Source organism: Piscibacillus salipiscarius JCM 13188, assembly GCF_001311865.1.
GTDB lineage: Bacteria > Bacillota > Bacilli > Bacillales > Alkalibacillaceae > Piscibacillus > Piscibacillus salipiscarius.
In genome coordinates this window covers 1-50717 of the sequence record NZ_BBCD01000021.1, presented here as the reverse complement: position 1 = coordinate 50717, position 50717 = coordinate 1, and the positions used below count along the sequence as shown (strand labels likewise).

At 40.0% G+C, this 50717-nt stretch carries 38 protein-coding genes and 18 pseudogenes; 43 read left to right on the top strand and 13 right to left on the bottom strand.

Annotation, left to right across the window (positions count from 1 at the left end; all coding sequences use genetic code 11):
- Window positions 1-36: 36 nt before the first annotated feature.
- The 8 genes and pseudogenes from JCM13188_RS13485 to JCM13188_RS19355 all read left to right on the top strand — a co-directional run bounded on the left by JCM13188_RS13485 (window position 37) and on the right by JCM13188_RS19355 (window position 5411).
- Window positions 37-465: a helix-turn-helix domain-containing protein gene (locus JCM13188_RS13485; RefSeq protein WP_279401861.1), complete on the top strand. Its 429-nt coding sequence runs from the start codon at window positions 37-39 to the stop codon at window positions 463-465.
- Window positions 452-1288, top strand: a complete 837-nt coding sequence (locus JCM13188_RS13480; protein ID WP_279401860.1) for a tetratricopeptide repeat protein — start codon at window positions 452-454, stop codon at window positions 1286-1288. The genes JCM13188_RS13485 and JCM13188_RS13480 overlap by 14 nt, the downstream gene beginning before the upstream one ends.
- Before the next feature lie 180 nt (window positions 1289-1468).
- Window positions 1469-1597, top strand: a complete 129-nt coding sequence (locus JCM13188_RS19365; RefSeq protein WP_279401859.1) for a hypothetical protein — start codon at window positions 1469-1471, stop codon at window positions 1595-1597.
- A 183-nt stretch (window positions 1598-1780) separates the two neighbouring features.
- A complete protein-coding gene (locus JCM13188_RS13475; protein WP_369405041.1) occupies window positions 1781-2977 on the top strand; it encodes a sodium-dependent transporter in 1197 nt (398 codons plus the stop codon).
- 253 nt (window positions 2978-3230) lie between these two features.
- A pseudogene (locus JCM13188_RS13470) lies at window positions 3231-3488 on the top strand (DUF5327 family protein); the annotation flags it as partial.
- 16 nt (window positions 3489-3504) lie between these two features.
- A pseudogene (locus JCM13188_RS13465) lies at window positions 3505-3875 on the top strand (DUF423 domain-containing protein).
- 254 nt (window positions 3876-4129) lie between these two features.
- Entirely contained in the window at window positions 4130-4882 is a 753-nt protein-coding gene (locus JCM13188_RS19360) for a hypothetical protein (RefSeq protein ID WP_279401858.1), read from the top strand.
- Window positions 4872-5411, top strand: a complete 540-nt coding sequence (locus JCM13188_RS19355) for an acetyl-CoA hydrolase/transferase C-terminal domain-containing protein (protein ID WP_279401857.1) — start codon at window positions 4872-4874, stop codon at window positions 5409-5411. Before JCM13188_RS19360 ends, JCM13188_RS19355 begins: the two co-directional genes overlap by 11 nt.
- Window positions 5412-5459: 48 nt before the next feature.
- Here JCM13188_RS19355 and JCM13188_RS13455 read toward each other — a convergent pair whose 3' ends face one another.
- Together JCM13188_RS13455 and JCM13188_RS13450 are read right to left on the bottom strand one after the other, a co-directional pair.
- On the bottom strand, window positions 5460-7115 hold the full coding sequence (locus tag JCM13188_RS13455; protein WP_054754588.1) for a methyl-accepting chemotaxis protein: 1656 nt from the start codon (window positions 7113-7115) through the stop codon (window positions 5460-5462).
- Window positions 7112-8053, bottom strand: a complete 942-nt coding sequence (locus tag JCM13188_RS13450) for a BMP family lipoprotein (RefSeq protein WP_054754587.1) — start codon at window positions 8051-8053, stop codon at window positions 7112-7114. Before JCM13188_RS13450 ends, JCM13188_RS13455 begins: the two co-directional genes overlap by 4 nt.
- Before the next feature lie 187 nt (window positions 8054-8240).
- Here JCM13188_RS13450 and JCM13188_RS13445 point away from each other — a divergent pair, with 187 nt between their 5' ends.
- On the top strand, window positions 8241-8762 hold the full coding sequence (locus JCM13188_RS13445; protein WP_054754586.1) for a YwhD family protein: 522 nt from the start codon (window positions 8241-8243) through the stop codon (window positions 8760-8762).
- Between the two features lie 145 nt (window positions 8763-8907).
- Here JCM13188_RS13445 and JCM13188_RS13440 read toward each other — a convergent pair whose 3' ends face one another.
- From JCM13188_RS13440 to JCM13188_RS13430, 3 genes and pseudogenes are all read right to left on the bottom strand, one after another.
- A complete protein-coding gene (locus tag JCM13188_RS13440) occupies window positions 8908-10185 on the bottom strand; it encodes a transglycosylase domain-containing protein (protein WP_054754585.1) in 1278 nt (425 codons plus the stop codon).
- A gap of 54 nt (window positions 10186-10239) precedes the next feature.
- Window positions 10240-10637, bottom strand: a pseudogene (locus JCM13188_RS13435) (transglycosylase domain-containing protein); the annotation flags it as partial.
- Entirely contained in the window at window positions 10634-10849 is a 216-nt protein-coding gene (locus tag JCM13188_RS13430) for a hypothetical protein (RefSeq protein ID WP_054754583.1), read from the bottom strand. The pseudogene JCM13188_RS13435 and the gene JCM13188_RS13430, both read right to left, overlap by 4 nt.
- A gap of 197 nt (window positions 10850-11046) precedes the next feature.
- On the opposite strand from JCM13188_RS13430, the gene JCM13188_RS13425 reads away from it, so the two are divergent.
- The 4 genes and pseudogenes from JCM13188_RS13425 to JCM13188_RS13415 all read left to right on the top strand — a co-directional run bounded on the left by JCM13188_RS13425 (window position 11047) and on the right by JCM13188_RS13415 (window position 14310).
- Complete coding sequence (locus tag JCM13188_RS13425) at window positions 11047-11487, top strand: YwiB family protein (protein ID WP_054754582.1); 441 nt, start codon at window positions 11047-11049, stop codon at window positions 11485-11487.
- Window positions 11488-13157 (top strand): annotated as a pseudogene (gene argS / locus JCM13188_RS13420) (arginine--tRNA ligase).
- Between the two features lie 116 nt (window positions 13158-13273).
- The gene (locus JCM13188_RS19350; RefSeq protein ID WP_279401855.1) at window positions 13274-13678 is read left to right on the top strand and encodes a nuclease-related domain-containing protein; all 405 of its coding nucleotides are present in this window, start codon (window positions 13274-13276) and stop codon (window positions 13676-13678) included.
- The gene (locus JCM13188_RS13415) at window positions 13648-14310 is read left to right on the top strand and encodes a hypothetical protein (RefSeq protein ID WP_054754581.1); all 663 of its coding nucleotides are present in this window, start codon (window positions 13648-13650) and stop codon (window positions 14308-14310) included. Before JCM13188_RS19350 ends, JCM13188_RS13415 begins: the two co-directional genes overlap by 31 nt.
- 312 nt (window positions 14311-14622) lie before the next feature.
- Here JCM13188_RS13415 and gerQ read toward each other — a convergent pair whose 3' ends face one another.
- The 4 genes and pseudogenes from gerQ to JCM13188_RS13390 all read right to left on the bottom strand — a co-directional run bounded on the left by gerQ (window position 14623) and on the right by JCM13188_RS13390 (window position 17701).
- Window positions 14623-15300 (bottom strand): spore coat protein GerQ, encoded by a 678-nt coding sequence (gerQ, locus tag JCM13188_RS13405; protein ID WP_054754579.1) that lies wholly within the window; start codon window positions 15298-15300, stop codon window positions 14623-14625.
- Between the two features lie 26 nt (window positions 15301-15326).
- A pseudogene (locus JCM13188_RS13400) lies at window positions 15327-15748 on the bottom strand (cell wall hydrolase).
- A 288-nt stretch (window positions 15749-16036) separates the two neighbouring features.
- Window positions 16037-16780 (bottom strand): hydrogen peroxide-dependent heme synthase, encoded by a 744-nt coding sequence (gene hemQ / locus JCM13188_RS13395; RefSeq protein WP_054754578.1) that lies wholly within the window; start codon window positions 16778-16780, stop codon window positions 16037-16039.
- 93 nt (window positions 16781-16873) lie between these two features.
- Window positions 16874-17701: a lipoate--protein ligase family protein gene (locus tag JCM13188_RS13390; protein ID WP_054754577.1), complete on the bottom strand. Its 828-nt coding sequence runs from the start codon at window positions 17699-17701 to the stop codon at window positions 16874-16876.
- 67 nt (window positions 17702-17768) lie between these two features.
- Here JCM13188_RS13390 and JCM13188_RS13385 point away from each other — a divergent pair, with 67 nt between their 5' ends.
- From JCM13188_RS13385 to JCM13188_RS13370, 3 genes and pseudogenes are all read left to right on the top strand, one after another.
- Window positions 17769-18074, top strand: coding sequence for a hypothetical protein (locus JCM13188_RS13385; protein WP_054754576.1), 306 nt, complete (start codon window positions 17769-17771; stop codon window positions 18072-18074).
- A 367-nt stretch (window positions 18075-18441) separates the two neighbouring features.
- A pseudogene (locus JCM13188_RS13375) lies at window positions 18442-19739 on the top strand (HD domain-containing protein).
- Window positions 19740-19753: 14 nt separating this feature from the next.
- Window positions 19754-20252: pseudogene (locus JCM13188_RS13370) on the top strand (YwgA family protein).
- Window positions 20253-20293: 41 nt separating this feature from the next.
- On the opposite strand, the gene JCM13188_RS13365 reads toward JCM13188_RS13370, so the two are convergent.
- The 3 genes from JCM13188_RS13365 to JCM13188_RS21275 are packed head-to-tail and all read right to left on the bottom strand — an operon-like array spanning window position 20294 to window position 21158.
- Entirely contained in the window at window positions 20294-20659 is a 366-nt protein-coding gene (locus tag JCM13188_RS13365) for a phospholipase D-like domain-containing protein (RefSeq protein ID WP_279401862.1), read from the bottom strand.
- Window positions 20660-20694: 35 nt separating this feature from the next.
- Window positions 20695-20925 (bottom strand): hypothetical protein, encoded by a 231-nt coding sequence (locus JCM13188_RS19345; protein ID WP_279401852.1) that lies wholly within the window; start codon window positions 20923-20925, stop codon window positions 20695-20697.
- Entirely contained in the window at window positions 20919-21158 is a 240-nt protein-coding gene (locus tag JCM13188_RS21275; protein WP_369405042.1) for a phospholipase D-like domain-containing protein, read from the bottom strand. Before JCM13188_RS21275 ends, JCM13188_RS19345 begins: the two co-directional genes overlap by 7 nt.
- A 496-nt stretch (window positions 21159-21654) precedes the next feature.
- On the opposite strand from JCM13188_RS21275, the gene JCM13188_RS13355 reads away from it, so the two are divergent.
- From JCM13188_RS13355 to JCM13188_RS13305, 11 genes and pseudogenes are all read left to right on the top strand, one after another.
- Window positions 21655-23805: a (Fe-S)-binding protein gene (locus JCM13188_RS13355; RefSeq protein ID WP_054754571.1), complete on the top strand. Its 2151-nt coding sequence runs from the start codon at window positions 21655-21657 to the stop codon at window positions 23803-23805.
- Between the two features lie 324 nt (window positions 23806-24129).
- A pseudogene (locus JCM13188_RS13350) lies at window positions 24130-25151 on the top strand (ABC transporter ATP-binding protein).
- Window positions 25132-26060, top strand: a pseudogene (locus tag JCM13188_RS13345) (ABC transporter ATP-binding protein). The pseudogenes JCM13188_RS13350 and JCM13188_RS13345 overlap by 20 nt, the downstream one beginning before the upstream one ends.
- A gap of 7 nt (window positions 26061-26067) precedes the next feature.
- A pseudogene (gene opp4B, locus JCM13188_RS13340) lies at window positions 26068-27028 on the top strand (oligopeptide ABC transporter permease).
- A gap of 65 nt (window positions 27029-27093) precedes the next feature.
- Window positions 27094-27999, top strand: a pseudogene (locus JCM13188_RS13335) (ABC transporter permease).
- Window positions 28000-28099: 100 nt separating this feature from the next.
- Entirely contained in the window at window positions 28100-29980 is a 1881-nt protein-coding gene (opp4A, locus tag JCM13188_RS13330; protein WP_054754570.1) for an oligopeptide ABC transporter substrate-binding protein, read from the top strand.
- Between the two features lie 119 nt (window positions 29981-30099).
- Window positions 30100-30870: a VOC family protein gene (locus tag JCM13188_RS13325; RefSeq protein ID WP_279401851.1), complete on the top strand. Its 771-nt coding sequence runs from the start codon at window positions 30100-30102 to the stop codon at window positions 30868-30870.
- A 243-nt stretch (window positions 30871-31113) separates the two neighbouring features.
- Window positions 31114-31491, top strand: coding sequence for a GntR family transcriptional regulator (locus JCM13188_RS13320; RefSeq protein ID WP_054754569.1), 378 nt, complete (start codon window positions 31114-31116; stop codon window positions 31489-31491).
- Between the two features lie 347 nt (window positions 31492-31838).
- Window positions 31839-32366 carry an ATP-binding cassette domain-containing protein gene (locus JCM13188_RS21270; protein ID WP_369405040.1) on the top strand — a complete coding sequence of 176 codons (528 nt, stop codon included), beginning with the start codon at window positions 31839-31841 and terminating at the stop codon, window positions 32364-32366.
- A 52-nt stretch (window positions 32367-32418) separates the two neighbouring features.
- Window positions 32419-32796 carry a hypothetical protein gene (locus JCM13188_RS13310; RefSeq protein WP_054754568.1) on the top strand — a complete coding sequence of 126 codons (378 nt, stop codon included), beginning with the start codon at window positions 32419-32421 and terminating at the stop codon, window positions 32794-32796.
- Complete coding sequence (locus JCM13188_RS13305) at window positions 32793-33023, top strand: hypothetical protein (protein ID WP_054754567.1); 231 nt, start codon at window positions 32793-32795, stop codon at window positions 33021-33023. Before JCM13188_RS13310 ends, JCM13188_RS13305 begins: the two co-directional genes overlap by 4 nt.
- A 125-nt stretch (window positions 33024-33148) precedes the next feature.
- Here the strand turns inward: JCM13188_RS13305 and JCM13188_RS13300 are convergent, their stop codons facing one another.
- Window positions 33149-33445, bottom strand: coding sequence for a hypothetical protein (locus JCM13188_RS13300; RefSeq protein WP_054754566.1), 297 nt, complete (start codon window positions 33443-33445; stop codon window positions 33149-33151).
- A gap of 555 nt (window positions 33446-34000) precedes the next feature.
- On the opposite strand from JCM13188_RS13300, the pseudogene JCM13188_RS13295 reads away from it, so the two are divergent.
- The 16 genes and pseudogenes from JCM13188_RS13295 (at window position 34001) to glpX (ending at window position 50673) form a co-directional block, all read left to right on the top strand.
- Window positions 34001-35187, top strand: a pseudogene (locus JCM13188_RS13295) (acetyl-CoA C-acetyltransferase).
- Window positions 35188-35217: 30 nt separating this feature from the next.
- On the top strand, window positions 35218-36069 hold the full coding sequence (locus JCM13188_RS13290; protein WP_054754565.1) for a 3-hydroxybutyryl-CoA dehydrogenase: 852 nt from the start codon (window positions 35218-35220) through the stop codon (window positions 36067-36069).
- Window positions 36070-36081: 12 nt separating this feature from the next.
- Window positions 36082-36633: pseudogene (locus JCM13188_RS19340) on the top strand (acyl-CoA dehydrogenase family protein); the annotation flags it as partial.
- Window positions 36582-37220 carry an acyl-CoA dehydrogenase family protein gene (locus tag JCM13188_RS19335; RefSeq protein ID WP_279401850.1) on the top strand — a complete coding sequence of 213 codons (639 nt, stop codon included), beginning with the start codon at window positions 36582-36584 and terminating at the stop codon, window positions 37218-37220. The pseudogene JCM13188_RS19340 and the gene JCM13188_RS19335, both read left to right, overlap by 52 nt.
- A gap of 12 nt (window positions 37221-37232) precedes the next feature.
- A complete protein-coding gene (locus JCM13188_RS13280) occupies window positions 37233-38372 on the top strand; it encodes an acyl-CoA dehydrogenase (RefSeq protein ID WP_054754564.1) in 1140 nt (379 codons plus the stop codon).
- Window positions 38373-38615: 243 nt separating this feature from the next.
- Window positions 38616-39539: a methylmalonyl Co-A mutase-associated GTPase MeaB gene (gene meaB / locus JCM13188_RS13275; RefSeq protein WP_054754563.1), complete on the top strand. Its 924-nt coding sequence runs from the start codon at window positions 38616-38618 to the stop codon at window positions 39537-39539.
- Between the two features lie 14 nt (window positions 39540-39553).
- Window positions 39554-40172 (top strand): annotated as a pseudogene (locus JCM13188_RS13270) (TetR/AcrR family transcriptional regulator).
- A 5-nt stretch (window positions 40173-40177) separates the two neighbouring features.
- A pseudogene (gene icmF / locus JCM13188_RS13265) lies at window positions 40178-43401 on the top strand (fused isobutyryl-CoA mutase/GTPase IcmF).
- A gap of 327 nt (window positions 43402-43728) precedes the next feature.
- The gene (gene rpoE, locus JCM13188_RS13260; protein ID WP_054754562.1) at window positions 43729-44076 is read left to right on the top strand and encodes a DNA-directed RNA polymerase subunit delta; all 348 of its coding nucleotides are present in this window, start codon (window positions 43729-43731) and stop codon (window positions 44074-44076) included.
- A gap of 7 nt (window positions 44077-44083) precedes the next feature.
- Complete coding sequence (locus JCM13188_RS19330; RefSeq protein ID WP_279401849.1) at window positions 44084-44206, top strand: hypothetical protein; 123 nt, start codon at window positions 44084-44086, stop codon at window positions 44204-44206.
- 198 nt (window positions 44207-44404) lie between these two features.
- Window positions 44405-46020 (top strand): annotated as a pseudogene (gene pyrG, locus JCM13188_RS13255) (CTP synthase).
- An 82-nt stretch (window positions 46021-46102) separates the two neighbouring features.
- Window positions 46103-46450 carry a response regulator gene (locus tag JCM13188_RS13250; RefSeq protein ID WP_054754561.1) on the top strand — a complete coding sequence of 116 codons (348 nt, stop codon included), beginning with the start codon at window positions 46103-46105 and terminating at the stop codon, window positions 46448-46450.
- 69 nt (window positions 46451-46519) lie between these two features.
- Window positions 46520-47383 (top strand): class II fructose-1,6-bisphosphate aldolase, encoded by an 864-nt coding sequence (gene fba, locus JCM13188_RS13245; protein WP_054754560.1) that lies wholly within the window; start codon window positions 46520-46522, stop codon window positions 47381-47383.
- A 303-nt stretch (window positions 47384-47686) separates the two neighbouring features.
- Complete coding sequence (gene fsa / locus JCM13188_RS13240; protein WP_054754559.1) at window positions 47687-48322, top strand: fructose-6-phosphate aldolase; 636 nt, start codon at window positions 47687-47689, stop codon at window positions 48320-48322.
- 64 nt (window positions 48323-48386) lie between these two features.
- A pseudogene (murA, locus tag JCM13188_RS13235) lies at window positions 48387-49672 on the top strand (UDP-N-acetylglucosamine 1-carboxyvinyltransferase).
- 30 nt (window positions 49673-49702) lie between these two features.
- Window positions 49703-50673 (top strand): annotated as a pseudogene (gene glpX, locus JCM13188_RS13230) (class II fructose-bisphosphatase).
- Window positions 50674-50717 lie beyond the last annotated feature (44 nt).

Genomic DNA, 50717 nt, shown 5'->3' with positions numbered 1-50717 from the left:
CTCAATATTATATAGAATTAGAAAGCTGGTATGGTAATGAAGTTAGTCGGGAAATTAATTAAATGGCATCGTAACAAGCAAAAGATCACGCAAGAGCAACTGGCTGAAGGCATCTGCTCAATGACCCAGTTAAGCAAGATTGAAAATGGACAAGTTCAAGTAAATGAAGAACTACTAGTCGAAATCGCTAATAGACTCAACATACCAGAAGAAAAATTAGTCGCTCCAATTGATCAAGAGCACTACCAAATGGCTGAACAGCTTATAACAGCGATTCATGAGTATGACATTCCAACAGCGCAAGAGCTGGAGGCTAAACTTGTTAATAAGAGGCATGACCTTCTTCATTATGATTTGGACTTCTTATGTTTATTAGCAAGGTTTGGTTATATGTTATTAATGAAGCGACTATCTGAGGCGGATCAGTTATATGAAACAATTATGAATTATGATGAGATTTTTTGAAGAAACGGCTCCGTATAGTTTTCATAAGTTTATTGGTGACTACTTAATTAATAAGTGTTTGTTTTTTGATGCGAAAAGCCATCTTCATAAGGCTGAGCGTTTACTACCGGATCAAGAAGACCCCGAATTATACGTTTTAATTGCGGTTGCTAATAGTCATTTAGAAAATGTGCTAACTTCCAATCAGTATGCGAGACGAGCTCTTCGAATATTTCAGGAGAAGTTATACTATTCTAGAATAATAGAATGTGAGATTATATTAGCTTCCAATTATACGTTTGTAAATGAATATCAGCAAGCTAAAGAGCAACTAGAGCGAATTGAATCACTTATAGACCATAAGTTTGAGAAACATTCTAAAGTTAAAATTAACTTTCATTTAAGTTTAATCAACGCTATGCAGAACAACTACGGTGAGGCAATTCAGTTGCTAAAAGAAAATTTAGAAACGGATGTCAATGAAACGGAATTAATGCATTCGAGATACTTGCTAGCTCATACCTATTATATTACTGATCGATTTGATGAAGCATTAGAGTTAATAGAGACAGGACGAACGTTAGCACAAGCACATCAATTAAACTACTATTTGATTAAATTTAAATCGCTTAAACTCGTGATTGAAAAGAAATCAGAAGATCTGGTAGATTTTCTAAATAAAAGTGCTCTTCCTTTTTTTAAAGTAACTGGACAGGCATTTGACTTAAGGTATTACTATCAATTACTCGGTTATACGCTTTATAATATGAAAAAATATAAGCGTGCGGCTGAAGTATTAATGGTAGCTGATGAACAGCGCCGACGATTTTGGAATACAATATAGATAAAAAGTAACCTTTTCGCAATGAAAAATTTAAAATTTTCAAAAAATACCCTTCACAAATAAATTACTTTATGGTTATAATAAAATTGGTTGTATTCTTCAGCAGGGTATACATATGTCATCACGACATAGAATAGTTAGTGGGGATCTATTTTTGATAGATATGGGGAGGAGCAAGTAATGCTGAAGTATAATGGATTTGTTGACAAGTTTGAAACTAGACTTGGAAGAGGTCTTTGCCCAAAAGAGAAAGATTTCGTGAATTGGGTATGGAAAAAACACAAAGGTGAAGTACATGTAAAGAAATAAAATAGGTGCGCTGCATGTTGCGGTGTGACTTAGTTTCAAACTCGCTTTTTAGCGAGTTTTTTGTTTCTTATTATGCAAATATGTTTTTATTAGAGTTGTGCGTTAATACGTTAAAATTTTACTTTGTTGATAGCGTTAACATGTGCTATAGTTAAAAAATAAAAAGTAGGCAGGTGAGTCAGCTTGAATCAAAATCAGGATCAATGGAAAACCAGGCTAGGGTTTATGCTAGCCGCAATGGGTTCAGCTGTGGGGTTAGGTAATATTTGGCGTTTCCCATATATAACAGGTGAGCTAGGAGGAGCGACATTTTTAATAGTCTATCTAGCTTTCGTTTTCTTAATAGGTATACCTTTATTATTAAATGAATTTAGTATTGGTAAAGCGGGTCAGAAAGACGCTGTTGGTTCCTTTAAGAACCTAGCACCAAACACGAAATGGCACTGGACTGGATTTATGGGAGTCATTGGCGGTATTTTAATATTAAGCTTCTATAGTGTGGTTGCAGGATGGTCTTTATTCTATTTATATAAATATTTAACAGGTTCATATTGGACAGAACCAGACGGCGGATTTGGGCAAGTGTTTAATGATTGGATTACGAATCCGTTAATGCCGCTGTTTTGGCAGGCACTATTCTTAGGATTAACATTATTTATCGTTGTGCGCGGCGTCAAAGGTGGTATTGAAAAAGCTAATGCGTTACTCATGCCAATTCTAGCGATTTTAATGATTTTTATGGCAGGATACGTACTAACACTAGATGGAGCATTAGAAGGCTTGCAGTTCTTATTCACACCTGATTGGTCACAATTAAATAATCCTAAGCTATATTTAACAGCGCTTGGTCAAGCGTTCTTCTCACTTAGTATAGGTGTATCAGGCATGTTGACGTATGCGAGTTATCTAAAATCAAAAGATAAACTACCTGGAGCGGCGATTGGGGTTGGGGTCATGGATACCGTTTTTGCCGTGATTGCTGGTATTATGATCTTCCCAGCTGTATTTAGCTTTGGCTTAGAGGTAAGTTCTGGTCCGCCGTTAGTATTTATTACATTACCAAGCATTTTTGCAAGTATGCCATTAGGAAATATCGTTGCGATTGTATTTTTCGTTTTATTATCGTTAGCAGCATTATCGTCAGCGATTTCGTTATTAGAGTTACCAGTATCATTCTTCAAACGTACGGTAGGTATGTCACGTAAAGCAGCTACTTATCTGTGTACGACGATTATTTTCGTGATAGGGATCGCTTCTTCATTAGGTTTTGGAATTTGGAGTGGCGTAACAATTGGCGACCAAAACATCTTAGGTATGGTTGACTTCTTTACGGCAAACTTCGTATTACCATTTGGAGCCGTGTTAATGGCGATTTTGTAGGATGGTACTTAGACCGTGAACAAGCGAAACGAAATAGTGAAATTGAAAATCCAGTCATGTTTAATATTTGGTACGGTATTGTGAAATATCTCGTTCCAATTGTTATGATTGCGCTGGTCATTGCCAATGTATTCGGATACACTGCGTAATTAAGAGGACCGTGTTATACTAATGGTGAGTATAATCTAGGAGGAAACAGAGATGACCGTATCTTATCATGCGATTATCCGTCAATTAAAAAAAAGAACTCAATCAACTTGATGAAGAGACTCCTCATGAGCATGTCATTGCAAAAATGCATGCAGTGAAATCATTAGCTGATGTCGTGATTAATTCATATGAAGATATCGAGGAAAAACCTGAAGTATCTAAAGTGATTACGGCAAAACACGCGCCAGACATGACAGATGCTGAGGCGAAAATGATGGGGATTCAAAAGAATACAAAACAACCAGAACGTAGTTTGTTGGATGAAGATGATGCGAACGGTGAATCGATTTTCGATTTCTAGCAAAAGGGGATAGAACATGAAAGCACTATTACTCATCGGAGTCATAAACGGATTTCTCGCAGTAGCGCTTGGAGCATTCGGCGCTCATGGTTTAGAAAGTAAGCTAAGTGAAAAATGATGAGTACCTGGGAGAAAGCAGTACAATATCAAATGTTCCACACACTAGCCATTTTCATCGCAGGCATGATGATGTTACGCTTCGACATTCGATGTTAGCATCAGCAGGGTGGACATTTTTTACTTGGAATCATTTTATTCTCAGGTAGTCTTTACATTTACTCATTAAGCGGTATTAAAACATTTGCTATGATCACCCCAATTGGTGGCGTGGCATTTCTCGTTGGATGGGTATTACTCGGAATAAGCATTATGAAAGTAGTAGGTTAAGAGGCTGATGATTCAGCCTCTTTTTATATTGGTTTTTGGATCCAACTCGCCGTGAGGGTGTGAAAACTCTGAATGTCGTTAGGCGAGCTCCTAACGTCAATAGAAACATGTCCAACCTAAATTGGGAGTACCTGAATGTCAATAGGGACGTCAATTAAAATTAGGGGGCGAAATTAACAATAAACATAACTAGATTTGTCACCAAAAAAGTGTTTCAATAATACTAGTCCAGACAACATAGAGGAGGAAGCACAATGAATCATCAAGCGTTATATAATGAAAAACTTAAAACTGCAGAAGAAGCGGTTCAATATATTCAGCCTGAGACGGATTTAATGACACCTATTCTTTGCGGGGAACCAGATGCTTTAATCAAACAACTTGAAAACTATGATGGCCTAAATAATAACCGCTATTACATGATGTTCACCCCACGTGAAGTCATCGATGTTGATCCAGATCGATTAAAAGTCATTAGTATGTTTATGGGCGCATCAGAGCGTCAAGCGTTTAAAGAAGGAAGAATTGATTTACTTCCCAACCACTTTTCGGATGTTCCGAACCTGCTAAAGCAAGAGGCTAGAAAACCAGTCGTGCTGGCTACTGTATCCCCGATGGACGAAAATGGCTATTTTTCAATGGGAACAAACGCAGATCATATTATCTCTATGGTTAAAGAGGCAGATACCATCCTATTAGAAGTGAATAAGTATATGCCAAGGACTTTTGGTGATAATCAAATTCACATTTCAGAAGTGACGGCATTAATCGAACATCATCAACCATTACCTGAGGCGCCAGAATCCAAACTTTCTGAGAAAGATCAAATAATTGGAGATCACGTGGCGAGTCTTATTAAAAACGGTGATACGCTTCAGATTGGTTATGGTTCAATCCCGAATGCCATCATTGATAACTTAAAAGATTATCGTAATTTGAGTGTTCATACGGAAATGATCCCAGAGAAAATTATTGAGCTTTATAAAAAGTGGTGCAGTGACCAATGAAAATAATCCGTTTAAAAAGGGTAAAATGACAGCTACGTTTGCTTTTGGCTCACAAGCCTTATATGATTTCATGCACGAAAATGAAGACATTTATATGATGCCGGTCAGTCAGACGAACAATGCTTGTCTACTAAAAGATATTAATGATTTAGTAACAGTTAATGCTGGGGTCGAGGTTGACTTTATGGGACAAGTTAACTCTGAGAAAGTAGGAGACCTCTATTTTTCATCAACCGGAGGTCAGTCTGATTTCCAGACTGCAGCACGTCTAAATGAAAACGGAAGAGCAATTATATGTTTACATTCGACAGCTAAAAATGATGAAGTCTCAAAAATAATTCCGACGTTAAAACCAAATACACCAATTTCGACGCATAAGAATGATGTTGATTATATTGTAACGGAATATGGAATTGCAAGACTTAGAGGTAAAACGATCCGCGAACGAACAAAAGCTTTAATTGAGATTGCTCATCCAAAGTTTAGAGAAGAGTTAACCCATGAAGCAACAAAATTAGGTTATTTATAATAGGCATAAAAGGACCGAGCAGCTGCTCGGTCCTTCTTTATATAAATACTATTCAATTTTAAACTTAGTTAACTGCTGATTAAGCTCGTTAATCATGCTCTTCAGCTGATTAGCTTCATGCTTTAACTGCTCGAAGGCATGTTGCTGTTCTTCAGCAGAAGCTGAAATTTCCTCAGTACCAGCTGCAGTTTGTTCCGTAATGGCACTAATGTTTTGAATAGAAGAGGTTACTTGCAAACTTTGTTCTTTGGACTCTTTCATATCATGAGCTAGATCTGTTAATCGTTGATAGATAGAGTCAACATGTTCCCTGATATCTTTAAAGGACTCCTCTGAATCATTGAGAGACTCATGTTGTTTTTGTGTTAATTGTACTGTTTCGTTCATTTCTTGCTCAATAATCGATACGCCCGACTTAATTTGATCGACCATGGAGGATATTTCGCTTGTTGCACTAGTCGATTGTTCGGCTAGTTTTCTAACTTCATCTGCAACAACTGCGAACCCTTTCCCGTGCTCACCAGCCCGTGCGGCTTCAATGGCTGCATTTAAGGCTAGTAAATTGGTTTGTTCTGAGATGTCATTCACAATTTTAATTGTACTTTCAATTTCTTCTGTGTACTGAATAAAATTACTAACGGATTGTTCAACATTTTGAATAGAGTGATTGTGTTGATCCATAACAGTGCGCTGATCTTGAATGGCAGTTTGTCCATTTTTAACTGACGAAAGAGCTTGCGTTGACTGATCAGATGCGTGCTGGCTCTCAGTCGTATTTCGCTCAAACTGATGGTTCATTCTTTCAATTAATCCGGCAACATCTTGGATATCATTTGAAATAGACTGGCTTCCCTCGGCAAGTTCATCTGTTGAACTCGAAACTTGCCCAGTAGATTCAGACAATCCTTCCATCTCATGATTTAGCTTGTTACTAAAGTCATTTACATTATTACCGATTTTTTGAACGGATTGAAGTGTAGATGTTAAGTTATAAATCATCGCTTTAAAGGCTTGTTTTAACTGATCCACTTCATCTTTTGCCTCATCAGGTGCATCAATCTCTATAGTGAGATCACCTTCTGCAACTTGAGTTGCTTGATTTGATAAGTTTCTAATTGGTTTGGCAATGCGTGATGTTAACCTGTAAGTAGCTAAAACTGATAAACCAATTAAAATAACAGCTGCAATTACAGCAAAAATAATAAGATTTTGAATCGCGTTTTGTTGAGCACTAATTTTTGCATCGTACCAAGCTTGAGCTTCACGCTGAAGCATATAAATATCATTTAAAATGCCGGCCGTTCTAGACGACTGTCTTTGAACTTCATTTAAGTCCTCGGATTCAAGTGCATTAACGGTAACCTGTTCCCAGTCGTTAAATTTGTTTAATGCTTGATTAAACCATGATTTCTGTTCATCTGTTTGAATCATCGGCTTTATGTTTGAGATAGATTCTTTGGTTGTTTCAACTTGAGATAAAGCCTTTTGTCTTGACGCTTCAGAAGGGTTGTAACTATATGTATCAAGCGTTTGTTCAACCGAAATTAATTGACTGTTAAGTTCCTTTACTTCTAGCAAATACTCAACATCTTCATTTGAAGAACTTTCAAAACTTAGCATCTGGAATACAATATAAGAAATTAATACAAGACTTAGTAAAAGAGGGATCAAAGTCATCGTATATAATCGTTTGCTAATACTCATTGGTTCACCTCCTGATCAATTCGTTGTTGCTGTGACTGAGTCAGTTCAATCAAGCGAATTGGCGCTAGTCCAACGCCGTTTTCTTCAATACCTAATTCAATATGTTCTCCAGTTAATTGTTCGTCATTAACTAGTCTTTTCATAATATCGTATAACGCAATATTTACATTTTTCATCATCGATGTAACGACTGCATCTTCTGCTACAAAGTACTGATCACTATCAACCCCAAAGGCATAGATTCCTTGTTTTTCGGCTTCTTTTAAAGTTCCAACGCCAGTAAAACCTGCTGCGTGAAAGACATAATCAGCATCTTTATTGACCATTTCTCTTGTCAATTTAGCCCCAAGTGCATCATCGTCGAATGTTTCTGCATATTCTACCAGCACTTCAGCATCTTTATTGACAGCTTGAACGCCTTCTTTAAACCCGCGCTCAAACTTCTTCACAACCTCAATTCGTTCCCCGCCAATAAATCCAACGACATTGGATTTAGTTCTCATACCAGCGATGAGTCCAATTAAATAACTTCCTTCATCCTCTTTGAAGGTAATTGAGGTCACGTTATCTTTATCAGATACGGCATCAATTAAAACAAATTGCTGTTCTGGATACTCTTCGGCTAATTGTTCCATTGCAGCCTGTGCGTTATAACTGAGCCCCATAATAACGTCATGATCCTGGGTTATGAGCTCTTCCATCTGAGCAACAAAATCACCTTCAAAAGGTTCGCGGTAATCAAACGTGACCCCCAACTCATCTCTTGCTTGCTCTAATCCTTGAAAGGCAGAGTCACTAAACGAGTCATCTCCTAGACCACTTTCTGTGACGACGAGCCCAGCACTAATCTCCTTATCAGTCTTCTGACTATTGTCTTCACTGCACCCTGACATAACGATGGCTATACCAATAAGTACAATGACTAAAAATTGTTTCATATCTTCACTCCTAACTTCTTTCTTGTTGCGATAAATTATTATATCGACATAAAATGACAACTTTTAACACTTGAATAAAAGACTGAATAGGAGTTTTATTCAAAAATTATAGAAAACGTCATGGCTTTATAAACAGCTCGCTTTATGGCAAAATAGATTTAGATTGAGTTTGGAGGAGGTTTCTCTCATGAATTCGTTTGATGATAAAAATGAAAAGAAAAGTAATCAGTTTACGATTATGAAAGATGACCCGATTGATGGTCACCCTGGATATAGTGGCGGTGGGGCTATTAGTTTAGAGAATATGTCACCACTGGTTGTCGACCCGAACGAAGATAAGGTTTGGGTAGATATGGGAGCGATGCACGCAAGAAGTGAAGTTGAGAAACGGATTAAGTTCGTAACGGAAAAAGAAGAGGTTCCAAATGGTAAGCCTTATTGGATTGTATGGGTCACAGTTGAACGCGGTGAGGAAGGACCTTATTATCATGGTGTGGCAGCAAGCTATTTAGAAGTCGACCGTGAAGCGCGCCGTGGGTATAAAATTTTAGCCGAGCATGTCAATCGAATGGATAAATCACTAAAAGGTCGTATTGTCGTTGATCAAATGGATGATCATTCGAAAACATTATTAGGCGATTTCTTAAAAGAATTTAACGAAGATTATTGGAAAAATGCAGCGGATGAATTAAAACAAGCGTTCGTTTAATTTTGAATGAATTGTGAACATTAATCTTTTACATTGTAAGTTTTATAAATCCTTTGTAAAATATAGATAAACATGGGTTTTATAGCACATGTTTATTAGGACAAATAAAAGGGGCTGGCCACTAATGGCTAGCCCCTTTTATTTTTTACTCACTACATACTTCTTTTGGTTGAGTCCCTTTAATGTAGTACATCATAACAGATCTGTCTTCACATGCTGGACCTTCTAATTTACCAGAGATCGGATCGACCTTCAGCCCTACAACACCTGTTGGAACATTGAAGGTTTGTGTTGGTAAACCAGCATGAAGCTGGCTCATATATTTAGCCCACACCTGTTTAGACACTCTAAAGTCTTGAACTTTAGTCATTTCACGGTGATCATCGTATCCTGTCCAAACTGCTGTGGTGTACTCAGGCGTAAAACCAATCATCCAACTATCAAAATCGGTACTTCCTGATTTCCCGGCATATTGATGGCCTTGAATAATAGGAGCAACATTGGCACCCGTTGCTCTCATGTAGTCTGTAAATTTGTCATTAAACATTCCTGTCAGCATGTGCGTAAGAACGAATGCATGATTCTCCTCTAACAATCGCTTTGGTGTCTCGGCTTGGTGCTGGTAAACGATATTACCGTCTCGGTCAACGATTTTTTCAATGACATAGGGTTTTACCGACCAGCCTTGATTTGCCAAAACACTGTACGCTTTTGTCATCTCGAGTGGTGAGAGGTATCCTGTACCAATTGCGATAGACGGGACGGCTTTTAAGTCTGCTTCAATTCCAAATGCACGTGCGGCTTCAACGATGTTCTCAGGTCCTATCTCCATGGCTGTTTTAATCGCATATATATTATCAGACACGGCAAGCGCCTGCGCGAGCGTGACGGGTCTGTTTGCGAAATCACCTGCATTACCTGGCGTATATGTTTCATCGTTTTCTAATGTAAATGTTGTCTCACGGCTCTCAACAAGTGTTGAAGGTGTAAACCCATAAACGAGCGCTGCGTAATATAAAAAGGCTTTAAATGTCGAACCTGTCATACGTTCTGCTTGAGTGACGCGATTATATGGCGTCTGGTCGAAATCCCTTCCGCCTTGCATGGCTACTATTTTACTTGAACGAGGATCAATAGTAACGGCTCCGATTTGTAGTTCTTCGGAGTCTTCAGGCAATTCTTGTTTAATCGTATCCTCTAGTTTCTTTTGAGCATCTTGATTAATCGTCGTATATATTTGATAACCTTGAGTGTCGATGGCTTGGCGGTCAATTCCTAATATGTTAGATGCTTGATCCATTGCATAATCCTGAAAGTACTTACCAACTTCAGGTTCTTGTTCGGATGCTGCTGCAACAAAATTTAATTCTTCTTGTTTCGCTCTCGTCATCGTTGTTTCAGTAATTTTCCCTGTTTCATGCATGCGTTCCAAGATCCAATGCTGACGTTCGGTTGCATTTTCTAAGGATGTAAGTGGCGAATAGACAGAAGGCCCTTTTGGAATTGCGGCAAGTAACGCTGACTCTTCTAACGTAAGGTCACTTGCCTCTTTGTCAAAATAATATTGACTAGCTGCCTGAATCCCGTACTGTCCATGACCAAATAAATAGTATTTAAATAACCTTCTAGTATGTCATCTTTATCTTGAAAAATTTCAAGCCTTAAAGCAATTAAGGCTTCGTTAATTTTACGTTCCCATGTCTTTTGGTTTGTTAAAAAGACGTTTCTAGCGTATTGCTGCGTGATGGTACTTGCGCCTTGCCGCTTTTCCATCGCTAAAACGTTATGATAGATCGCGCTAAAAATTCGCTTGAAATCAAAGCCGATGTGTTTATAAAAATGCTCATCCTCTGCGGCTATAAAAGCGTCAATCACGTAAGGAGACACATCATCGAGCTCCACCCAAAACCGGTTTGGACGCCGTGTTCAACGGAGAGAACTTGGCCATCTTGATCATATAAAACCGTATTTTCATCTAGTTTAATTTCAGGTGGACCTTGAAAAATAGAATACACAAGAATCACTGCTCCAGTTGAAACAGCAAAGATTAATGCGAATATGCTCCATGTAAGTATTTTTCTAATCATAAGCACGTCTCCTGTCGTAAGGCTAGTTGCTTTTACTAGTATGTAAAAATTGGCATGAATTTAAACGTAGAACTCTTCTAATATAGTGTTTTGTTAGATATAATAATTGGTATAATTTCTTTCAAGTAAAATTTGTGGCACAATAGATGAGGTATTAAATCGTGAGTTTGTTGGATTAGGGAGAAAGGAAGATTCTTTTGTCTAGTGAAAAAATTCCAATTCATATAAAAATAGATACTGAAATTGTCGATGAGGAACATGGTAATGAAAACATTACGAGAACGGAACATGGAACTTATGCACGTAAAGGGCATATTCACATGATTCAATACGAAGAAGAAATGGAAGACTTAGGGAATGTCGCAACAACGATTGTCGTTCAGGACGATCGCGTGTCAATTAAACGAGAAGGATCCTTGCAAATGCATCAAGTGTTTAGAATAGGGTCAAGTACAGAGTGTGTTTATCACCATCCGTTTGGGAAGTTTCGAATGGAAACAACCACACATCATATGCAGTTTGTCAAAGGGATTGGGAATCGTTCTGGCCGAATCTATTTAAACTATGATGTTGTACTGAATGAACAAGAACCGAGGCGTCATACATTTGAGTTACACTTTCAAGAGGAGGTTGCCTAGATGAATATCGTAGGTCAAATCGAAGAGACATTAAAACAAGGAATTGAATCTGCCGTATTAGAAGCGGGCTTAGCTTCAAAGGATGAAATGCCCGATGTCGTTTTGGAAACACCAAAGGATTCGGCGCACGGGGACTATGCTACGAACATGGCGATGCAACTTGCACGTATTGCAAAAAAAGCACCACGTCAAATCGCCGAAGAGATCGTTCAACATTTAGATAGTGAAAAAGCATCTGTCAAACAGGTTGACATTGCTGGACCAGGTTTTATTAACTTTTTATTGATCAATCATCACTAACTGAGGTCGTGGATACCGTGCTAGAACAAGGTAGCGAATACGGAAAGACGAACGCAGGTGAAAGCAAGCGAGTTCAAATTGAGTTTGTTTCCGCCAATCCAACCGGAACGCTTCACTTAGGACATGCTAGAGGTGCTGCTTTTGGTGATGCATTAGCTAATGTGATGGAAAAAGCAGGCTTTGACATCGAACGCGAATATTATATTAATGATGCGGGTAATCAAATTGATAATTTAGCACGTTCTATTAACGCGCGTTATTACCAAGCACTTGGCCAGGAGATGGACATGCCTGAAGATGGCTATCACGGAAAAGATATTGTTGCACTAGCGCAGTCTTTAGTTGATGACCACGGTGATGAATTTACGAAATTAGATGAAAAAGAACGTTTAGCTGAGTTCCGTCAGTATGGCCTTAAACACTTATTAAATCGAATTGAAGAAGATTTAAAAGAATATCGCGTACCATTTGATTCATGGTTTTCTGAAACATCATTGTATGATCAAGATTTAGTAGCAGGTGCTGTTCAAAAGCTTCGAGGTAAAGGCTATGTCTATGAAGCAGACGGTGCAACTTGGCTTAAATCAACGGAGTTTGGCGATGACAAAGACCGCGTACTTGTTAAGCAAGACGGTTCTTACACGTATTTAACGCCAGATATTGCGTACCACTTAAATAAAATCGAGCGTGGTTTTGATGAGCTCATTAACATTTGGGGCGCCGACCACCATGGATATGTCGCAAGAATGCACGCCGCGATTCAAGCATTAGGTTATCCAAAAGAGGTTTTAGACATTAAAATTACCCAAATGGTGAACCTGTTTGAAAATGGTGAAAAAGTCAAAATGAGTAAGCGTACAGGTAAGGCAGTAACGATGAAGGAGCTAATTGAAGAAGTTGGCCTCGATGCGACACGTTACTTCTTTATCATGCGTTCAAATGATGCTCATTTAGATTTCGACATGGACCTTGCGAAATCTCAGTCAAACGAAAACCCAGTATATTATGTTCAGTATGCGCATGCGCGTATCTGCAGCATGCTTCGTCAAGCTAAAGAAAAAGGTGTTAATGTTGAGGCAAATGCAGACACGTCACTTCTCACGGCGGAGAAAGAGACCGCGCTATTAAAACGACTTGGCGATTATCCTCAGGTGATTGCTGATGCTGCCGAAAAACGAATGCCACACCGCATTCCGCAGTATGTGTTCGACTTAGCGTCAGATCTTCACAGCTTTTATAACGCTGAGAAAGTAATTGATTTAGATGCGCAAGAATTAACGCAAGCTCGTATTGCTCTTATGAAAGCTGTACGTGTCGTTATTCAAGACGCATTAAAACTAATTGGTGTAGAAGCACCAGAGAAGATGTAAATAAGATGGAAGCATTGACCGAACTTGTTGCGGCGGGGAGGTCGATGCTTTTTTTATATTGATTTTATGGAAATAATTTTAAAATATAAATTATGAAAGGACTGATGCGTTTGATCTTGAAAAACCATTCCCACTCACCATTCCACCTACAACTAGAGGTACTTGAAGGAAGGGTGCCGCCCCAACATTCAAGTTTTAATAAGTACGAAAAAACTTTGTATCAAGAACGCTCCGGATACTTCGGAGAGCGCGCCCTCGACTATCCATTTAGGAAAATCCAATTTCCTCATTTCGTGACTCACCACACCAGGCTTGAAGTCAACCATTTAAATTTCCAGATGGACACCAACCTTTGGACACCAAGATATGATTTAATCATCGAGGCAAAAGACTATACGGGCCACATTTCATTAAGAGACGGATTCAACCAGATTATTCAACAAAAGGATGTCAACGGTCAAATGGTGACGAACGTTATGACGATCCAGTTTTGCAAGTTGAGGAACAAAAGCTGCAACTAGAATTATGGCTAGAAACACAAGGGATGCCTGTCCTCCCGATTGAAACCCTTGTCGTCATGACGAATCCCCGAGTCATTTTAGATGCCACACCGAATTCTCTATACCAAGAAAAAGTCATTCCCCTAAGTAAACTTGCTTCCAAGCTAAGAGAGATCAATCAACATTATACACACGAACACCTAACGCTCGCTGAAACCCGGCGGCTAGCAAGCTACGTCGCGAGTCAGCACAAACCCTGGAAACCAAACGTCTTTCAAAGATTAGGCATCGGGCCAGGAGAAATCAGGCGAGGCGTGCGCTGCCCAAGCTGCCGAACCCTCCCAATGAAATGGGAGCGATTAAGGTTTGAATGTTCGGCCTGTGGAATGCGCTCAGCTGATGCCTATGTTGGTGCATTGAAGGAATTTTTCTTGCTTTTTGGAGATCAAATTACCAATCGACAGTTTAGGTGGTGGACTGGGGTGGGGTCTGAGAGTACGGCCAAAAAGCAACTTAGAAGATCTGGCTTTAATAGGGTAGGAGATAAAAGAACAGCAATCTATAAACTTAATTTTAACTACGATGAAGATTTTGATGAATTTGTGAGATGGAAACAGGCCGATAAATTCAGAAAACGGGCCTTAATTTTTTAAAAAGAGGCCGTAAAAATTAAAAAACGGGCCGTAATTTTTTAAAAAGAGGCCGTAAAAATTAAAAAAGGGGCCGATAATTTTCAAAAAGAGGCCGTTAAAATTCGAAAACGGGCCGTATAACCAGAAAAACAGGCCGTAAACCAAACTAGCGAGAGCAGAATTAACTGTAATCAAGTTGTCAAAACCCATCCTCAGACGGGTTTTACCCTTTCTATTATGATTTTTCGTTGCAAGATAGAATAAATAGATTGGTCTTAGCCCGTTAAAAAGCAACCCCATTGAAATGTTAAGCTCTCAATGGGGTTACTTTTTTTATCCAAACGGATACTGGTATTCAATTTCCTCATTAAATTCAACATAATCTAAATAGATCATTAGTAGTAAATACCACTTACCTGAGTCAGAATCTGCTAAAACAATATGATCCCTTCCAGCCTCTTCGATTGTACCTGTGAATACATCTTGAGTATCTTGACCTTCAAACGTCATATATACTCTAGCTTCTTTACCTCTATTAAGCCTTAAGATATTTTCAATGTATGAACGTTCTCTGCCAATAGGGCCACCACCAATTGGAACTTGAACTGGACCTTGGCCGCCATTTTGCATCATCGGTCCGCCTTGCATACCACCGTTTTGCATCATTTGGCCCATACCTGGCATCATTTGTTGACCACCCATTCCAGGCATTCCTTGCATCGTTTGCCCTTGTTGCATACCTTGAACCATACCTGGCATTTGTCCTTGGGATTGACCCATGCCAAATTTATTTGGGTTTTGACCCTTAGAAGGTCCGCCACCCATTCCTTGTAATTTGTTACCCATTTGTCCTTTACCTGGAAGACTTAACTTTTTTCCGCTTCCGCCAGACCATTTTGGGTTTTTGCCTGGCCATTTACCTTGCCCGCCCATGAGATTTTTCGGGTCGTTAAAAGATTTTTTTATCCGGTAACTTTCCGCCTTTGCCTTTTGATTGATCCAATTGATCATCAACCTCCTAAAATTTATTTAAATAACTAATAGACTTCTGGACATTCTGCTTGTGTAGGCGCATAAAACAATGCGATTTAAATCTACCAACATTCCATTGCCCATACCACCTAGCTCTACAATCACCAACTGGGCGATAAAACCACAGTGAATCATCACCAGGGTCAAACTGTTCACCGTCGACAGTTCGCTGAGCCAAACGGATATCTTTTGGGCGAGCTCTCTGGTAGAAATAATTCTGAGTGACTGCTTCAAACCCACCAGGTGATTGATAAATCATGTCCGATAGCGTATCAATTCCAGTGAAGTCTAAGCATTCGGCTAAAACTCTATTAACCCCAACATTTCCGACTAAAAGCATGCCTAACTTACCGTCTTCCTCAGCTTCGGCGCGCATAAGTCTTGCTAGTTCTCTTAGTTGTGCTTCGTTGTAGGCAATGACTGCCAATTCATACCACCTCTTTCATACCCACCACTAGTTCATTTATATGTTGAAATGGGTAAATGTTGATATAGGTGCTTGTACTTTTTGAAAAGGTAAAAAGTTTTTAATAGCAAAGAGTTGTAATTCATTAGAGGAAAGTCGTTAGAATGAGGGGTAGTGTCAATTGGGAAGTTAGGGCGAGCGTGAATATCAATAGAATGCACTTGAACCGAAATAGAAGAGGAGGAAATGTAAATAGTAGCACTGGAATAAAACTAACCAACAAAAAACTGAGCCACAAATGTGACTCAGTTATAGTGCCATAATCTGATTTAAGTCTTCTTTTGTCTTGCGATGCCCGATGAAGAATTCACCGAAGTCCGCAAAGCGTGCGCTCACTTCGTCAAAGCGCATTTCGTAAATTAGTTTTTTAAACTGGATCATTTCGTGAGCATATAAAGTGACGCCCCATTCCCAGTCGTCGAAACCGATACTACCTGTAATGATTTGGCGAACTTTACCTGCATATTTACGGCCAGTCATACCGTGTTCATACATTAAACGGCCACGCTCATCTTTCTCTTCCATAAACCAGTTGTTAACGGCATCTTTCTTACGGTCCATTGGGTAGAAGCAAATGTGTTCCCATTTTGGAAGTACAGGCTTAAGGCGAGCCTGAAATTCAGGGTCTGTATCAGGGTCTTTACCTTTTGCCATATAAGCGGATAGCTCAACAACTGATACGAACGAATATGCTGGAATTAAAAATTCAGCGAGTTTAGTTTTATTAAACGCTGTCTCAAGATCGGTCAGCTCGTCCATTGTAGGGCGAAGGTTCATGATGAGTAAGTCAGCTTTTTGGCCAATCATTTGGTAAAAACCAACACTGCCTTCTCGGTTTGACTCTATCTCTTCCCAGCCTTGCATGAGTTCATTAAATTCATTTAACGCCTGGTCACGCTCTTCTTGAGAAGCTAATTTCCACGCGTTCCAGTCGACTTTACGAAAATCATGTAAACAATACCAACCATCAAATGTTTCAACTGCTTCTGGCATTGGTTTCACTCCTTCAATTCATTTTCCAATTTAACTATATCATAAAGAATTAAACGAGGTTAAAGGAAAAGCCTTTGAACGTTTTGTTAACAACTATTTGTGAAACAATCGTTCGTTACGCTGCTTCATCAATTCTAATCGGTTTTCGAACCATTCACGTTCTTCACTAAACATAGGACGTTCATCAATCGTGACGCTCTGTTCAGTTAATTTTTGTTCAACACGGTCCATAACATGTTTAACAGACAGCTTTTTATGAAAAAGTTGTTCAAGTGATGCCATGACATTAGGGTTAATATTGGGATAATTAAATTTAGTCTGAGTACCGTTTTTAGCTAATTTATAAAACGTTTTGAGTAATTCAGCACGTTCTTCTCCATGTCCTTCAACATCTAAATAGATTTGAACAGCTGACCCAGATTTAACTCTTCGCTGTGAGATTCCGGCAAATTTTTTACCATGAATACTTAAATCGTAAGTTCCAGGGCAATAAGATTCTTCAATTTCGTAAGCTTCTATAGGCAGCCCTTCATCTTCAAAAACCCACCTAATAAATTCAACCATAGCTTCATAGCCATCATGAATATCAAAATGTTTAGCGTCAGGGAAAATGAGGGAAATATTTAATACGCCCTCATCTAGGACAACCGCAAGACCACCTGAGTTTCGAATGAGGACGTCATAGCCTTGCTTTTGTAAAAAGTTGATTCCATCTTCTAAATAAGGAAGGCGGCTATCGGGAATACCTAAGACGACAGTTGGCTTATGAACCCAATAATGAATACTTGTTTCACGATGCTCACTTGCGGCTAGACATAAAGCATCATCAACAGCGAAGGATTCTATTATTTTCGAATCTTGTGCATTACTTCGATCAACTTTTCTAATATAATTAATATCTAATAAGGGATGTTTCTTCATAAAATCGTTCCTTCAATCTTTTTGTATGTACCAAATAAATATTATAACAGATAAGGATGTGGATTCATTGTTAACAGCTATCTTAAAATTAATTGCATCAGGTATTGAATTTTTCCTAGGTATTCCATTTGTTGGCGGCGCATTTATTTTCGCTAACGCATGGGGACCATTACTGCTTATGTTCTTATTTTACCTAGCAATATTATTACTGTCTATTAAGTACGGTTACGCCAAATGGGGTGCGATTACCGGAATGGTCGTTTCGATTGTTGCATTCATCCCAGTCGTCGGCATGATCCTTCACTGGGTTGCGTTCTTCGCCTTATTATTTGACGGTATCATGAACTATAAACAAGCTAAAGCACGCGGCTAAACCTAACCCCCCCTGTTTATTACGCTGAACAGGGGGGTTCGTTTGTGAAAAAAGATTGTGTTCACGAGAGAATTGTCCGCATCCCGAGGAGAAATGTTTGAGTGGCGTGGAGAAGTGTTCGCGTGAGGTGGTGAATTGTTCGCATCCCGGGAAAAAGTGTTCACGTGGCGTGGTGAATTGTTCGTATCTCGGGGAGAAGTGTTCGCATCGCAGGGTGAATTGTCCGCATCGCCAAGTGACTTACCTGCAACCAGCGGGAACTCTCCGCATTTAATCATAAGTTATAAAATTTTTCTCGCCATAAGGATGTATTTCAATTTAAAAATCGTTATAATGGATGATATACATTGTAGAAAGGTCGGAAAAAATGTCGTATCGCCATGAACAATTAAGCGAAGAGAAAGTATTTAAAGACCCAGTCCATCGCTACATACACGTTCGTGACCGTGTGATTTGGGATTTGATTGGAACTCCGGAATTCCAGCGTCTTAGACGGATTAAACAGCTAGGAACTACATACTTAACATTCCACGGGGCGGAGCATAGTCGATTCAGCCATTCATTAGGAGTGTACGAGATTGTCCGCCGAATCGTTGAGAATTTCAAGGGTAAACCAAATTGGAGTGAAGAAGAGAGGCTACTCTGCTTATGTGCCGCACTGCTTCATGATTTAGGTCACGGGCCATTTTCTCATTCATTCGAAAAGGTATTTGACTTAGACCACGAAGATTTCACTCGTGAAATTGTGCTTGGGGATACAGGCGTTAATCAAGTGCTAACTAAAGTAGACCCGAATTTCCCACAAGATGTAGCTGATGTCATTAACAAAACATACCGTAACAAATTAGTCGTAAGCTTAATTTCAAGCCAGATTGATGCGGACCGAATGGATTATTTGCAGCGAGATGCTTATTTTACAGGTGTAAGCTATGGCCACTTTGATATGGAAAGAATTTTACGTGTCATGCGACCAATGGAAGATCAAGCTGTGATTAAAGAAAGCGGGATGCATGCGGTTGAAGATTACATCATGAGTAGGTACCAAATGTACTGGCAAGTTTATTTTCATCCAGTTACACGCAGTGCAGAAGTGATTCTAACCAAAATTTTACACCGCGCTAAGGAACTTTTTTCACTCAGATTATTTGTTTAAATTAGCGCCGACCCATTTTGTTAGTTTTTTTGAAAAAGATGTTTCGCTAAAAGATTATTTAAAGCTAGATGAGAATGTAGTTTATTACTATTTTCAAATTTGGCAAGATGAGGACGATCACATTTTAGCAGATTTGTGTCGTCGTTTTGTTGACCGTGATTTATTTAAATATGTAGAATTTAATCCTGGTAATCAGTACCGAGATTTAATGGATCTCAAAGAATGTTTTATCGAAGCAGGAGTAGACCCGTCTTATTATTTAGAAGTTGACTCATCATCCGACCTACCTTATGACTTTTATAGACAAGGGGAAGATGAAGAGCGACTGCCAATTTTACTACAAATGCCGAATGGGGGAGTTGAAAGAGCTCTCTAGACAGTCAGATATTGTTGAAGCTATTTCAGGTAAAAAGAGAACAGACCATAAATTATATTATGCGAAAGATTTGATTGACCAACTACCCGAAGACAGTGACATCAAACGTCGGATTAATGAAATTTTAAAGGGATAGGGGCTGAGAAGTGTATGTTAGAAGATCATGCTAAACTAATGACATTTTTTTGAACAGGCGGAGGAAGTTGTTGGGCGAAAACGTCTACAGAAAATGGTTTATATACTTAAGAAATCAGGCTTTGATTTCTCGGAACGTTATTCATTCCATTTTTACGGGCCTTATTCAGAGGAACTTTCAACTCGGGTGGAAGAACTCTGCAATTTAGGGTTTTTAGATGAAGAGAAAGAGAAAGAAAAAGGTTATTATCAATATCGTTATACGTTAACTGAGCAAGGGACAGGCTTTTTAGATGACTCAAAAGTTCAAGCGCCTAATATGACTGAGTTAATCGAAAAGATGAATGTTAAAAGCTCGAAATTTCTTGAACTTGTTTCAACGATGCTATATTTTGATACGTTTCCAAAACACGAGGTAGAAGAGAAGGTTTTAACAGTTAAAAGTAAGCAAAATTATACAGACGAAGACCTACAAGATGCGTGGTCATTTATTGAAGAAATGAAGGCGCATTAATGAAGACACCAACTTGGAATAAACTCCAGGTTGGTGTCATTTTATAATAACGGATGAAACCATTTTGCTAATATTTTTTTTACAATGTGAGTTTTGGAATTGGGGTACTCATACCATTCCTCATAAATTGGTGTCGCATAGTTGAAGTCTTGTTCGTAATAGGTATATAGCTTTCTGACTAATTCCTGATCATACATTAGCAGGTTCACTTCATGGTTAAAATAAAGACTTCTCCTGTCAAAGTTAGCCGTACCAATATCACAAACTTTATCATCAATAAAAATGGCCTTAGCATGATAAAAGCCTTCTTGAAATAGCCTCACTTCAGCACCTGCTCTGTGAAGTCGAGATAAAAAAGGTGCAGATGCCTCCTTAACGAGGATGTGGTCTGAATCATGAGGATAAATAATTTGAACCTTAATGCCTTGAGCTAATTTTTTCTCTAATAAATCAAGTAACTTTTATTAGGGATAAAATAGGGCGAGCCTATTGCGATACGACTTTCTGCTTGACGGACTAAATTTAAAAACGTCTCCTGCAGTTTGCCGTTTGATGTTGGAATGAGCTGACACCTATAATGCCCTGTAATATCGACGTTTGAATTAATTTCTAGAGCCTCGTAAGTATTTTGTTCCCAGTCCTGTTTAAATAAATCTAATACATCCTTTACCACATCACCCTGAAGACGAAGGTGATAGTCTCGCCAAAAGAAAACTTAGAGTTCTGATTAATATATTCATCACCAATGTTATAACCGCCTATATAGGCAATACGCCCGTCGATAATTGAGATTTTCCGGTGATTACGCCTGTTAAACGAACGAAGCGGCGACAAAATGTTAAACCGGTTACTATACTCTATTTGAACGCCAGCTTTTTTTAAGTCTTCACGATCTTTTCGTCTAATGGCAAAAAGACCCTAAACGATCAACTAATAAATAAACCTCAACACCTCTTGAACTTGCATCTGATAATAATTTAAAAAAAACGTTTCGCTAAAATGATCACTTTTGACAATAAAAAAAGACACGCAAACAAACTGTGTTGCGGATTGAATATCTTTAAAATACTGGTCATACAACTCCTCGCCATGATTGTAAAAATCGATGTTCGCAAGACGGTGGGGATATGTATGGTCAATGGGATCTGTCTCAAGTTTTTGTTTGATTAAAAAATATAATAACAATAATAATAACAATTAATACCCACACTGTAAGCTCCCCCTTCTCAAGTATTATGCGATTTCCAAAACGTTATTATACGATTAAATTACTTAAATTTAACATTGACTGAATGCTCATTCATTGTATAATAAGAGGTAAGAAAAAGAATTTTCATGAAATTACAATTTTTATGATAAGATAGTTACTAGACAACTTCGAGACTAGCGGGGGGAAACTTTTATGGACACATTACTTCTAATCAATTGGTTAGCCTTTTTAGGTGTAACCGCTTACGGAATTTTCCTCTTTGTACAAGTAGTACGCACGCGTATTGCTTACATAAAGATGGGGAAAAAAGCAGAGTTCGACCAAGACATGAAACAGCGCGTCAGAGATATTTTGACGTTCGTATTTGGCCAAAAGAAACTATTAAAGGATAAAAAGTCTGGCGCGATTCACGTCATGATGTTCTATGGTTTCTTATTAGTTCAATTTGGCGCTATTGATTTTATTTGGAAGGGGTTAGCACCTGATTCTCATTTGCCACTTGGCATTTTCTACCCAGGGTTTACGTTCTTCCAAGAGATCGTCACGTTGACGATTTTAGTAGCAGTAGTTTGGGCGTTTTACCGCCGTTATATTGAAAAACTTGTTCGCTTAAAGCGAGGCTTTAAAGCAGGACTTGTTTTAATTTTTATCGCAACGCTTATGTTATCTGTATTGATGGGTAACGGGGCCGCGATTGTTTGGCATGGTCATGGATTAACATGGACTGAGCCAGTTGCATCCATGTTTGCGACTGCTTTTGGATGGATGGGACCGACTGCATCTGCCGCTTTATTCTACGTGATGTGGTGGATTCATTTATTCGCATTATTAAGTTTCTTAGTTTACGTGCCACAATCTAAGCACGCTCACCTTTTAGCTGGGCCTGCTAACGTATTTTTAACAAAAGATAAAAAGCACGGAAAGCTTAAGAAAATCGACTTTGACATTGATGAAATGGAAGAGTCTGATGAAGAGCCGACGTTTGGCGTCGGAAAAGTAGAAGACTTAGATCAACTACAACTCTTAGACTTATACGCTTGTGTTGAATGTGGTCGTTGTACGGATGTATGTCCGGCTTCAGGTTCAGGTAAGATGTTGTCGCCAATGGATATTATTGTGAAATTGCGTGACCATTTAACTGAAAAGGGAGCAGCTGTAACGGGCAAATCTGCATGGGTTCCATCTTATGCTTTTGCTGGGACTCAAGGAAATCAAATAGCCGCAGATCCGAATGGCTCACTTGCTGAGCAGGTAATGGAAAAAGACTTAATCGGTGACGTAGTAACGGAAGAAGAGTTATGGGCGTGTACGACTTGTCGTAACTGTGAAGATCAGTGTCCTGTTATGAACCAGCACGTAGATACGATTATTGACTTACGTCGTTACTTAGTTATGACAGAAGGTAAAATGGATCCTGAAGCTCAGCGTGCGATGATGAACATTGAGCGTCAAGGAAACCCATGGGGACTTTCTAAGAAAGACCGCGAAAACTGGAGAGAACAAGACGAAACACTTCGCATTCCAACTGTTAAGGAAATGAAAAAAGAGGGCGAAGAATTCGAATACTTATTCTGGGTCTCTTCAATGGGGTCTTATGATAACCGCAGTCAAAAGATTGCTATGGCATTTGCTCGTTTAATGAATAAAGCAGGCGTTAAGTTTGCTATTTTAGGTAATAAAGAGCGTAACTCTGGAGATACAGCTCGTCGTTTAGGTAACGAATTCTTATTCCAAGAGTTAGCTGAGAAGAATATTAAAGAATTTGAAAAGAATGAAGTGAAGAAGATTGTAACGATCGATCCTCACGCTTATAACATCTTTAAAAATGAATATCCTGACTTCGGTTTTGAAGGTGAAGTTTATCACCATACAGAGCTATTAGCACAGTTAATCGAAGAAGGTCGATTGCAGCCAGAGCAAGCGATTAACGAGAAGATTACGTTCCACGATTCTTGTTACTTAGGGCGTTATAATGATGTCTATAACCCGCCTCGTAAAATTTTAGAATCCATTCCAGGCGTTCAATATGTTGAAATTGAACGTAATAAAGAAAACGGAATGTGCTGTGGTGCAGGTGGCGGTATGATGTGGTCTGAAGAGACAACAGGTAACCGCATAAATGTTGCTCGTACAGAGCAGGCTTTAGAAGTAACGCCTAACACCATTTCGAGTGCGTGTCCATACTGTTTAACCATGCTTACAGATGGTACGAAGGCTAAAGAAGTTGAGGATGATGTGACAACTCAAGACGTTGCAGAAGTTCTTGAACGTTCAATCTTCGGGGAACCTGCAAAAGTGGATCAACCTGCATATGTTGCCCCTCTAGCTTCGACGAGTTGCTAGAGGGTTATTTTTATACCTAAGACTAGAGTCTTAGGGCTAATTTTCTACAAAAACTTTTGAAATTTCCATTTTTTTTATTTTAGTAATTTTATAAAAATTTAAAAAAAGATGTTGCAATTTGATGACGTCTTTCATAAAATAATAGATGTTAAACTTATCTGAAAAAAGAAAAATTTATTGATAAAGATAAAATGGGGATTCTCGAATAGACTTATGGGTTTTTTAATATGGACAGACTATATCAAAATTTAATTTTCTAAAAATTAGAGAAATTTAGACCCTTAAGATTTGTCATCGAGAAAATATAACTATAGGGTGATTGAGTTGAGTAATCCATTACTAGAGATCAAAAATCTGAAGACATCCTTCAGAATTGGGGAAGAGTATTACGCAGCGGTTGATGATGTATCACTTAACGTCAATAAGAACGAAGTCCTAGCCATAGTTGGGGAGTCTGGCTCAGGAAAAAGTGCTCTAGCATTTTCTGTTATGGGACTACATAACCGGGCGAAAATTGAAGGAGACATTAACTTTAAAGGTCGGAATATTGCGAATTTACCGTTTAAAGAGATGAATAAATTTCGCGGTAAAGAGCTTTCGATGATTTTCCAGGATCCATTAACGGCATTAAATCCTCTGATGGAAGTTGGAAGACAGATTGATGAGGTTTTGACGCTTCACAACAAAATATGCCGAAATCGAAACGTAAAAACTATATTATAGAGCTTTTAGAAAGGGTCGAAATCCCTAGGCCCAAGCACGTTTATAATCAGTTCCCTCACGAATTATCCGGGGGTATGAGACAACGTGTAATTATCGCAATTGCCATTGCGAATCAGCCTGAGTTATTAATAGCTGATGAGCCAACAACAGCATTAGACGTTACTATTCAAGCGCAAATATTAGACTTAATGCGTGAATTGAAAGATGATCTTGGCTCCGGCGTCATTCTAATTACCCATGACTTAGGGGTGGTTGCAGAAATGGCTGACCGTGTAGCTGTTATGTATGCAGGTGAGATTGTGGAAGTTGCAGATGTTAAGACGTTGTTCGAAGACCCTAAGCACCCTTATACCAGATCGTTATTGAGTTCAATTCCACTTGTTGACAGTGCACAAGATAAACTGCATGTCATTCACGGTATTGTTCCATCACTTAAACATTTACCACGTCAAGGTTGTAGATTCAGTGCACGAATTCCATGGATTGATGCGAGTGCCCATGAAGAACATCCTGAACTACATGAAATTAGTCCAGGTCACTTTGTTCGCTGCACATGTTATAAGCATTTTTACTTCCCAGAAGAGAGCAAGGAGGAACAGAACCATGACACTGCTCAAAGTTGATAACCTTAAAGTGCATTTTCCGATCCGTGGTGGAATTCTAAATAGAGTTGTTGATTCAATCAAAGCCGTTGATGACGTAAGCTTTGAAATCCAACCTGGTGAGACTTATGGATTAGTTGGTGAATCAGGTTCTGGTAAAACAACAACAGGTAAAGCGGTAATGGGGCTAAATAATATTACGGACGGTAAAATTTATTTCCAAGATGAACTCTTAAATAAAAGTGGCAAAAGAGTAAATATTCGTAAAGATATTCAAATGATCTTCCAGGATCCATACTCTAGTTTGAATCCAAGGAAGCGCGTACTAGATATAATCGCTGAACCTCTTAGAAACTATGAAAAGCTATCGAAACAAGAAGAGAAAAAGAAGGTTCAGGAACTACTAGAGAAGTAGGACTTTCTCCTGAGAGTATACTAAAATATCCACACGAATTCTCAGGTGGTCAGCGCCAAAGAATTGGTGTTGCTAGAGCCATTGCTCTAAAGCCAAAGCTTATTATCATGGACGAGCCTGTATCAGCGTTAGACGTATCGGTTCAGGCACAAGTATTAAACTTTATGCAAGATTTACAGAAAGAATTAAATCTAACTTACTTATTTATATCCCACGATTTAGGTGTAGTTAAACATATGTGTGACAGAATTGGAATTATGTATAACGGACGTTACGTAGAAGAGGGTACAAAAGAAGAAATCTTTAACTCTCCTCAGCACATTTATACAAAACGTCTCGTTGCAGCGATTCCGGACATTAATCCAAAAAGACGTCAAGAAAACCTTAACTTCCGTGAACAAGTCAAGCATGAGTTTTCAAACTCGTACTATGATTATTTTGATGAAAACGGCTTGGCGTACGATTTAACACCAGTCACCGATACACATCGGGTAGCGTTACCAGAGAAAGGTTGATCAGACTATGTGGAAATTTATAGTTAGAAGATTATTAATCACTACACCACAAATCATATTACTAAGTGTTATCGTGTTTTTGTTAGCTAAAATGATGCCGGGTGATGCGTTAACAGGATTAATTGATCCGAATATTAAACCTGAACGTATTGCTGAAATGAGAGAAAAACTGGGACTTAACAATCCTTGGTATGTTCAATATAAGGATTGGATAGTTGGAGCTGTCCAAGGTGACTTCGGACAATCTTTTAAATATAAAATGCCAGTATCAGACTTAATCTGGCAACGGGTTGTTAATACATTCTGGCTATCATTAGTTTCAACAATTATGATTTATGCTATTGGCTTACCTTTAGGGATCGTTAGTGGTCGTTACAATGACAAATTAATCGATCAGTTAATTACTGGTTACACTTATATTGGATTTGCAACACCAATCTTTATCTTTGGTTTAGTTGCACTTTGGGTCTTTGGTTTTATGCTTGGTTGGTTCCCAACAGGCGGTTCAGTTGAGCCAGGCCTAGAACCAGGAACATTACAATACATTTTGAGTAAGTTGCACCATTTATTACTGCCATCCTTGTCAATCGCTCTGATTGGAACGGTTGGAACAGTACAATACTTAAGAAGTGAAATAATTGATACGAAACAAAAGATTTCATTTTAACAGCTCGTGCAAAAGGTGCATCTGAAAGTCGTGTTTACAATCGTCATATTTTTAGAAACTCAATTCTTCCAATTGCAGCATTCTTTGGATACGAAATTGTAAACCTTATAATGGTACAGTTTTTATTGAAAGAATTTTCAGTTACCCAGGAATGGGGAACTTATTTATCGAATCAATTCAATTAAGAGACTTTTCAGTTGTAACAGCACTAGTTCTATTATCTGGTATTTTAGCAATTTTAGGTGCGTTACTGTCAGATATCATTTTAAGTATTGTAGATCCGCGTATCCGTATCAAATAAATTGATTAGACATCAATGGGGGGTGAGACAAATTGGCACAATCAAACAGACAGCAGGATGTTGATATTGAACAGGAAGTAAATCAAGCTCAGCAAGAAACAGAACAGCACAAAAGTCCTTCCGGGTTATCAATCTTTTGGAAGGAAATTAAAAAGATAAATTGGCACTTGTTTCATTAGTGTTTTTTACACTCATAACTTTATTTGTTTTGGAGCATCATTAATCTTAGACCAAGATCAAATCGCTAAAGTAGATTTATTTGCTTTATATGAGCCACCTTCAAGTGAGTACTGGTTAGGGACAGACTATGGAGGACGTGATGTTTTTGGTCAGTTAATTATAGGTACTAGAAACTCTCTATTAATTGGATTTCTAGTCACCATCCTATCAGGCATTATTGGTGTTGTGGTAGGCGTTGTCTCAGGTTACTTTGGTGGTCATATCGATAACGCATTAATGCGTGTCGTAGACTTCTTTATGGTATTACCATTCATTATGTTAGTTATCGTATTCGTTGCGATTGTTCCAGAATATAGCGTTATTTCATTCTCTTTAATTATGACAGCTTTCTTATGGATGGGGGATCGCAAGGTTGATACGTTCTAAAGCTTTACAAGAAAAAAGAACTAGATTACGCTCAAGCATCTAGAACATTAGGGTCTTCACACACGAAGATTATATTTAAACAAGTATTACCAAACATTACATCACTAATCGTTGTAACGATGACTCTTAACTTAGCAGCTAATATTGGAATTGAGTCAGGTCTATCATTCTTAGGATTTGGTTTCCCTGAAGAAACACCAAGTTTAGGGACTCTATTAAGTTACACAACGAACCCAACGACGTTAGAACAACGTTGGTGGATTTGGCTACCAGCAGCCATACTTATTCTATTACTCATGCTAGCAGTTCGTAACGTTGGCGAAGCACTAAAACGTGCAGCTGATGCTAGACAGAGAAGAGCTTAAATCAATGGTACCTACACCTGGCTTTTACGTCAGGTGTTGAGTATATAGTTTTTCAGTCAAAAATAGACTGAGCAAAAATATTAGGGGGAGGTAATTAAATATGAGCAGAAGCTTATTTGGCAAATTTTTATTTGTCTTAATGCTCGCATTCGTTTTGCTCATCGCAGCTTGTAATAGCGATGAAGGGAACGAAGAGCCTTCTGAAGGAGAAGGCGAAGGCACTGAAGAGTCTTCTGAGGGAGAAGGCGAAGGTGAAGAAAGTGAAGAAGGCGAAGAAGCAGGGGGAGAAGCTAACGCTGATGGTCTTTATAACATTGAAGACTTTAATACAAAGGTTTCGAACACTGGTGAGCCAATCGAAGGTGGAGAGTTAACATTCGGTTTAGTAACTGATACAGCATTTGAAGGTACATTAAACTGGAACTTCTATTCTGGTGCACCAGATGCGGAAGTAATCGCATGGTTTGATGAAGCGCTAGTAACTTACGATGAAAACTATCGTATTACTAATGACGGTGCTGCAACGTATGAAGTAAACGAAGAAGAGTCTTCAATTACGTTTACTATTAGAGACAATGTTAACTGGCATGATGGTGAGCCTGTTACAGCTGAAGACTGGGCATTTGCCTATGAAGTGATATCTCATCCTGATTACGATGGTCCTCGTGGAAGCACTGTAGGTTTCACTTTACTTAAAGGTATGGAAGCATACCGAAATGGTGAAGCTGATTCAATTAAGGGTATCGAGATTGTAGATGAGAAAACAATTAAATTTAACTATGAGCGTTTAACACCATCTCTATTAACAGGTGGTATTTGGATTTACCCGTTAGCAAAACACATCTTTGGCGACATGGAAGTAGCAGATATGTCAGCTTCTGATGCAGTACGTCAAAACCCAATTGGTTTTGGTCCGTACAAAGTTGATAGCATTGTTCCTGGTGAGTCTGTAACTTACGTTAAGAACGAAGATTACTGGAGAGGCGAGCCGAATTTAGATAAAGTAACTCTTAAAGTTGTAAGCCCTAGTACTGTGGCAAACGCTTTAGAAACTGGCGAAGTTGATTTAGTGGATAGCTTCCCGGTTGATCAGTTCCCAGACAACTCTAGTATGGAAGGCGTTGAATGGTTAGGTGATATTGACTTAGCATACACCTACATCGGTTTCAAATTAGGTGACTGGAACAAAGAAGAAGGTCGCGTTAACTACAAGCCTGATGAAATGAAAATGGGTGACGTTAGATTACGTCGTGCAATGTGGTATGCAGTAGATAACAATGCAGTTGGTGAGGAGTTCTACAACGGTTTACGTTGGAATGCAACTACTTTAATTGCTCCTTCACATCCTGAATACCATGATGATTCAATCGAAACACCAACTTATGATCCAGAAAAAGCTAAGCAAATCTTAGACGAAGCTGGTTATGAAGATACTGATGGTGACGGATTCCGTGAAAAACCAAATGGTGATAAGTTAGAAATTAACTTTGCATCTATGTCTGGTGGCGATGTTGCTGAACCATTAGCGCGTTACTACATCCAAGCTTGGGAGAATGTTGGATTAAAAGTACAACTTATCGATGGACGTTTACTTGAGTTCAACACATTCTATGAGCGTGTAGGTAACGGTGGTAACGACGATCCTGAAGTTGATATCTATCAAGGTGCATGGGGTGTTGGTTACGATGTAGACCCTAGTGGTTTATATGGTCCAACAGCAATGTTCAACTTCCCGCGTTATGAAAGCGAAGAAAATACTAAACTTCTAGAAGACGGTCTTTCAGAAGAAGCATTTGACCCTGAGTACCGTAAAGAAGTTTATAGTAAGTGGCAAAAACTTATGGTAGAGGAAATCCCTGTATTCCCTACTCTTTACCGCTCGGTATTAATTCCAGTTAACGAGCGTGTAGTTAACTGGGGTATCTCAGTAGGTGATCCTACATTTACTGAACGTTATTACCAAGTAGGTGTAACTGAATAAGGACTATAATAGACTCAAGAAGCATGATGCTTCTTGAGTTTATTTTTATATATTTACTTACTTTTTGTAAGTTAGTATGATATACTGTAATTAATTTAAAAAGAAAGTGAGTGATCAATATGAGTTATCATGAGTTACCAACTAAATATATCGATCAAATATCATTAAGTGTATCAAACCTTGAAAAATCAATTACATTTTATAAAGATATCCTTGGTATGAACTTATTAAGTCAAACCGATGATCAAGCTATTTTTTCGTTTGATGGTGAAACACCGATTTTGACCATTGAACAAGTTGAATATGTAAAACCATTAGACCGTCGTAAAACGGGTCTATTTCACATTGCGTACTTAGTTCCAACCAGAGAGGACTTAGCAAATATCGTTTATCATTTCTGGCGTAATCAATTGCCAGTGCAAGGCGCATCTGACCATAAAGTATCTGAGGCACTATACCTTGCAGACCCAGATGGTAATGGAATCGAGATTTATCGTGACCGTGATCCTGAAGAATGGGATTGGAATGGTGAAGAAGTCGTGATGGATACCATCCCATTAGATATAGAAGGTCTATTAAAAGAGCGCACTGAAGAAGGGTGGACAGGTTTTCCGAGTGAATCAACAATCGGGCACATCCACCTTCAGATTCATGACCTACCAAGCGTTCAGCCTTTTTATGAAAAGTTAGGCTTTGAAGTTGTAGCTAAATATGGACCACAAGCGTTGTTTATGTCAGATGACAAATATCATCACCACATTGGTTTGAATGTGTGGAACAGCCGAAATAGTGAAGCGAAAAGTGATGATGAAGTGGGTCTTAATTGGTTTTCGGTGAAAATGACAGATGGTGATCGTGACAAAGTGAAAAAGCTTTTGGTGAACAGGTAGAAGAAACAGATCAAGGATACTTTGTTAAAGATCCTTCAGGAATTAAAATTAAATTTTAATAATGAACGAGGCCTCGAAGTGAATCGGGGTCTTTTTTGTGTTATAAGGTGGAGTCCCCTATAAATTAAAGAAAGTTCCTCATAAAATAAAAAACTTTCCCATAAATAAGTTGCATTGTTGTATAAGTTAAAGTATTATGGTTATATACTTAACTATATAACCATATAAAGTGTGGTGTCATAAATGAACCGAGAATTTGATGAAGGTAAACCAATCTTTCAACAAGTAAGAGAACGAATTGAAGATCAAATCTTGAACGACCAACTAAAAGAGGGTGACCAAATACCATCCACCAATCAATTAGTGAATTTCTACAAAATTAACCACCTAACGGTATCGAAGGGGATTAATCAACTAACAGACGAAGGGGTTATTTTTAAGAAGCGTGGTGTTGGTATGTTCGTCTCAGAAGGGGCTAAGGAGAAGTTAATTGAAAAAAGGAAACATGCATTTTTAGATACTTATATCGTGCAGCTTGTTCGTGAAGCAAATAAATTAAAGATATCTGATGATGAAATGATTAGTATGATTCGAGAGGTTAAAAAGGGGAGTGAGGAATGATGGACGGCAAATTAGAGGCTAAGAATATTTCGATGCATTTCAAAGACTATCAAGCTTTGTCGGATGTGAATTTTACACTAGAAGGAAATAAAATTGTCGGTTTAATTGGTAGAAATGGAGCAGGGAAAAACGACGCTACTATCAATACTTGCAGCTTATCGAGATGCAACAGTAGGATATGTTGAAGCGAACGGAAAACTTGTATTTGAGAATGCGAAGTATATGAAGAATTCAACTTTTTATACGAAGCGCCTGTTAAGGATCTTCAAGATCAGAAGGCATCTAAGTATTTTGAGAAATTACAATTATACAGGCCAAATTTTGATAAAACATATGCTAATGAGCTAATGAAACGATTTAAAGTGCCAGATAACAAAAACTTAAGTAAACTTTCAAAAGGTCAGTTATCGGCTTTTAATATGATCGTTGGATTAGCAAGTCGCACGCCGATAACCATCTTAGATGAAGTCTACCTAGGAATGGATGCCCCTACACGTTCGATGTTTTACAAAGAGTTATTAAATGAACAAGAAAAACATCCAAGATTGTTTATTCTATCAACGCATCTTGTGTCAGAAATGGAGTATTTGTTTGATGAAGTCATGATGATCCACGAAGGTAAGCTATTATTACACGATGATTATCAATCGATTATTGAGCGAGGATATTTTATAACTGGTAGCCACGACGATGTAGATGAATTTTGTAGCGGAATAGATGTACTAATCGAAGAAACAATTGGCGGCAGTAAAACTGTATTAATTTATGAAGATCTTAAAGAACAAGATATACAAGAGGCGAGAGCGGCTGGGCTCGATATCAGCCAGGCAAAACTTCAGGATTTATTCACACATTTAACGGGAGGGGAACATTAATGGAACAGGTTACTAAAATAGTTTTTAAAGATTATTACCGAGAGCTTTTTAAATGGCTACTTTATATCTCTATCTTTTAGTTGTGATTAGAATCACTGTTTACGTTGTGTCATACTTTAATGAGGAATCTTCATTAAGCCATTTTTTAAGTTTTACAATGGACCCAATGAGTATTGGTATGATGATTTTAGGAATCATTTCAATATATGGATTTTTACCGCAATCGATCAAACTAGGCGCAACGAGAAAAGCATTTTACTTAGGGATTGTGTATACCGTATTAGCTTTAACAATTAGTTATGCCGTGCTGAACCTTATATTAACAGCTACTGAGTATGCTGTTGTGCAAAGGTTTACTATTGAGTCAATCGCTCTTTCAGACATTTGGCACTATCTCATTACGCTGTTTTTAAGCTTCCTATTCGGATGATCATCGCATTAGCTTACTATCGCTACGGTTGGAAAGTAGGATTAGTGTTAACGTTGGTCTTCATTACAACGAGAGAAGCAATAGAAGTTTTGGCAGCAGATTTATTTGACCATTTATTTGGAGCAAGTTATTACTTATTAGGGAGTTCATTAGGCGATATTATGTTAATCGGACTTCTGCTTTGGTTATGCTATAGAATGATCCGCGATGTTCCGATTAAGATGTAAGTGAGAGTCTTTAGAAAATCATTTATTCTTAAGAGAACCAGGCCTTCACGGTGAATACAAAACAATTGAAACAAATCCATTTTACGATTATTTAAAACAACAATGAGCTTAGGGGTGCCCTAAGCTCATTTATTATAATCCCATAAGACTCGCCATCCATCCTCTAATTCAGTTGCATAAACATCCTGCACAATCGTAAAGTTTCCGTATTTACCCTTATATGTTTTCGCAATTTCAAATTTATAGAGACGTTCAATGACTTCTGCTCCACTTTCCATCGACCAATCTTGAACTTCAGTCGGCCCGCTAAGGAATAAGTGTACGATTGAACGCCGAAGTGATTCATAAAAACATGAGCTCGATCCTGTATGTAATAGCCTTTCTCGAACTTTTTCTGCATTAGCGGATGAAATAACTCCCAAGAATGCGAGAATGCTCCGTCTTGCTCAAACTGATAAAATTTATGAACCGTTTCTGTTGCTTCTTCTTCGGGGGATTTTTTGAAATTAACAAAACTCATGAAAAATAATACGACGATTGCAACCAGCAAAATAATATGAGAAAAGCTTTTCCATTACCTTTCCGCATGTCAAGTTCCCCCCCAGTCTTATATCATCTTATTAAATGAGGTACAAGTTTATTATTAAAAATATCTAATTGATTGTATTAACAGAAGTTTTGTCCCTATTTATAGGGGAGTGTCCGTATTTCGATGAGAACTGTTTGCGTTTTCGTGAGAAGTGTTCGTATTCGGCAGAAGTTTGTTCGTATATTGTGGAAAACTGTTCGTGTGTGGGCGAAATTTGTTCGCGTACGAGAGAAAACAGTTCGCATCTCACGCAGATCTATCTGAGTTTCACCCACAACTCGCTCTAAATAAAAATTCTTAAAATTATGTTATTGAGCGAGCGTTCAGTCGGTTTTATGTTATAATGATGTTAGCGTTTACAAAGAGTTACAAAAAGGGAGGAATCATAGTGTCAAATACAGTGATTGTTGCAGGTGCGAGAACGCCTTTCGGTAAATTTGGTGGAGGTCTAGCACCGCTTACGGCAGCTCAATTAGGTGGTATTGCGATCAAGGAAGCGCTTAATCGTGCTTCAGTTGAAGGTAAAGATATTCAAGAAGTGATTATGGGGACGGTTTTACAAGGTGGCCAAGGTCAGCTTCCGTCTCGTCAAGCGATGCGTCATGCAGGTATTCCTTGGGAGACGAAAACGGAAACGGTTAACAAGGTTTGTGCATCAGGAATGCGTAGTGTAGCCTTAGGCGATATGATGATTCGTTTAGGTGAAGAAGATACGATTGTTGCTGGTGGTATGGAGAGCATGAGTAATGCACCATACTTCATGCCGAATGCGCGCTGGGGAATGCGCATGGGAGACCAGAAAGTCGTTGATATGATGGTGCATGATGGCCTTACTTGTTCGTTTGAAAATGTGCACATGGGAACGTATGGCAACCGCACAGCTAATAAATTCGAATTATCTCGTGAAGATCAAGATAACTGGGCAGCACAAAGTCATGAGCGTGCGCTAAAAGCGATTGAAGAGGGTAAACTAGCTGACGAAATCGTACCAGTAGAAGTGCCAAAGCGTAAGGGTGACCCAGTTGTGGTTGATACGGACGAAGCACCGCGTCAAGGTACAACGGCTGAAAAACTAGCAAAACTTCGCCCGGCATTTGATAAAGACGGAACGATTACAGCAGGTAACGCGCCAGGAGTTAACGACGGTGCTGCAGCTATGGTGTTAATGTCTGAAGAAAAAGCTAAAGCAGAAGGAAAAGAAACTCTAGCAAAAGTCATCGGACATGCGGAAGTAGCAGTTGAAGCTGACAGGTTCCCAGAAACACCTGGTATTGTGATTAATAAATTACTAGAAAAAACAGGCTATAGCCTTGATGATATTGATTTATTTGAAGTGAACGAAGCGTTTGCGGCCGTTTCACTTGCAAGCGGTAAGATTGCAGGTCTCGATCCAGAGAAGGTGAATGTTAATGGCGGTGCCGTTGCACTTGGACACCCAATTGGTGCGAGTGGTGCTCGTATTACGTTAACACTTGCTTATGAACTAAACGCCGCGGCGGTGGTTTAGGGATTGCATCGATTTGTTCTGGTGGCGGTCAAGGTGACGCGCTCCTAATTGAAGTTCCAAAACAATAGATAAATAGATTTTGAAAGGAAGGGTTTTTCATGACAATTAAAAACGTAATGGTCATTGGTGCAGGTCAGATGGGGTCTGGAATTGCGCAAGTATTTGCGCAGTCTGGATTTGACGTGAAACTAAATGACATTTCGGAAGAGTCCTTGCAAAAGGGTCTTGCAACAATGGAAAAACTATTATCTCGTAATGTGGATAAAGGTAGAATGACAGAGGAACAAAAGACGGAAACGTTAAACCGTATTCAAACGACGACTTCGTTAGAAGAAGCGAGCGATCGAGATTTAGTGATCGAAGCTGTCGTTGAAAACATGGATGTTAAAACTCAAGTATTTCAAAAGCTAGATGAAATCACACCATCGCATGCAATTTTAGCCACGAATACATCGTCACTACCCATCACAGATATAGCAGCGGTGACAAATCGCCCTGATCAAGTGATCGGCATGCACTTTATGAATCCAGTTCCAATTATGAAGTTAGTGGAGATCATTCGTGCGATTCAAACATCTGATAAGACTTATAAAACGATTGAAGAAGCAGCAAAAGCATTAAACAAAACACCTGTTGAAGTGAATGACTATCCAGGATTTGTTTCAAACCGTGTGCTCATGCCAATGATTAACGAAGCAATTTATACGGTTTATGAAGGTGTAGCTGAGCCTGAAGCGGTGGATGAAGTCATGAAACTCGGTATGAATCATCCAATGGGACCGTTAACGCTAGCTGATTTTATTGGCCTTGATACATGCTTATACATTATGGAAGTCCTTTACGATGGCTTTGGTGACAGCAAATATCGTCCGTGTCCACTACTTAAAAAGTACGTTAGCGCAGGCTGGTTAGGTAAAAAATCTGGTCGCGGCTTCTACGTGTACGAATAGGAGGCACCTTAGATGAATTTGAACTTCACAGATGAACAAAATATGATGCGCAAAATGGTAAGGGACTTCGCCCAGCAAGAAGTGGCGCCAGCCGTTGAACGCATGGAACAAGAAGATCGTTTTCCATCAGAACTTATTGGGAAAATGGGTGAGTTAGGCATTCTAGGAATCCCGATTCCAGAAGAGTATGGCGGAGCTGGAATGGATTATGTCTCTTACATTATTGCCATTCATGAGTTATCCAAAGTGAGTGCGACACTTGGCGTGATTCTTTCAGTCCATACATCTGTTGGTACATTTCCGATACTAAAATTCGGAAGTGAAGAACAGAAAAAGCATTACGTTCCAAAACTGGCATCGGGTGAATACTTAGGAGCATTTGCCTTAACCGAACCAGGTGCAGGTAGTGATGCTGCTTCACTTAAAACTCGCGCTGTAAAAGATGGCAATGAATACGTCTTAAACGGATCGAAAATTTTATTACGAATGGCGGTTATGCTGATACGTATGTCGTGTTTGCGAAGACCGATTCGGAAGCAGGAAGTAAGGGGATTTCAGCTTTTATCGTCGAAAAAGATACCCCAGGGTTTGAAGTCGGTAAGCCAGAAAAGAAAATGGGGCTTCATGGCTCGGCAACCGTTTCGTTAACGTTTGATAACTGCCGCATTCCAGAAAGTCAGCTACTTGGCCAGGAAGGCGAAGGGTACAAGATTGCATTATCTAACCTGAACATCGGCAGGATCGGAATCGGTGCTCAAGCTTTAGGAATTGCAGAAGCGGCGTTAGATGCATCTACAGGTTATGCGAAGGAACGCGAACAGTTCGGTAAACCGATTGCTCATAACCAGGGGATTTCGTTTAAGCTCGCAGATATGGCAACGGCAGTCGAAGGTTCAAAACTATTAATCTATAACGCTGCTTCGATGCATGAAGGTGGAGTTGACTGCGCAAAAGAGGCCTCAATGGCGAAGAAGTTTGCTTCACAAACAGCGGTCGACGTCTCAATTGATGCCGTTCAGGTTTATGGTGGTTACGGATTTACGAAAGATTATCCAGTTGAGCGTTATATGCGTGATGCCAAAATTACTCAAATCTATGAAGGCACAACGGAAATACAAAATCTAGTGATTAGTAGACAACTACTTAAATAGGAGGACTTGAACATGAATTTTCAACTAACAGAAGAACAACAGATGCTACGCAAGATGGTTCGCGATTATGCGGAAAATGAAGTGGCACCAACGGCGGCAGAGCGTGACGAAGAAGAGCGCTTTGACCGTGAGATATTTGACAAAATGGCAGAGCTTGGCCTAACGGGTATACCTTGGCCAGAAGAATACGGCGGAATAGGTTCAGACTTTGTGAGCTATGCGATTGCAGTTGAAGAGTTATCTCGCGTTTGTGCCTCAACAGGGGTCACGTTATCCGCTCACATCTCACTTGCGAGCTGGCCGATTTATACTTACGGAAATGAAGATCAAAAGAAAACCTTCTTACAACGCCTAGCAACAGGTGAAGCTTTAGGGGCTTATGCACTATCTGAGCCTGGAGCAGGTAGTGATGTGGCATCTATGCGCACTACAGCTAAAAAAGACGGTGACGACTATATCCTAAACGGTAACAAGGTTTGGATCACAAACGGTGGTGTCGCCGATATTTATGTGGTGTTTGCGAAAACAGATGTCGATGCGAAACATAAAGGCATCTCAGCATTTATCGTTGAAAAAGGCACAGATGGCTTTTCATTTGGTAAAAAAGAACAAAAGCTTGGAATCCGTTCTTCTCCTACAACGGAGTTAATTTTTGAGAACTGCCGCGTACCTAAGGAGAATTTACTAGGTGAAGAAGGTGAAGGGTTTAAGATTGCTATGACTACATTAGATGGTGGTCGTAACGGAATTGCTGCACAAGCAGTCGGAATTGCGCAAGGTGCTTTAGATGCGGCAACTGACTACGCGAAAGAGCGCGAACAGTTCGGCAAGCCAATTGCGAACAATCAAGGCATTTCCTTCAAGCTTGCTGACATGGCAACTCAAGTTGAAGCATCACGTCTACTTACTTACCAAGCTGCGTATAACGAGTCAGAAGGCATTCCGTATCAGAAGGAATCAGCAATGGCAAAGCTTTACGCAGGTGATACGGCAATGAAAGTGTCAGTTGAAGCTGTGCAAGTTTTCGGTGGTTATGGATATACGAAAGATTATCCTGTTGAGCGCTTCATGCGTGATGCGAAAATCACTCAAATTTACGAAGGAACACAAGAAATCCAACGTTTAGTCATTGGAAGAATGGTGACGAAGTAAGTTAGTTCACTTTAGATTTGCTACAGGCGGACGCTTTCCGCAGGCAAGGCGAGGGCTTCCCAAAACTCACTATTGTTTCGTATTGGGTGATTTTCAGCTCGTGCTGTTCCCGCGACGAACAGGACGTGGCCGCTTTTAGCCGACCAGGAGTCGCCGCCTTTCGTAAATTATTTTGAACTACTTGCTTCTTCAAATTAGGATTTTCACATTTGCATTTATATAAGTACAGAAAGGATGAAACCAATGGATCAACTAGCAGACCGCATAGCGAATCAAGACCAACGAGCTTTAGCTCGGGCCATCACCCTAATCGAAAACGACCACCCAGACAAACTCGAGCTGATGAGTGAACTTAACGCGCGCAAAAAACACGCCCATTACATTGGCATCACCGGGTCGCCTGGCGCGGGCAAAAGCTCACTCGTTGATAAACTCATCACCTTGCTTCGTGAAAAGCAATACAACGTTGCGGTCATCGCAGTTGATCCAACCAGTCCTTTCAGCGGCGGCGCCCTTCTTGGAGACCGCGTACGCATGCATAAGCATTTTACCGACCAAGACGTATTCATTCGCAGTATGGCAACCCGTGGAAGTCTTGGCGGGCTTGCTCGTGCGACTAAGGATGCGATTCGCGCATGTGATGCTTACGGTTTTGACTACATTATCGTTGAAACGGTCGGGGTCGGTCAGTCTGAACTCGACATCATGAAGGTTGCTGACACGACCGCCGTCATGTTAACACCTAACAGTGGTGATATTCTGCAAATTTTCAAAGCAGGCATTATGGAAATCGCAGACCTTTTTATATTAAATAAAGCTGATTTACCAGGCGTTAGAAAACTTAAGAATACACTGCGTGACCTCATTCATATTGCTGGTCACCGTGGGTTCGAGCCACAAATCATCGAAACGAGTGTGAATGAAAACTTTGGATTTAACAAATTATTTGAAGCTTTTCAAAAGCATCGTCATTACTTAGATGAGACTGACGAGGGGCAAAAGAAGCGAAGCGAGCAGCTTCGTTATGAAGTCTATGAACTCATGCAAGAAGCATTATGGAAAGACGTTTATCAGTTCGTCAATAACGACTCTGATAAACAAGAAGAGCTTAAGCAATCAGGTGATCCGTATAGCCTTGCGAAAAAAGTGGTTATCGGAATGGCGTAAAGAAGGTGAAGCGGATGGTTAAACCCATTGATTCATCGATTAAGGATGAACAATTAATCCAAAAGCGTCGTGAGCAGCTACAAAAAGGAGCGGTATCTCTTTTTAAGCAAAAAGGGTTTCACCGTGCAACAACTAGAGAAATTGCTAAGGCTGCTGGTTTTTCAATCGGGACGCTATATGAATATATTAGAAAAAAAGAAGACGTTCTTTTTCTCGTCTGTGACGCTATTTATGATGAAGTAAAGGCGAGGATGGAAGCGGTTTTTAATACAAAAGAGACGTCAGAAGACACGCTATATCAAGCCGTTAAGTCTTACTATGAACTAATGGATGATATGCAAGATGAAGTCTTGGTCTTATATCAGGAACTTAAAGCACTACCAAAGGATGCTCAGGATTATGTGCTAGAAAAAAGAACGGCAGATGGTTCATCTTTTGGAGCGGGTTATTCAAAATAATTATCCTAGGATGACGAGAGACCAGCTGACCATCATTGCCAATAACATATTCATCCAAGGCCAAATGTGGGGATTCAGGCGCTGGATTTTACAAAAGGAATTTTCGCTTGAAGAGTATACGAATTTGCAATTTGATTTATTAAAAAGTCAGCTTGAGCTGACGAGAGGAGGATGAGCCTTATGCAACAACAGGAAGTCTACAAAGTGAAGCATCCTGTTCGTTTTGTGACAGCTTCGAGCTTGTTTGACGGCCACGATGCATCGATTAACATTATGCGCCGTATTTTGCAGGCGAGCGGGGCAGAAATCATTCACCTTGGGCATAACCGCTCGGTTGAAGAAGTGGTTAATGCGGCAATCCAGGAGGACGTACAAGGGATTGCGATTTCTTCTTACCAAGGTGGACACGTTGAGTATTTTAAGTACATGGTTGATTTACTGAATGAAAAAGGTGCTGGCCACATCCGTGTTTACGGCGGTGGGGGCGGGGTTATTTTACCTCGTGAAATTAAAGAACTTCATGACCATGGAGTAGCACGTATATTCTCACCTGAAGATGGTCGTCAGCACGGTCTTCAAGGGATGATTAATCAGATGTTAGAGGAGTGCGATCATCCGACGCCGCTTGAGCTTGAATCAGATGCAGCTAAAGCGCAACAAGGTGATTATCAAGCAATCGCGCGCCTTATTTCACATGTTGAAAATGAAGACGTCACGAGTGATAAGCTTCAAGATTTATTAAAAATTACGCGCGAGGACGTGCCGGTATTAGGGATTACTGGAACAGGCGGAGCGGGTAAAAGTTCATTAACGGATGAACTTGTTCGCCGTTTTATTAACGAAGTGCCAGATAAAAAGCTTGCGATTTTATCTGTCGATCCTACGAAGAAGAAAACAGGCGGTGCGCTACTTGGTGACCGAATTCGTATGAACGCGATTTTTAACGAACGTGTGTATATGCGCTCGCTTGCAACAAGAAGTTCAAAAACGGAATTGTCACAGGCGATTTTAGATGCGATTCGCGTTGTCAAAGCAGCTGATTTTGACTTCATCATTGTTGAAACAAGCGGGATTGGTCAAGGGGATGCCGAGATCACTGAGATTACGGACCTATCGATGTACGTGATGACAGCTGAATTCGGTGCGCCAACTCAGCTAGAGAAGATCGACATGATCGACTTTGCTGACTTCATCGTCATCAATAAGTTTGAACAAAAAGGGTCAGAAGATGCGTTTAATCAAGTTCGTAAACAGTACAGTCGTAGCCGGATGCTATTTCACGAAGACCATGACACATTCCCAGTGTTTGGCACGATCGCATCACAGTTTACGACCCAGGTACGAACACACTATTTGCTTCAATTTTAGAAACAATTAACGACCGTTACGGCTGGGAGGCTGAAGTTCCGTTTGATACAAAGATTAAGCTAGTTGAAAAGCAAAACTTAATCATCCCACCAGAGCGTCGTCAATATTTACGTGATATCGTGCAGACAGTGCACGGGTATAAAGAGGATGCGAAGAAACAGAGCGATATTGCGCGTAAGCTTTATCAATTAAAGGGAACCGAAGAAGAAATCGGCCAAGTTGAAGAGCTTATTCAGCTAATTGAGAAATACGAGAAAGAATTAGAAGCTGACAACAAGGAAAAGCTTGATAAATTTGATGAGCTAAAAGAGACGTACACAAAGGATCAGTTGTCCTATAAAGTTCGTGATAAAGAGTTTACCGTTGACTTAAATACGGAAAGCTTATCTGGAATTAAAGTTCCAAAAGTCGCGCTGCCAAAATACCGCGACTGGGGCGACCGTTTATACTGGATGCTCATGGAAAACGTGCCTGGTGCCTTTCCATTTACGGCAGGGGTGTTCCCATTCAAGCGTAAAGGAGAAGATCCGACTCGTCAGTTTGCTGGTGAAGGAACGCCAGAACGTACGAATCGCCGTTTCCACTATTTATCGAAAAACGAACCGGCTAAGCGCTTAAGTACAGCTTTTGACTCCGTGACGCTATATGGTGAAGATCCTGATGAGCGCCCTGACATTTACGGTAAAGTTGGAGAATCTGGCGTAAGTATTTGTACGTTAGATGACATGAAGAAGCTTTATGATGGCTTTGACTTAGTCGATCCAATGACGTCTGTCTCAATGACCATCAACGGTCCTGCGCCGATTATTCTAGCGATGTATTTCAATACAGCTATTGATCAGCAGCTGAAGAAGTTTAAAGACGAAAACGGCCGCGAACCGAGCCAAGAAGAGTACGAACAAATTAAGGTCGAGACGATCTCAGTTGTTCGTGGTACGGTTCAAGCCGATATCTTAAAAGAAGATCAAGGACAAAACACGTGTATTTTCTCAACCGAGTTTGCCCTTCGCATGATGGGGGACATTCAGGAGTACTTCATTAATAATGAAGTCCGTAACTACTACTCGGTTTCAATCTCGGGCTATCACATTGCTGAAGCAGGAGCAAACCCAATCAGTCAGTTAGCCTTTACCCTCGCAAACGGCTTTACGTATGTTGAGTATTACTTAAGCCGCGGCATGGATATTAACAAATTTGCGCCAAACTTATCATTCTTTTTCTCAAACGGCTTAGACCCTGAGTATACAGTCATTGGCCGTGTGGCGCGCCGCATTTGGTCGGTTGCGATGCGCGATAAGTACGGTGCGAATGAGCGAAGCCAGAAGTTGAAGTATCACATTCAAACATCAGGCCGTTCACTTCACGCGCAAGAAGTTGACTTTAATGATATTCGTACGACACTGCAGGCATTAATCGCGATTCAAGACAACACGAATTCGCTTCATACTAATGCGTATGACGAAGCCATCACAACACCAACTGAAGAATCCGTTCGCCGTGCAATGGCGATTCAAATGATTATTAACAAAGAATTCGGCTTAACGAAAAACGAAAACTCATTACAAGGGTCATTTATTTTAGAAGAGTTAACTGACCTTGTTGAAGAAGCCGTTTTACAAGAGTTCGAACGCATTAACGACCGCGGTGGCGTACTCGGCGCGATGGAACGCCAGTATCAACGCGGTAAGATTCAAGAAGAGTCTCTTTACTATGAAGGTAAAAAACATTCAGGCGACCTTCCGATTGTAGGGGTTAACACGTATGTGAACCCGAACCCACCATCAGAAGATGAAATCAACTCGATGGAAGTTGCCCGTGCTTCTAAGGAAGAAAAACAGCAACAAATTAAGAATTTACATGACTTCCAAGACAGAAATGCTGACAAATCTGAAGAAGCATTAAACCGCCTTAAGGAAGTTGCAGCGTCAAACGGTAATGTGTTTGAAGAACTCATGGAAACCGTTAAAGTGGCCAGTCTAGGCCAGATCACAAACGCCTTATACGAAGTCGGCGGGCAGTACCGTCGTAATATGTAATAAGTCAAACCACCAACCTCGCCGTTGGTGGTTTCCTTATGCAAAAAGGTCGATAAAGGAACTTTAGGGGTAGATAAAAAAGCTTTTTTACTTCGTCGACAAATTTCGTGGTAGATATTTTTCAAATAGGGGTAGATAATTAACGGAAAAAACAGAGAAGTAGCCTTTTTGCCACAGCGAAAAAGCATCCACTTTGAATAAATCCTCGTTTTTATGTCTAAAATTAATTTTGTACTTGAATTGACTAATGGTTGTGGTATTCTGTAAACTAGAAAAATAGCATAATTATGGTTTCCGCCATCGACATTGGGTAAAGGAGTGCTGGAAGTGACGTTGGAAAAGTATACCAAGGAAGAAGTTAAAGAGGTTTCAATGGTTGAAGTTGCTTATGAAATCTTAGCAGAAGAAAAGAAAGCGATGAACTTCAATGAAATCTTTGAACTCATTGCAGAAGCAAAGGAATTCACCCAAGAGGAAAAAGAAGAATACATCGTTCAATTTTATACAGATTTAAATATTGACGGACGCTTTATGTCAGTTGGTACAAACATCTGGGGCCTTAAAAAGTGGTACCCATATGATCAGCAGGAAGATGATACGATTTCCTTCACTGAAGAAGTACCAAAGAAAAAGAAGAAGAAGAAAAAGAAGAAAAAAGAAAGAAGAGCTTCTTGAAGATGAGGTGGAACCTGAACTTGGAGAAGATGACTTAGTCACTGAAGAAGATGATGACGAAGAACTTTTCGAGGAAGATCCGGAAGACGATGATAACTTCGTTGAAGATGACGACGAAGAAGATTTATAAAGTTTAGCTTGACTTCTTAAATATAAAACTTTAAGATTTTATGTGGGCTCTCAAAAATAGACAAGCTCCCGACTCAGTTCGGGAGCTTTTTTATTTTATAGAGATTCTTAATAAATGATTAGTGTTAAATCGAACTTATAAGGAAAACTTATAATAAATACTCCCCGATCCAGATGTAATAGAAAGGCAGGATGTAACATGACAAAGTATATTTTCGTAACAGGTGGAGTGGTTTCATCTTTAGGTAAAGGAATCACAGCAGCATCACTCGGTCGTTTGCTAAAAAATCGCGGCCTAAACGTCACGATTCAAAAATTCGACCCGTACTTAACGTCGACCCAGGGACGATGAGCCCCTATCAGCACGGTGAAGTATTCGTTACCGAAGACGGTGCTGAAACGGACTTAGATTTAGGACATTATGAGCGATTTATCGATATTAATTTAAATAAATACAGCAATATCACAACAGGAAAAGTTTATTCATCAGTGATCCGTAAAGAACGCAAAGGTGATTACTTAGGCGGCACTGTGCAGGTTATACCGCATATCACCAACGAGATTAAAAATAAAGTTTTCCAAGCTGGTAAAGAAACGAATGCAGATGTTGTCATCACTGAAATTGGCGGAACGGTTGGGGACATCGAAAGCTTACCGTTCTTAGAAGCGATTCGTCAGCTGAAAAGTGATCTTGGTCGTGACAACGTCATGTATATCCATTGTACACTTGTGCCATACATTAAAGCAGCAGGGGAACTGAAGACTAAACCAACTCAGCACTCCGTAAAAGAGCTTCGTTCACTTGGGATTCAGCCAGATGTGATTGTGCTTAGAACGGATATGAAAATTAGCAAAGAAATGAAAGAAAAAATCGCACTGTTTTGTGACATCAATGAAAAAGCAGTAATAGAAGCATTAGACTGTGATGTATTATACGAAGTAGCATTAGAATTAAAGCAGCAAGGATTAGACCAGCTTGCGGTTGATCATTTCAAATTAAGCACGCCTGAGGCCAACATGGATGAATGGGAAGGTTTAATTCAAAAGGTTAAAAACCTATCTTCTACAGTTACAATCGGGCTTGTAGGTAAGTATGTTTCCTTGCAGGATGCGTATATTTCAGTCGTTGAAGCATTAAAACATGCTGGGTTCGCGCATGATGCTGATATTGAAGTGAAATGGATCAGCTCTGAAGATGTGAACGATGACAACGCAGCTGATTATTTATCAGATGTCGATGGGATTTTAGTTCCTGGTGGATTTGGTGATCGCGCCATTGAAGGTAAAATTTCTGCCATTAAATATGCGCGTGAGAACAAAGTGCCATTTTTAGGAATCTGTTTAGGCATGCAGCTTGCCACCGTCGAGTTTGCGCGTAATGTGTTAGGTCTTGATGGTGCACATTCAGCAGAGATTAATCCTACAACGCCGCATCCAATCATTGATCTTTTACCAGAACAAAAGGATGTTGAAGACTTAGGAGGAACGCTTCGCTTAGGTGTTTATGCTTGCCGTCTTCAAGATAACACGAAAGCATACGACGCTTATGCTGAGGAAGTCGTGTATGAACGCCATCGCCACCGTTATGAATTTAATAATCAGTACAGACAAGACATGGAATCAGCTGGGTTTGTTTTTTCAGGTAAGAGCCCAGATGACCGCTTAATTGAAATTATCGAGGTAAAGGATCACCCATGGTTTGTGGCTTCACAATTTCACCCTGAATTTAAATCGCGCCCAAATCGCCCCCAGCCTTTATTTAGAGATTTTATCGAACACAGTCTAGCAAGCAAACGACAAGTTACGACAAAATAACTGATTGATTAACTCCCGTTTTTGGTAAAGTTAAACTATACTGAACAACCTGGGGGGTAATGATGATTAAAGGTGAGGTTTTGTGGTAGATGATGAACCTGGCGTTCGTCTGTTGTTATCAGAAGTTATTAGACGTGAAAATTATAATGTGACAACTTATGAACGTTCAGATCGAGCTTTTACAGAAGCTTTAACAAAATTACCGCAGATCATCTTCTTAGATTATTTAATGGAACCTTGGCGCGGAGATGAGGTTATTAGACGGTTAAACGAAGAATCCGCAGACATTCCAGTCGTGTTAATGAGCGGGATGGCAGAACAGGAACTTCGAGATCATCTAGGCGATGCAGAAGTATTTGATGTGATAGAAAAGCCTTTTTCGGTTGAACAAATTCACCAAATATTAGAGGGGCTTAACGTTAAGATTTAGTTGCGATTTTAGGGTGCAGTTGGTATTCTATTAAATAGGTACGATTTACATCACAAGGAGGAACCAGTTGTGCCATTACAATCTATGACAGAGATGCTCAACAAGGCAAACCGTGAAGGCTATGCGGTTGGGCAATTTAATATTAATAACCTGGAGTACTTTCAGGCGATTTTACAAGCGGCTGAAGAAGAACAATCTCCAGTCATCATCGGTGTTTCGGAAGGAGCAGCGAAATATTGTGGTGGCTTTAATGTCGTCACTGCTTTAGTTAACGAATTAATGAAGTCTTATCAAACAACTGTGCCTGTAGCCATTCATTTGGACCACGGCTCAAGTTTCGAAAAATGCGCAGAGGCGATTCATGCTGGATTTACATCTGTCATGATTGATGGCTCTCATTTTCCATTAGATGACAACATTGCTTTAACACAAAAAGTCGTTGAACTAGCGCACCTTCATGGTGTGTCAGTTGAAGCAGAATTAGGACGCATCGGTGGACAAGAGGATGACATCATTGTTGAAGATGCAGAAGCCGCTTATGCGATTCCATCAGAATGTGACCGTTTGGTTCGCGAAACGGGTGTGGACTGCTTTGCTCCGGCATTAGGATCGGTTCATGGTCCATATAAAGGTGAGCCAAATTTAGGTTTCGACCGAATGGAAGAAGTCCAAAAGTTAACAGGTGTACCACTCGTGTTACATGGCGGAACTGGTATTCCGACAAAAGATATACAACGCGCTATTTCATTAGGTACGGCAAAAATTAATGTGAACACCGAGAACCAAATCGCTCAGGCGAAAGTCGTTCGTGAGGTGTTAGCTGAACAGCCAGAACAATATGATCCGCGTAAATACTTAGGACCAAGTCGCGAGAAAATTAAAGAGACCGTTATCGGTAAAATGCGCGAATTTGGTTCGTCAAATAAAGCTTAATAACCATATGAAGATGGCTAATCCGTAAAACTTGGGTTGGCCTTTTCGTGTTTAATATTGGTTCTGATTATGATTTAAAAGTTAAGGTGGCGACTCCGGGTCGGCTAAAAGCGGTCACGTCCTGTGACCAATGCCGACACTAGAACGTCGTGTTCGTCGCGGGAACAGCACGAGTCTCGAGACCCCACAGGCAGCTTGCTGCCGAGGAGGCTCGAGCCGTGCCCGCGGAAAGCGTCCACCGAAAGCGATTCATAAATACCATCTGAATATTTTTATAGGAGGCAAATATTATGAAATTTTTTTATTGATACGGCAAATATTAGTGAAATTAAAGAAGCACACAGCTTAGGCATTTTAGCTGGTGTGACAACAAACCCATCCTTAGTAGCTAAAGAAAACGTATCTTTCCACGAACGTTTAAAAGAAATAACAGAAGTCGTAACAGAAGGTTCTGTTAGTGCAGAAGTTATTTCAGAAGACGCAGAGGGAATGCTTAGAGAAGCAGAAGAGCTTGTGAAAATTGCACCAAACATTACAATCAAACTTCCAATGACGCTAGAAGGATTAAAAGCTTGTAAAGCCTTAACAGACCAAGGCGTTAAAACAAACGTAACACTTGTTTTCTCAGCTAACCAAGCCCTACTTGCAGCGCGTGCTGGTGCAACTTATGTATCACCGTTCTTAGGACGTTTAGATGATATCGGTCAAAACGGCATGAACTTAATTGCGGAAATCGCAGAGATTTTCGACCGTCACGGAATCGAATCTGAAATTATTGCAGCAAGCGTCCGTCATCCAATGCATGTTCATGAAGCAGCTTTACACGGCGCGCATATCGCAACCATTCCGTTTAAAGTGATCGGACAGTTAGTTAAGCATCCGTTAACTAATCAAGGTATCGAGAAGTTTTTAGCAGATTGGGAGCAAGCGAACAAGTAAGAAGCATGTTTTAAAGCTTTTTTCGCATAATAAGGATAGATTAACTTAAGAGGAGTCTTATTCAATGGAAAAATTACTCATCGAAGGTGGACACACGTTACAAGGGCAAGTTCGAGTAAGTGGAGCCAAAAACAGTGCCGTTGCTTTACTCCCGGCAACGATTTTGGCTGAAGGCGAAGTGACATTAGAAGGTCTCCCAGACATCTCAGACATTCAAACGTTAAAAGGCCTTTTAGAAGACATCGGGGGTAAGGTTGAACAAATGGTGAAGATGTGACAATCGATTCATCAAATATGGTTTCAATGCCACTGCCGAATGGCCGGGTTAAGAAGCTAAGAGCATCATATTATTTCATGGGTGCTATGCTTGGCCGTTTTAAAAAGGCTGTCATTGGTATGCCTGGGGGTTGTAATCTAGGCCCCCGCCCAATTGACCAGCATATTAAAGGTTTTGAAGCTCTAGGTGCACAGGTAACGAACGAACAAGGTGCGATTTACTTAAGAGCTGATGAACTTCGTGGCGCTAAAATTTATCTAGATGTTGTTAGTGTTGGCGCAACGATTAATATTATGCTAGCAGCGGTTCGTGCAAAAGGAAAAACCGTTATTGAAAACGCAGCGAAAGAACCTGAAATCATTGATGTCGCAACCCTTTTAAACAGCATGGGTGCGAATATCAAAGGAGCAGGAACGGACGTCATTCGTATTCAAGGTGTCGAGCATTTAAACGGCTGTCGCCACACGATTATTCCAGACCGAATCGAAGCTGGAACGTATACGATTATCGCGGCATCTATGGGGAAAGAAGTTGTCATCGATAATGTGATTCCGATTCACTTAGAGTCACTGACGGCTAAGCTTCGTGAAATGGGTGTTAAAATTGTCGAAGAAGATGACCGATTGATTGTGACGACGGATAAAGTCCTGTCGAGTGTCGATATTAAAACACTAGTTTATCCAGGTTTTCCGACGGATCTCCAGCAGCCATTTACAGCGCTGCTAACGCAATCAACCGGAACGAGTATTGTCACCGATACGATTTATTCTGCCCGTTTTAAACACGTAGATGAACTGCGCCGAATGAATGCGAATATAAAAGTTGAGGGAAGTTCAGCGGTCATCACCGGACCAACGACGTTAGAAGGTGCGAAAGTAAAAGCAACAGACCTACGTGCTGGAGCGTCACTTGTCGTTGCGGGTTTAATGGCCAATGGCGTGACAGAAATTGTAGGTGTTGAACACATCGACCGTGGTTACGCGAATTTAACCGACAAGTTAGAAGCCTTAGGGGCTAACGTTTGGCGTGAAGATTTGACTGATGATGAAGTGAAGCAATACCAAAATTCATAAGGTGTCGATATAGGGGAGGAGCTTTTTAACATGGAAAGAAGTTTATCAATGGAAGTAGTACGTGTAACTGAGGCAGCTGCACTTGCTTCAGCACGATGGATGGGACGCGGAGAAAAAGAAGAAGCAGATAACGCCGCAACAGAAGCGATGCGTCATGTATTTGATACGATCCCAATGGACGGTCGTGTTGTCATCGGAGAAGGTGAACGTGATGAAGCTCCGATGTTATACATAGGAGAAGAGCTAGGCAGCGCTGAAAATCCAAAAGTAGATATCGCGGTTGACCCTGTTGAAGGGACAAACATTGTCGCTGAAGGGTCATGGAATGCACTAGCAGTTGTCGCGATTGCAGATCGCGGTAAGATGCTGCACGCACCTGATATGTACATGCAAAAATCGCAGTTGGACCAGAAGCAGTTGGAAAAATTGATCTGAATGCATCAGTGACGGATAATTTGAAAGCTGTCGCAGCGGCTAAAGGTAAAGACGTTGAAGACGTTGTGGCAACGGTCTTAAACCGTCCGCGTCACCAGGCGATCATTGATGAGATTCGCGCTGCAGGAGCACGCATTAAACTTATTCCAGAAGGCGACGTGGCAGGTGCCATCAACACAGCTTTTGATGACACAGGCGTTGACATCTTATTCGGAGAAGGCGGCGCACCAGAAGGCGTCTTAGCAGCAGTCGGTTTGAAGTGCTTAGGCGGGGAAATCCAAGGACGCCTCGTTCCGAAAAACGACGAGCAAGTAGCACGATGCCATAAGATGGGCATCGAAGACGTTAACAAAGTCTTGCGCATGGAAGACCTGTGCGGAGGCGACGACGCTATTTTCGCCGCAACTGGCATCACAGACGGCGAACTGTTAAAAGGCGTTCAGTTCAAAGGCGGCATCGCCACAACTGAAACACTCGTCATGCGCGCCAAATCAGGCACTGTTCGTTTCATCGACGGCAAGCACAGCCTAAAGAAAAAACCAAACCTCGTGTTTACAGACCAATAATGTGTATGGAACGTTTCCGGCAAGGGCCGGAAACGTTTTTTAAG

What these genes read in the sequence shown, in the direction of transcription:
- JCM13188_RS13280 (WP_054754564.1), top strand. Translation starts at nt 37,233, where the DNA reads ATGAATTTTCAACTAACAGAAGAACAACAGATGCTACGCAAGATGGTT.
- JCM13188_RS13305 (WP_054754567.1), top strand. Translation starts at nt 32,793, where the DNA reads ATGATCATCGCATTAGCTTACTATCGCTACGGTTGGAAAGTAGGATTA.
- JCM13188_RS13320 (WP_054754569.1), top strand. Translation starts at nt 31,114, where the DNA reads ATGAACCGAGAATTTGATGAAGGTAAACCAATCTTTCAACAAGTAAGA.
- JCM13188_RS13480 (WP_279401860.1), top strand. Translation starts at nt 452, where the DNA reads ATGAGATTTTTTGAAGAAACGGCTCCGTATAGTTTTCATAAGTTTATT.
- JCM13188_RS13390 (WP_054754577.1), bottom strand. Translation starts at nt 17,701, where the DNA reads ATGAAGAAACATCCCTTATTAGATATTAATTATATTAGAAAAGTTGAT.
- JCM13188_RS13290 (WP_054754565.1), top strand. Translation starts at nt 35,218, where the DNA reads ATGACAATTAAAAACGTAATGGTCATTGGTGCAGGTCAGATGGGGTCT.
- JCM13188_RS19360 (WP_279401858.1), top strand. Translation starts at nt 4,130, where the DNA reads ATGAATCATCAAGCGTTATATAATGAAAAACTTAAAACTGCAGAAGAA.
- JCM13188_RS13450 (WP_054754587.1), bottom strand. Translation starts at nt 8,053, where the DNA reads ATGAAACAATTTTTAGTCATTGTACTTATTGGTATAGCCATCGTTATG.
- JCM13188_RS13455 (WP_054754588.1), bottom strand. Translation starts at nt 7,115, where the DNA reads ATGAGTATTAGCAAACGATTATATACGATGACTTTGATCCCTCTTTTA.
- gerQ (WP_054754579.1), bottom strand. Translation starts at nt 15,300, where the DNA reads ATGATCAATTGGATCAATCAAAAGGCAAAGGCGGAAAGTTACCGGATA.
- JCM13188_RS13445 (WP_054754586.1), top strand. Translation starts at nt 8,241, where the DNA reads ATGAATTCGTTTGATGATAAAAATGAAAAGAAAAGTAATCAGTTTACG.
- JCM13188_RS13310 (WP_054754568.1), top strand. Translation starts at nt 32,419, where the DNA reads ATGGCTACTTTATATCTCTATCTTTTAGTTGTGATTAGAATCACTGTT.
- opp4A (WP_054754570.1), top strand. Translation starts at nt 28,100, where the DNA reads ATGAGCAGAAGCTTATTTGGCAAATTTTTATTTGTCTTAATGCTCGCA.
- JCM13188_RS21270 (WP_369405040.1), top strand. Translation starts at nt 31,839, where the DNA reads ATGAAACGATTTAAAGTGCCAGATAACAAAAACTTAAGTAAACTTTCA.
- meaB (WP_054754563.1), top strand. Translation starts at nt 38,616, where the DNA reads ATGGATCAACTAGCAGACCGCATAGCGAATCAAGACCAACGAGCTTTA.
- hemQ (WP_054754578.1), bottom strand. Translation starts at nt 16,780, where the DNA reads ATGCCAGAAGCAGTTGAAACATTTGATGGTTGGTATTGTTTACATGAT.
- JCM13188_RS13355 (WP_054754571.1), top strand. Translation starts at nt 21,655, where the DNA reads ATGGACACATTACTTCTAATCAATTGGTTAGCCTTTTTAGGTGTAACC.
- JCM13188_RS13440 (WP_054754585.1), bottom strand. Translation starts at nt 10,185, where the DNA reads ATGCATGAAACAGGGAAAATTACTGAAACAACGATGACGAGAGCGAAA.
- JCM13188_RS19365 (WP_279401859.1), top strand. Translation starts at nt 1,469, where the DNA reads ATGCTGAAGTATAATGGATTTGTTGACAAGTTTGAAACTAGACTTGGA.
- JCM13188_RS13430 (WP_054754583.1), bottom strand. Translation starts at nt 10,849, where the DNA reads ATGATTAGAAAAATACTTACATGGAGCATATTCGCATTAATCTTTGCT.
- JCM13188_RS13485 (WP_279401861.1), top strand. Translation starts at nt 37, where the DNA reads ATGAAGTTAGTCGGGAAATTAATTAAATGGCATCGTAACAAGCAAAAG.
- JCM13188_RS13325 (WP_279401851.1), top strand. Translation starts at nt 30,100, where the DNA reads ATGAGTTATCATGAGTTACCAACTAAATATATCGATCAAATATCATTA.